The following is a 56675-nucleotide window of genomic DNA, read 5'->3' as shown; positions in this document are numbered from 1 at the left end:
ACCCCAAGCCGCGCCTCCAGCACCGAGACGGCGTGGCTGACGGCCGATGGGGCAATGCCCAGTTCACGCGCGGCGGCGCGGAAACTGCCGTGCTGCGCAACGACCGAAAGAACGGCGAGATGAGAAAGCTGGTTTCGCGACATTGATCGAAGATATAGAACAGCCAATGCACAAACAAACGGATTATCGAACGATGATCCGGCTCCTATCTCTGCCTCATCCCACACAGGAGGCTTGCAGATGCAACCACGCAAACTTGGAACTGAACTCACCGTCAATCCCATCGGCCTCGGCTGCATGGGCATGAGCTTCGCCTATGGCGGACAGGAGGAAAAAGACTCCATCGCCACCCTACACCGGGCCGTGGAGATCGGTGTCGATTTCTTCGACACGGCGGAAGTCTATGGTCCGTTCGAGAACGAGCGTCTCGTCGGCAAGGCGCTGAAGGGCGTGCGCGACAAGGTCACCATCGCCACCAAGTTCGGCTTCAGGATCAGCGACGAAGGCACAGGGGCCGGGCGCATGACGGGCGTGGACAGCCGCCCCGAGCACGTCAAGGCGGTCGCGGAAGCCTCGCTGAAGCGCCTCGGCACGGATGTCATCGACCTCTACTACCAGCACCGCGTCGACCCCTCGGTGCCGATCGAGGATACGGTGGGCGCGATGGCCGATCTGGTGCGCGAGGGCAAGGTGCGCGCGCTCGGCCTTTCGGAAGTGAGCCCACAGACCCTGCGGCGCGCCCACGCGGTTCACCCGATCGCCGCCGTGCAGAGCGAATATTCGCTGTGGAGCCGCGAGCCGGAAGACGAGATTTTTGCCGTCTGCCGGGAACTCGGTGTCGGCTTCGTGCCCTACAGCCCGCTCGGGCGCGGTCTGCTCACCGGCGCCATCCGCAAGGCCGACGCACTGGGCGAAGACGACTGGCGCCGCACCCTGCCGCGCTTTCAGGCAGAGGCGATGGAGGCCAATGAACGGCTCGTGACGCTGCTGGAACAGATGGCAGAAGGCAAGGGCGTGACGGCAGCGCAACTGGCGCTGGCCTGGGTTCTGCATCAGGGCGAATTCATCGTGCCGATCCCCGGCGCGCGCCGCATCGCCCATCTGGAACAGAATGTGGCGGCAGCGCAGATCGCGCTGAGCGACAAAGAGGTGGCCGACATCGGGGCGGCCCTGTCGCCGGACAAGGTGGCCGGCAAGCGCTACACGGAAGAAGCGCTTTCGCTCACCAACGGCTGAAACGATTGCGGGCAGGCGGATCGCTCCGCCTGCCCGCTTCTTCATGTCTTCAGGCCGTTCAGCCGCGCAGCGCGCCGCCGGTCTGCTTCCTCACATTCTCGACGATGCGGCCAGCCAGCGCCTCGAAATCCTCTTCGGTCAGCGTCTTTTCGACGGGCTGGATGGTAACCTCGATGGCGATGGATTTCTTGCCCTCGCCCAGCGAAGCGCCCTCGAAAATGTCGAACACATTGACGTCGGTGACCAGCTTCCTGTCGGCGGCAAGGGCTGCCTTGACCAGCGAACCGGCCTCGACCGCCTTTTCAACCACGAAGGCGAAATCGCGCTTCACCGCCTGGAAGGCGGAAAGCTCAAGCTTCGGCTTGGTGCGGGTCGGCTTGGCCTTGGCCTCGGGAACAGCGTCCACGAACACCTCGAAGCCGGCCAGAGGGCCGCTGGCGTCGAGCGCTTCCAGCACCTTCGGATGGAACTCGCCGAAATGGCCGAGCACCACCTTGGGACCGAGCTTGATGACGCCCGAGCGGCCCGGATGATACCAGCCGGGCGCGGCGGCCTCGATCTGCAAGCGGTCCACCGGCGCGCCGCAGGCTTCCAGAACGGCAATCGCATCGGCCTTGGCGTCATAGACGCCGACCGGTGCGGCATTGCCGCTCCAGTAGCGGCCCGAGCCTTCCAGCTTCGCGGTGCCGCGGCGGATGCCTGCCGCAACGCGGCGCTGCTTTTCAGGCGTGTCGCCCTCATAGGTGCCGGAGACCTCGAACAGGGCGACGTCGCCCATGCCGCGATCCGCATTGCGCTGGGCCGCAGCAATCAGGCCGGGCAGCAGCGAGGGGCGCATGTCCGACATGTCGGCGGCAATCGGGTTGGCGAGCTTCAGTGCCGCCTGCCCGCCGCCGAACAATTCGGCGTGCTTTGCCGGGATGAACGACCACGTGACCGCTTCCAGCATGCCGCGCACGGCCAGCGCGCGCCGGGCGAAGCGGCTGCGGATCTGCAGCGTGGTGAGGATCTTGCCGTTGACCGCATCGTGGCTGGACAGCGGGCGCGGCGCGATCTCGTCCACGCCGTGGATGCGCATCACCTCCTCCACCAGATCGGCCTTGCCGTCCACATCCGGCCGCCATGACGGCACCTCGACATCGACCACATCGCCATTGCCGAGCGGTTTGAATCCGAGGCGGGTGAGGATCGACAGGCTCTCGTCCTTCGGCACATCGAGGCCGGTCAGCCGCTTCACCTCCGACAGCGGGAAGGAGACGACCTTCGGCTTATGTCCGGCATAGCCGACCACCTGCGTCTCAGTCGGCTCGCCGCCACACAGGTCGAGAACCATGCGGGTGGCCAGTTCCAGTCCCGGCACCATGTATTCGGGGTCGGCACCGCGCTCGAAACGATAGCGGGCGTCGGTGATGATGCCGAGCGCGCGGCCGGTGCGGGCGACGTTGAGCGCATCCCAGAGTGCCGACTCGATCAGCACGTCGGTGGTGTTCTCGTCACAGCCGGAATGCTCGCCACCCATGATGCCGGCGATGGATTCGACGCCATTGTCGTCGGCGATGACGCACATCTCCGGCGTCAGTTCATACTCACGCCCGTCCAGCGCCAGAACCTTCTCACCGGCCTGAGCGCGACGCACAACAAGATTGCCGGCGACCTTCCTGGCATCGAACACATGCAGCGGACGGCCACGGTCGAAGGTTATGTAGTTGGTGATGTCGACCAGCGTGTTGATGGGGCGAAGGCCGATGGCGATCAGCCGCTTCTGCATCCATTTGGGCGACGGGCCGTTCTTCACGCCGCGCACAAGGCGCAGCGCGAAGCCGGGGCACAGGTCGGGCGCCTCGATGGTCAGTTCCACCGGCGTCTCGCCCTTGCCGGCGACGGGCGCAACCGGGCCGGTTTTCAGCGTGCCGAGGCCGGAGGCGGCGAGATCGCGCGCGATGCCGTAGACGCCGGTGGCATCGGGACGATTGGGCGTCAGGTTGATCTCGATGACCGGATCGTCCAGTTCCGCCCAGCTTGCGTAAGACGTGCCGACCGGCGCATCACCGGGCAGATCGATGATGCCGTCATGCTCGTCGGAAAGCTGCAATTCGCGCTCCGAACACATCATGCCGTGGCTCTCGACGCCGCGGATCTTGCCGACCGATAGCGTCACGTCGATGCCGGGCACATAGGTGCCGGGGGCGGCAAAGGCGCCAACCAAACCCGCCCGGGCATTGGGCGCGCCGCATACCACCTGAACAGGTGTGCCGGATCCAGTATCGACCGACAGAACACGAAGCTTGTCGGCGTCGGGATGCTTTTCGGCGGTCAGCACCTTGGCGATGACGAAGGGCTTGAGCGCTGCCTTGTCGTCGACGGATTCGACCTCGAGGCCGATGGCCGTCAGCCGCTCGACGATCTCGTCCAGCGTGGCTTCGGTTTCGAGGTGCTCTTTCAGCCAGGAGAGGGTGAATTTCATTTTATTGTTCCTTGCCGCGCGATCAGTTGCTCAGTCCGCCGAACAGGGTCGGCAGGTCGAGCGGGCGGAAACCGTAATGTTGGAGCCAGCGCACATCGGCGTCGAAGAAGGCGCGCAGATCCGGCATGCCGTATTTCAGCATGGCGATGCGGTCGATGCCCATGCCCCAGGCAAAGCCCTGATACTCGTCCGGATCGAGCCCGCCGGCACGCATGACATTGGGGTGGACCATGCCGCAGCCAAGGATTTCCATCCAGTCGGAGCCCTCGCCGAAGCGCACTTCGCCCGGCCGCGAACGGTCGCACTGGATGTCAACCTCCAGCGACGGCTCGGTGAAGGGGAAGAAGCTCGGACGGAAGCGCATCTTGACCGACGGCACCTCGAAGAAGGCCTTGCAGAACTCTTCCAGCACCCATTTCATGTTGGCGACATTGGCGGTCTTGTCGATCACCAGCCCCTCGACCTGATGGAACATGGGCGAGTGGGTGGCGTCGGAATCCTGCCGGTAGGTCTTGCCGGGAATGACGATGCGGATCGGCGGCTTCTGCTGTTCCATGGTGCGGATCTGCACCGGCGAGGTGTGGGTGCGCAGCACCTTGCGCTCGCCCTTTTCGTCCGGCTGGAAGAAGAAGGTGTCGTGCATTTCGCGCGCCGGATGGCCTTCGGGGAAGTTCAGCGCGGTGAAGTTGTAATAGTCGGTCTCGATGTCCGGCCCTTCGGCGATGGCGAAGCCGAGGTCGCCGAAGATCGCGGCGATCTCGTCGATGACCTGGCTGATGGGGTGAATGCGGCCGCGCTCGGCGGGGGAGGCGCGCACGGGCAGCGTGACGTCCACCTTCTCGGCCTCCAGCCGCGCGGCGATTGCCGCGTCGCGCAGGTCCGCGCGGCGCGCCGAGAGCGCCTCGGTGATGCGGTTCTTGAGGCCATTGATCGCCGGGCCCTTCACCTGCCGCTCTTCGGCGCTCATCGTTCCCAGCGTCTTCAAGAGTTCCGAGATCGAGCCCTTCTTGCCGAGCGCCGAAACCCTGACCGCCTCGATCGCGGCCTCGTCACCCGCGCCGGAGATCGCGTCCGACAGCGTTCGTTCCAGTTGGTCGATATCCGTCATGATTGTCCTCTGGGCCGCTCGTGGCCGGTAGCTTGAAGGGATGGCGCGGATGCCGGTCCGGCATCAAGCGCATTTTTCAGAAAAGACGTGGCCTTCACCGCATAGAGCGCATCCTTGCCGAGCAGCGTTTCCGGCAAAAGCCGCAATGGCGTGAGCCAGCGGTGAAAGAACCCGACGAGACGGGCCAGCGGTGGCAAGACAGCTGCCGGAGCTGCGCCATGATAGGCGGCAAACGCATGGGCCGGCGTATCGGGAGAGATCGCGCGCGCGGTTATTTGCAGGAACAGCAGCCACAGGTCGCGCGCCTGCGCCATCGCAAGCGGCATCACCGCTTCCGGCTCTTCCTCGAAATCCAGGAAACCGACGCGTCCGTCACCTTTTGCCGGATCGGGCAGGAACATGTCGCGCGGATGCGGCCTGCCATGGCAAAGTCCGGCCCGATGCGCATCGCCCAGACCTTCGGCGAGCGTCACCAGCAAGGCGTCATGGGCGGCAGGGTCGGCAGCGTGCAGGTCGCCGAGGCGCGCCTGCGCCACCCGGCCGACATCGGAAAGCACCAGAACAGCCTCGTTGCCGAACACGATGTCGGCCACCGGCAAACCGGCTTCCCGAAACAGGTTCATCTTGCGCCGTTCCCGCTCCACGCCGAGCGATCCCGGCGCGGCGCGCGAGGAGCGCAGGAAAACCGGCAGAAGCGGAGAGATGGCGCGGTGCAGAAGCTTGCCGAAAGGCTGGCGCTCGACATCATAGCGCTTGATCCAGACGTGGCGCCCGTCGATATCGGCCCGCGCGACGCGCACACGCGCATTCGCCGCCAGAAGGCGCACCAGCGTCGCCAGCCCTTCGGCGGAAAGCATATCCGTGCTGTCGTCCTGTACGGCCTTGCTCATCTCGTTCCATAAGAAAAACCCGCGCCAGCCCTGCCAGCGCGGGTTTCCCAAATCGTAGTGTTGCAGAACTTCGGGAAAACGCTGGCTTAAGCTACAGCGCTCTCAAAAGCGTTCGGCGTGGTGTCCTTGAGATACTCAAGCGCAGTCTTCGACTTCGCCACCAGAGCGGCGAAAGCCTGCGGCTCATGGATGGCCATGTCGGACAGCACCTTGCGGTCGATCTCGATACCGGCCTTGTTCAGGCCGTCGATGAAGCGGCCGTAGGTCAGGCCGTGCTCACGCACCGCGGCGTTGATGCGCTGGATCCACAGGGCACGGAAGTTGCGCTTGCGGGCCTTGCGATCGCGATATGCGTACTGCAGCGACTTCTCGACCGCCTGCTTGGCGATGCGGATGGTGTTCTTGCGACGGCCGTAAAAGCCCTTGGCGGCCTTCAGGACCTTCTTGTGCTTGGCGTGGCCGGTAGTGCCTCTTTTCACGCGCATGTCATGATCTCCTTAATATCGTTCCAACCGGCTCAGATGCCGCCGCCGTTAGGCAGGAAATTCTTGATGACCTTCTTGGCATCCGGCTCTGCGAGAACCATGGTGCCGCGGGCATCGCGGATGAACTTGTTGGTACGCTTGATCATGCCGTGGCGCTTGCCGGCGGCAGCCGAAAGCACCTTGCCGGTGCCGGTGATCTTGAACCGCTTCTTGGCGGAAGATTTGGTCTTCATCTTGGGCATTTTGCTTGTCTCCTTATCGGGCGGGTTCGCCCTTGTCTTCGCTCCGGACCGACCAAAGTCCGGAAAGCAAGCGAAACCGCCACGGCATGCCCTGCCGGGCGGTTTTCATGAACGGCGGGTCTATACGGCAATGCCGCACAAAGCGCAACACCCCGTCGTCAGCGACATGCCTTCAGGGCACCGTGAACAGAACCGGCAGCACACCCGCCATCTGGGCGCTGTCGATCGATTCGAAGAAAGGCATGGCGAGCAGGAAGACCAGCCCGTCGAGGAGGGTGGTCTTCAGAAGTTTCGGCTGGAAGGAACCGGTATCGCCCTCATCATAGAGCGACAGCCGGGGAAAGAAACGCGGCACCCGCGCTAGATAGGCTTCATAGGGCGCGCCCAGAACCTCCCTGAGAAACCGCTCCTCACGCAGGATGACGACGTGAAAGGCCAGAGCGCACAGAAGCGCTAAGCCGAACATGGCGGTGAACGATCCCATCTGGGCGCCGACGCCGGCAGCCGCCACGGTCGAGAACACATAAAGGGGATTGCGGGTTATCGAATAGGGACCGCCCGTGACCACCTCGGCGGATTTGCGGCCACCGATATAAAGCGTCGACCAAAGGCGGCCGACGATGCCGAGAAAGATCAGCAGAACACCGAACATCTCGATGGTTTCATGCACCACGGATTCCGGCGGGAAAGTCGACTGCCCGAACAGAAGCAGGGCGCACAGGAGAACCACCAGCCCCGCCAGCATGTAACGGCGGGTGCGCTGATAGCGACTGAGGCTTTGCCCCTGTTGCCGCCGGCCGGAATCGTGAGTGGCATTCTGAACAGCAGGCATGGGCGGCATCCTCTCCACGGTCGGATGCCTCTGCAGCACAGTTGCGGCATAACGATGGCAGCAGCGCTGCGATGCGACCATCTCCTCTGCCATTTTCGATCATGGCCGGGTGATGCAGCGCCCGGATGAGATAGCGTCAAAAGCAAACGGCGCCGCCATTTCTGGCAGCGCCGCAAATTCTCTTGCCGGCTCACGCGTCAGCGCGGTGCCAGCACCATCATCATCTGACGGCCTTCGAGCTTGGGCTCGGCTTCGACCTTGGCGATCGTGGCGGTCTCTTCGCGCACCTTGTTGAGAAGCTGCATGCCGAGCTCCATGTGAGCCATTTCGCGGCCACGGAAGCGCAGGGTCACCTTGACCTTGTCACCCTCATCGAAGAACCGGCGCGCCGCCTTCATCTTGACCTCGTAATCGTGGTCGTCGATGTTCGGGCGCATCTTGATCTCCTTGATCTCGATGACCTTCTGGTTCTTGCGGGCTTCAGCCGCCTTCTTCTGGGTGGCGTATTTCAGCTTGCCGAGATCGAGAATCTTGGCGACCGGCGGATTGGCATTGGGAGAAATCTCGACGAGGTCCAGCCCGACCTCTTCAGCGAGCAGGAGAGCCTCGCTTGTAGCGATTTCGCCGCGATTGTTGCCGTCGGCATCGATGAGCTGGATACGGGGAACCTTGATGTCCCGGTTAGCGCGCGGCCCGTCCTTGGTGGGCGCTGCTGCTTTGAAAGGTCTGCGAATGGTCGTATTCTCCTCGAATTATTGATATGCGGGTGCGGAGGCGCCTTTGCGGGGAACGCCTATGTTGGGAACGGGTGCGCGGTGTCAATAGCACAGCAAACAACGAAAATCACGAAAATCCGTTGCACCTTTCAGCATGGGATGCAGAAAGCGCATGAGCGCTTTTTCATGCAGCCAGGCGCTGCGAGCAAGATCACCTTCCAAGGAAGCATAACATGAATACACCCCAAGTCGAGTTCGTGGATGTCGACGGCACAAACATCGCCGTGCGCCGTCAGGAAGGCGACGCGCCGGGTGTCATGTGGCTTGGGGGCTACAAGTCCGACATGCTGGGCACTAAGGCCGAAGCGCTTGCCGAATGGGCAACGGGACAGGGGCGCGCCTTTCTGCGCCACGACTATTCGGGCCATGGCGAATCAGGCGGCGAGTTCGCGGACGGCACCATCTCGAAATGGCTGCGCGAGAGCCTTGCCGTTTTTGCCCGCCACACGCGCGGACCGCAGGTGCTCGTCGGCTCGTCCATGGGCGGATGGATTGCGCTGCGCATGGTGCAGGAACTGCTGCAGGCGGGCGAAAGCCGCGTCCGGGGGCTGGTGTTGATCGCGCCCGCGCCGGACTTCACCGCTGAACTGGTGGAACCGGCCATGACCGATGAACAGCGCCGCGAACTGGCGGAACAGGGTTATTTCGAGATCCCCTCAGACTATGTCGACGAGCCCTATATCTACACGCGCAACCTGATCGAGGACGGTCGGGCGAATCTCATGATGAGTGCCCCGATCGACACGCACTGCCCGGTTCACATCCTGCAGGGCATGCAAGATGAATCGGTGCCGCATTCCCATGCGCTGAAGCTGGTCAGCCTTCTGCCGGCCGACGACGTCACGCTCTCGCTGGTGCCGGATGGCGACCACCGCCTGTCGCGGCCGCAGGACATCGAGCTGCTGATTTCAGCCGTGCGCGACATGGCAGCACAGGCCAGCCGGCAAAATACCTGATCCCCCTTCCCTCGCGAGCTTCCGCCATATGCGCATATCCATTCCCGTATCGGCCTTCGTGGCCGCCATCGTCGGCTTCGGCGGAACGCTCGCCATCGTCATCGCCGCCGCCGTGGCGGTGGGCGCAACCCAGTTGCAGACGGCAAGCTGGGTCACCGCGCTCTGCCTTGCCATGGCATTCGAGACTGCATGGCTTTCATGGCGCACGAAAATGCCGGTCATCACCGCCTGGTCGACACCGGGCGTTGCGTTGATTGCCGCTTCCAGCGGCTTTTCCATGAACGAGGCGGTCGGCGCCTTTCTGATTGCCGGCGCGCTCCTCGTGGCCACGGCTCTTTTTCGTCCGCTGACCACGCTGATCTCGCGCATCCCGGCCTCGGTCGCCTCCGGCATGCTGGCCGGCATCGTTGTGACCTTCGCCACGGAGGCGGCAAAGACGGTGCCGCTCGATCCATGGCTGATCGTGCCGCTGATTGCCGCCTTCTTCGTGCTCAGGCTGATCAACCCGGCAATCTCGGTTCTGGCCGTGCTGATCGGCGGCGGTGCTGCGGCTTTCCTGACCGGCCGCGTGGGCGGCCTGCCGACGCCGGAGATTTCGACGCTGACATGGATCTGGCCGGAATTTTCGGCCGGCGCCGTCGTCGGCCTCGCCGTGCCGCTTTATCTGGTCACCATGGCCTCGCAGAACCTGTCAGGCCTCGCCGTGCTGCGTGCCTCGGGTTATGAGCCCGACCCCGCCCCGCTGATCGGCGTCACCGGCCTTTTTTCGGTGCTGACCGCGCCTTTCGGGGCTTCGACCACCAATCTCGCGGCGATCTCGGCCGCCATCTGCACCGGACCGGACGTCCATCCCGATCCGGCCGAGCGCTGGAAGACCGGGCCATTCTATGCGCTCGCCTATCTGATCTTCGCTCTGTTCGGCGCTTCGCTGGTGGCGATCTTCGCGGTGCTGCCGCAAAGCCTCATCGCGCTGGTGGCGGGACTGGCGCTGCTCGGCCCCCTCACCAACGCTCTCAGCATCGCCCTTCAGAAAGAAAACGAGCGCATGGCCGCGACTGTCACCTTTGCTGTCACTGCTTCGGGGCTTGTGCTGTTCGGCATCGGTTCCGCCTTCTGGGGGCTGGTTGCGGGCCTTGCCGTCCTCTCGCTCGACCGCTTCAAAAAAACCTAACGAAACCGGGAGCCTGCAAGGTTTCCGGCGGCTTTATCTTGAATCGCCATTTTTCGCTTCCCATGTTTTTTTCAGGCGGCCGGACCGGCCCGCTCCAACTGAAGGAACGCGAAGAACATGAACACGACTGCACTGATCCGCCCGGCATGGACGCCGGCGACCATCGCGCTGATGGTGATCGGCTTCATGGTGTTCTGGCCCCTCGGCCTCGCCATGCTCGCCTACATCATCTGGGGAGACAGGCTGGAAGGCTTCAAGAAGGACGTCAACCGGGCGACCGACGGCATCTTTGCCGGCTGCCGCCGTGGTGCCGACAAGGCGCAGGGCTGGGGCCGCACCCGCACCGGCAACGTCGCCTTCGACGACTGGCGCGAAAAGGAACTCTCCCGCCTTGACGAGGAACGCCGCAAGCTCGACGAAATGCTGAGCGAGTTCGATGACTATGCGCGTGAGTTGCGCCGCGCCAAGGATCAGGAAGAATTCGATCGCTTCATGGCGAACCGCAACCGCTCGACCGCTCCGGCGACCACCGCAAGCACACCGAAGAAGCGTGGCGGGAAGCCGGACGACACCCTGCTCGACGACTGATCTCAGCCTTTCCTGCAACGAACGGCGTCGCCTTGCGGCGCCGTTTTCGTTTGCTTCTTCCGCCCGCCTTCAAATCACCCTTCATTCAGCCCGTTCATCCGGCCATTCATCCGGGGGGCGAATCGACTATGGTGAGGTCATGTCATTCGGCTTCTTCCGCAATCTCAACCGCCCTGCGAAGCCTGTGCCGCAGCAGCCGGAGCTGCGCGAGCATACGGTTGCCGGGCGCACACTGCCGCTGCGCATCGTGGAGAACGGCCGCGCCCGCCGCCTGACCCTGCGCATCGATGCCGGCGGACAGGGATTGCGCATCACCGTGCCGCCCGGCCTGCGCCGCAGCGAGGTGGACAATTTCCTGCATCGCCATCAGGGCTGGCTGGAAGAGAAGCTGGCGAAAGTGCCGGACAGGCCCAATGTGCGCCCCGGCGTGAAGATACCGCTTTACGGCGTGCCGCATCTGATCGTGCATGAGCCGGGCAGGCGCGGCACGGTCAGCGTGCAGGAGGATGAAGGCGGCCGGACCATCGTCGTGCATGGCGAGCGCATTCACCTGCCGCGACGGGTGGCCGATTTTCTGAAGCGCGAAGCCCGCCGCGAGATTGGTGCCCTGGTGGAAAAACACACTGCAGCCGTCGGCCGCAAGGCCAAAGCCGTGCGCTTCAGGGATACCACCAGCCGCTGGGGCTCCTGCACCTCAGATGGTACGCTATCCTTCTCATGGCGGATCATGATGGCGCCGCGACCGGTCATCAATTACCTGGTCGCCCACGAGGTCGCGCATCTGCGCGAGATGAATCACGGGCCGAAATTCTGGAAACTGTGCACGGAACTGTGCCCCGACACCGAGCGCTGCAAGGCATGGCTGAAACGCAACGGCTCCGCCCTTCAGGCGATCGCCTTCGAGTGACCACCCATCGCGCCTCAACCAGAACTGCCGTCAATCGTCATTGGCGGCGTTGAGTTCGTCGGGATGAAGCGATTCGCCCGCGTGGCGCGGCCATGGCAGAAAATCGCGGTCGAAACCCTCGCCACCGAAGTAGTCCAGCGCCCGCTGGCCTTCCGCACCGTCCATGCCGGCGCGCTGCAACAGCCAGGCGATGACCTCGCGGGCCTGCTCCAGCTTTTCTCTCGCTTCGCGTGCAGTGTCGCCGGTCATCGTCGTGTTCTCCTTTACAGGGAGTATCAGGCGCGCTTGGCCTCGACGCAATCCCAGAACAAGGCTGCGATGTCGGCGCCGCCGAAGCGCTTCACCTCACGGATGCCGGTCGGCGAGGTCACGTTGATCTCGGTCATGTAGTCGCCGATCACGTCGATGCCGACCAGAATGAAGCCACGCTCTTTCAGCGACGGGCCGATCGCCGCACAGATCTCACGCTCGCGGGCGGTCAGCTCGGTCTTCTCGGCGCGCCCGCCGACATGCATGTTGGAGCGCGATTCATGGTCGGCCGGCACGCGGTTGATGGCGCCCACTGGCTCGCCGTCGATGAGCAGGATGCGCTTGTCGCCCTTGCGCACGTCCTTGAGATAACGCTGGACGATGAAGGGCTCGCGGAACATCTGCGAGAACATTTCCAGCAGCGACGACAGGTTCTGATCGTCGTCGCGCAGATGGAAGATGCCCGCACCGCCATTGCCGTAAAGCGGCTTGATGATGATGTCGCCATATTGCCGGCGGAAATCCGCCACCTCCTGCGGATCCTTGGTGATCAGCGTCTCCGGCATCAGGTCGGCGAATTCGGTGACGAAGATCTTTTCAGGGCTGTTGCGCACCCAGGCCGGATCGTTGACCACCAGCGTGCGCGGATGGATGCGCTCCAGCATGTGGGTGGTGGTGATGTAGTTCATGTCGAAGGGCGGATCCTGCCGCAGCAGTATGACGTCCATCTCCGACAGATCGGTGCGCACCGGCTCGCCCAGCGTGAAATGGCTGCCCTTTTCATCCCGCACCGTCATGTCCTCAAGACGGGCATATACCTTGCCATCCAGCAAAGAGAGGCGGTCCGGCGTATAGTGATAGAGCGCATGGCCGCGCCGCTGCGCCTCCAGAGACAGCGCGAATGTGGTGTCGCCGGCAATCGACACCGTGGAAATATGGTCCATCTGAACCGCAATTTTGAGGGGCATGGAAGGCTCTCCGTCGTCCTGAGGCGTGAGATATAAGGAACTTGATCTCACCTGCCAATGCGGAGGCTGGCGAACATTGTTACAGCCGTGAAATAAGATTTCATCAGATACTTTTCCTAAAGGCTTTTCTGGCAGGGTGGCCAAAGTTTCTTTTAAAACTTTTCAGGGTTCGCAATGCATATGCCGTTTGGCAGCCGGCAAACAAACAGAGACGGAAACGATCTCGCATTCACCGACCCCCTGACGGGACTGGGCAATCACCGCCGCTTCTTCGACCGGGTGGAGCGGCTCATCCGGGACAGGGCCGATGACCCTGCCCCGTTTGCCATCGGCATCCTCGATCTCGACGGCTTCAAGCCGATCAACGACCTCTTCGGCTATCAGGCCGGCGACGAGATCCTGACCCAGATCGCCATGCGTCTCAGGGCATCCATGGACAGCCAGTCTTCCGTGTGCCGGATCGGCGCCGACGAGTTCGCCGTGCTCTGCCCGATGGTGTTCAGCGAGGAAGCCGCGATAGAAAAGGTGCGCACGCTCATCGAGATTCTGTCGGCTCCCTATGATGTCGGCGACCGCACGGCCCGCCTGTCGGCCTCCGCGGGCTGCTCGCTGTTCTATTCGCAGGACGAGACAACCGAGATCCTGCTCAACAAGGCAGAAACCGCGCTCTATCACGCCAAGCGCTCCGGGCGCGGGCAGGTGGTGGTCTACACCCGCGAGATGGAAGAAGCAGCCAGAAGGCTGACGCATATCGAGCAGGCCCTGCGCCGCGCCGTTTCGGCCGGCGAGGTGGAGCCGCATTTCCAGCCTATCGTCGACCTGACGACGCGCCGCATCATCGGCTTCGAGACACTGGCACGCTGGACCGATCCGGATATCGGGCGGGTCTCGCCCGCCGTTTTCATCCCGATCGCCGAAGAACGCGGCATCATCGGCCCGTTGTCTCAACTGGTCCTGCGCAAGGCCGTGGAGGCTGCGAAGGCGTGGCCGGCCGACCTGTTCCTGTCGTTCAACCTGTCGCCGTCGCAGCTTGTCGACAACAACACCGGCAAGGACATACTGGCCATGCTGGAGCGCACCGGTTTCGACCCGCGACGGCTGGAAATCGAGATCACCGAAACCGGCCTGATGAGCGACCCGACCTCGGCCGCCAGAATCATCGATGATCTGCACCGGCACGGCATTCGCATCGCGCTTGATGATTTCGGCACTGGCCAGTCGTCGCTGGGGCGGCTGCGCGAATTTCCGTTCAGCAAGCTCAAGATCGATCGCTCCTTCGTCTCCTCCATGCTCGATGACATGCCCTCGCAGCACATCATTCGCGCCATACTGGCGATGTGCGAGGGCCTTGGTATCGAGGTGGTGGCCGAGGGTATCGAAGAGGAAGAGCAGGCGGCCTGCCTGCTTCAGTTCGGATGTCTGGCCGGACAGGGCTATCTGTTCGGCAAAGCCGCCGATGCCGCCACCACGCTGGTCATCGTTCGCGAAGCCATGCGCACCGTTCTGCTGCCTGCTGCAAACTGACTTTTTTCCGCCTGCGAATGCGGCTTCTACAGGCGCCGGCGACAGCAGCAGGCGCATCTCCTCCCGCTTCATCACAACATGAAACTGCAATGGCATTGCCTTTACCTTACGGAAGGCGAATTGGAAGGCTTTCCTCAATATTGACGTTTACGCAAACGTCAAAGTTTGTTATGGCTTGCCTATTGTCGATTTCAGTGCGCGACGAGCGCCCTCATCATAAACAGGGGTGGAGGAACTGCATGCCCATCTACCAGTCACCGGTCCGCAACACGCTCTATCTTCTCAACGACGTGCTGGGCTATGAGCGCCATGCCGACCTGCCCGGCTTTGCCGATGCATCTGCAGACGTTGTCGAGGCCGTGCTGGCCGAAGGCGCGAAGCTTGCCGAAAACGTCATGCTGCCGCTCAACCGCGTCGGTGACACGGAAGGCTGCACACGCCACGAAGACGGTTCCGTGACCACGCCGAAGGGCTTCAGCGAAGCCTACCGCCAGTATCGCGAAGGTGGCTGGATGGGGCTGGCGGCACCAGCCGAATATGGTGGGCAGGGCCTGCCCTACACGCTCCATGCCGCTGTCGGCGAATATCTGTCGGCGTCCAACATGGCGCTGATGATGTATCCGGGCCTCACCCAGGGCGCCATTGCCGCGATCGTCGAGCATGGCAACGAGGAACAGAAGCAGACCTTCCTGCCGAAGATGATCGACGGCGCCTGGACCGGCACCATGAACCTGACCGAGCCGCATTGCGGCACCGATCTCGGCCTCCTGCGCACCAAGGCGGTTCCGAATGGCGACGGCACCTACCGCATCTCCGGCCAGAAGATCTTCATCTCGGCCGGCGATCACGACATGGCCGACAACATCATCCATCTGGTGCTGGCCCGCATCGAGGGCGCGCCAGAAGGCGTGAAGGGCATTTCGCTGTTCATCGTGCCGAAGTTCAGGCTCGATGCGGAGGGCAATCCCGGTGCCGCCAACGGCGTGTCCTGCGGCTCGCTCGAAGAGAAGATGGGCATCCACGGCAACGCCACCTGCGTCATGAATTATGACGAGGCCGAAGGCACGCTGCTCGGCGCGGAAAATGGCGGCCTCAAGGCCATGTTCGTGATGATGAACGAAGCCCGCCTCGGCGTCGGCCTTCAGGGCCTGTCGATTTCGGAGATCGCCTATCAGAACGCAGTAGCTTACGCCCGCGAACGCCTTCAGGGCCGCTCGCTCTCCGGGCCGAAGAATCCGAACGGCAAGGCCGATCCGATCATTGTCCACCCAGACATCCGCCGCGCGCTGATGACCATGCGTGCCTTCAACGAAGCCGGCCGCGCGCTGATACTGTGGACCGCGCTCAACTCCGACATCGCCCACCGCTCGGACGACGAGAAGGCGCGGCAGGCAGCCGACGATATGCTCGGCCTGATGACGCCGGTCATCAAGGGCGTGCTCACCGACAAGGGTTTTGAGCATGCCGTGATGGCACAGCAGGTATTCGGCGGCCACGGCTACATCGAAGAGCACGGCATGAGCCAGTTCGTGCGCGATGCCCGCATCGCCATGATCTACGAGGGCGCCAACGGCATCCAGGCGCTGGACCTCGTCGGCCGCAAGCTGGCGCTGAACGGTGGCCGCGCCGTGCAGGCCTTCTTCAAGGAAGTTGGCGAGTTCTGCGAGGCGAACCGCGCGGACGAAAACCTCGCGCCCTTCACCAAGGGCATCAAGAAGGGCCTCAACGATCTGCAGGCCGCCACCATGTGGCTGATGCAGAACGCCATGGCCAAGCCCGACAATGCGGGTGCGGCCTCGACCGACTACCTGCATCTCTTCGGCCTCGTCGCGCTCGGCTATATGTGGGGCCGCATGGTCAAGGCCTCGCAGGAGAAGCTTGCGGCCGGCGCCGAGGATGCCGCCTTCCACGACAACAAGATCGTCACCGCGCGCTACTTCATGGAGCGCGTCATGCCGGAAACCAGCGCGCATCTCGCCCGCATTTCCACCGGCGCCGACACGATGATGGCGCTGCCAGCGGAGGCGTTCTAGAGTTTCAGGATTGGATCGTCTCCCTCCGCTTTTCTCATGAGGGGGACACTGGAGGAAAAGCATGACCAGTCCCGCCGAAATTCTGTCCGTTCCGAAGCCCGACTGGGCGCAGGAAGACGTCGCCATGCTCTACGACATGGCGCACCGCTTCATGTCGGACGAGATCGCGCCGCATTACGACGCCTATGAGAAGAACGAGATCGTCGACCGCACCGCCTGGGAAAAGGCGGGCGCGGCCGGCCTCTTGTGTCCCTCCATGCCGGAGGAATATGGCGGCGCGGGCGGCACCTTCGCCCATGAGAGCGCCATCATCGAGGCCATCGGCCATGTCGGCGTCGACGGCTTCGGCATCGGCCTGCACAATGCGATCGTAGCCCCCTACATCCTCCATTACGGCTCGGAAGAGCAGAAGAAGAGGTGGCTGCCGAAGCTGGCGAGCGGCGAGCTGATCGGTGCCATCGCCATGACCGAGCCGGGTGCCGGCTCCGACCTTCAGGGCGTGCGCACCCGCGCCGACCGGGACGGCAACCAGTACCGCATCAATGGCTCCAAGACCTTCATCACCAACGGCCAGCTCGCCAATCTGATCATCGTCGTCGCCAAGACCGACCCCGACAAGGGCGCCAAAGGCACCTCGCTGATCGTGGTCGAGACCGACGGGGCGGAAGGCTTCGAGCGCGGCCGCAACCTCGACAAGATCGGCCTCAAGGCCAACGACACGTCAGAACTGTTCTTCAACGATCTGCGGGTTCCCACCTCCAACCTTCTGGGAACGGAGGAAGGCCAGGGCTTCATCCAGCTCATGCAGCAATTGCCGCAGGAACGGCTGATGATCGGCACCACGGCCATCGCCATGGCCGAGCGGGCGCTGGCGTTGACCATCGACTATGTGAAGGAGCGCAAGGCCTTCGGCCAGCCGATCCTCAATTTCCAGAACACCCAGTTCAGGCTGGCGGAGCTGAAGACAGAGATCACCATCGGCCGCGTCTTCTACAATGACTGCGTGAAGCGCCATATCGAGGGCGGCCTTGATCCGGCCACCGCCTCCATGGCCAAGTACTGGCTCTCCGACCTGCAGGGCAAGGTCATGGACGAGTGCCTGCAACTGCATGGCGGCTATGGCTACATGAACGAATATCCGATCGCGCGCATGTGGCGCGACGCCCGCGTGCAGCGCATCTATGGCGGCACCAACGAGATCATGAAGCTTCTGATCGCGCGGAGCCTGTGAGGAATTCCATGTCCACCTATGTCGCGCAAATCGAATGGAAGGCCAATCCGCAGGAGGATTTCCGGCGCGGCCGCTATTCCCGCGTGCATGAAATCCGCTTCGACAACGGCCTTGCCGTCAGGGCATCGGCCTCGCCTTCCGTGGTGCCGCAGCCCTTTGCCGATCCCACAGCCGTCGACCCGGAAGAACTCATGGTGGCAGCACTTTCTTCCTGCCACATGATGTCCTTCCTCGACCTCGCCCGTCGCGCCGGCGTCACCGTACGCGCCTATCACGATGCGGCGGAAGGCATTCTGGAAAAGAACGCGGATGGCCGTACGGCGCTGACCAAAGTGACGCTGCGGCCCCGCATCGACTGTGACGCGGACCGCGCCACGCTCGACGACTTGCATCACCAGGCGCATGGGGTCTGCTTCATCGCCAATTCCGTCAGGAGCGACGTTCGCGTCGAGCCGGTTTTTGAATCTACAGGGAAGGAAGCACATCATGGCTGAAGCCTATGTCTATGACGCGGTACGCACCCCGCGCGGGCGCGGCAAGAAGGACGGATCGCTGCACGAAGTGCCGGCGGTGCGGCTTGCCGCAAAGACGCTGGAAGCGATCCGCGACCGCAACGGGCTCGACACCGGCACGGTGGACGACATCATTTTCGGCTGCGTCGATCCGGTCGGCGAAGCAGGCGCGGTGATCCCGCGCGCCGCCGCCTTCGAGGCCGGCTATGACGACAAGGCCCCCGGCATCCAGCTCTCGCGCTTCTGCGCCTCGGGCCTCGACGCGATCAATCTGGGCGCGGCCAAGATCGCGCAGGGCGCCGACGACATCGTGATCGCCGGCGGCGTGGAATCGATGAGCCGCATCGGCATGGGTGCCGCAGGCGGCGCCTGGTTCATGGACCCGTCGGTCGGCTTCCCCGGCTGGTTCGTGCCGCAGGGCATTTCGGCCGATCTGATCGCCACCAAATACGGCTTCTCCCGCGACGACGTCGACGCCTATGCGGTGGAAAGCCAGAAGCGCGCCGCCCATTCGTGGAAGAAGGGCTGGTTTAAGAACTCGGTCGTTCCGGTCACCGACCAGAATGGCCTCGTCATTCTTGACCACGACGAGCACATGCGCCCCGAGACCGATATGCAGGGTCTCGCCTCGCTCAACCCCTCCTTCGTGATGCCGGGCGAAATGGGCGGCTTCGATGCCGTCGCCGTGCAGAAGCATCCCGAGATCGAAGCGGTCAACCACGTCCACCATGCCGGCAATTCCTCCGGCATCGTCGATGGCGCCGCCGCCGTGCTGCTCGGCTCGAAGAAGGCCGGCAAGTCGATGGGCCTGAAGCCCCGCGCCCGCATTCGCGCCTTCGCCAATATCGGCTCCGAGCCGGTGCTGATGCTGACTGGCCCGGTCGACGTGACCGAAAAGCTGCTTCAGCGCGCCCGCATGAAGATTTCCGACATCGACCTGTTCGAGCTGAACGAAGCCTTCGCCTCGGTGGTGCTGCGCTACATGCAGGCCTTCGACATTTCGCACGACAAGATCAACGTCGCCGGCGGCGCCATCGCCATGGGCCATCCGCTGGGAGCCACCGGCGCGATGATCCTCGGCACGGTGCTGGACGAGCTGGAGCGGCGCGACCTCAACACCGCGTTGGTGACGCTGTGCATCGGTGCGGGCATGGGCACCGCCACCATCATCGAACGCGTCTGATCGGAGGGCAGAAGAATGACCTACAAGAATTTCACCGTCGAAACCGACGCAGATGGCATCGCACTCGTCACATGGGACATGCCTGACCGCTCCATGAACGTCTTCACCGAAGAGGTGATGCGTGAGCTGGACAGCATCGTCGACCGCGTGACCGGCGACGCCGCCATCAAGGGCGCCGTCATCACCTCCGGCAAGGACACGTTCTCCGGTGGCGCCGACATCACCATGCTGCAGAAGATGCTCTCCATCTTCGCCGAGGAAAAGGACAGCGATCCGGCCAGGGCCACGCAGAAGCTGTTCGAGACGGCCGGCTATATGACGGGCCTGTTCCGTAAGCTGGAAACCAGCGGCAAGCCGTGGGTTTCGGCCATCAACGGCACCTGCATGGGCGGCGCCTTCGAGCTTTCGCTCGCCTGCCATGCGCGCGTGGCGGCCGACAGCGACAAGGTCAAGATGGCGCTTCCCGAAGTGAAGATCGGCATTTTCCCGGGCGCCGGCGGCACCCAGCGCGTGCCGCGCCTGACCGACCAGCAGCAAGCCCTGCAGATGCTGACCACCGGCCAGACGCTGACGCCGAAAAAAGCCAAGTCGATGGGGCTGATTACCGAGGTCGCCGAGCCGGCCAAGCTGGTCGAGACCGCCAAGGGCCTCATCAGGAATGGCCTTTCAGCCGTGCAGCCATGGGACCAGAAGGGCTTCAAGCTGCCCGGCGGGCCGATCTACTCGGCGGCGGGCGCCAATCTGTGGCCGCCGGCGATCGCCATCCTGCGCCGCGAGACCTATGGCAACTATCCGGCAGCCGCCGCGATCCTGAAATGCGTCTATGAAGGCCTGCTGGTGCCGTTCGACACCGCACTTCGCATCGAGCAGCGCTATTTCACCCAGATCATGCAGAGCCAGGAAGCGGCGGCGATGATCCGCTCGCTGTTCATCTCGCTGCAGGAGCTGAACAAGGGCGCACGCCGCCCCGAGGGTGTGTCGGAAACGAAGTTCAAAAAGATCGGCGTCATCGGCGCCGGCTTCATGGGCGCTGGCATCGCCTATGTCACGGCAAAGGCCGGCATCCCGGTGGTGCTGCTCGACCGCGATCAGGCCGGAGCCGAAAAGGGCAAGGCCCATTCGGAAAGCCTGATGGACGGCGCGATCAAAAAGGGCCGTGCCACGCAGGCCGACAAGGACAAGCTCCTGTCACTGATCACGCCGAGCGCCGACTATGCCGACCTCAATGGCTGCGACCTCGTGGTCGAAGCGGTGTTCGAGGATTCGGGCGTCAAGAAGGCCGCGACCGAGCAGGCGGAAGCCGTGCTGAAGCCAGCGGCGGTGTTCGCCTCCAACACCTCGACCATTCCGATCACTTCGCTGGCGAAGAATTCGGCGCGCCCGAAGAATTTCGTCGGCATCCACTTCTTCTCGCCGGTCGACAAGATGATGCTGGTCGAGATCATCCTCGGCAAGAAGACCGGCGACAAGGCGCTGGCCGTGGCGATCGACTATGTGCGGGCGATCAAGAAGACGCCGATCGTCGTCAACGACACGCGCGGCTTCTTCGTCAACCGCTGCGTGCTGCGCTACATGGCCGAGGCCTACAAGATGCTGATCGAGGGCGTTCCCGCCCCGATGATCGAGAACGCCGCCAAGGCGGCCGGCATGCCGGTCGGCCCGCTGTCGCTGAACGACGAGACGGCCATCGACCTTGCCCAGAAGATCATGAAGCAGACCATTCGCGATCTGGGCGACAAGGCCGTCGATCCCCGGCAGATGGAGCTTGTCGACACCATGGTCGACAAGCACGGCCGCGTCGGCCGCAAGAACGGCAAGGGCTTCTACGACTACCCGGAAAAGCCGGCCAAGAAGCATCTGTGGGCGGGGCTGAAGGATCTCTATCCGCAGCAGGACGCCGACAAGATCGACTTCGAGGAGCTGAAGCAGCGCTTCCTCTTCGTCATTGCGCTGGAAGCCGCGCGCGTGATGGAGGAAAAGATCGTCACCGACCCGCGCGAGGCGGATGTCGGCTCGATCCTCGCCTTCGGTTTCGCGCCCTATACCGGCGGCGTGCTGTCCTACATCGACGGCATCGGCGTGGCGAAGTTCGTCAAGATCGCCAAAAAGCTGCAGAAGAAATACGGAGCCGAGTTCAAGGCGCCGAAGCTGCTGCTTGAAATGGCGGACAAGGGCGAGACCTTCTACCAGCGCTTCAACCCCTATGCGGGCACCGAGGCCAAGAAAGCCGCCTGATTCCATCGGGCGACTTTGTCTGAACCGGTAGCGGGCGTGGTGCAATGCACTGCGCCCGCGACCATCCCACCCGGTCCCACACCGGAAGGCAAAAGCGATGTATGTCTGGGCTCGACTGGCACGGGTGCTGGCCACGGCGAAAAGCCGGGGCGACTATCAGGTCGGCACCGAAACCCGCCTCACCTTCCGCTGCCTGCCGACAGACATCGACCTCAACCTGCATCTCAACAACGCGCGCTACATGATGCTGGCCGATGTCGGCCGCATAGACCTGTTCATGCGCGCCGGGCTCGGCAAGATGATACGCGAGCGCAAATGGGCGCCGATGCTGGGCGGCCTGCAAGCCGTCTATGTGCGCGAGATCCGCCTGTGGCAGCGCTTTCACGTCTATTCCGCCATCGAGACATGGGAGGGCACGCAGGCACTCGGGCGTCACCGCTTCGTGCTCGAAACCGGCGAGACCGCCGCCACGGTCGTCACCACCGCCGGCGTCTACGACCGGCCGGGACGGCGTTTCCTGGAGATCGACGAAGTGGTCTCCGCCCTTGGCAGCGATGTCCGGCCGCGCCCCCTCAACGAGGACGAGAGCGCCTTCATGGCCTCGCATATGGCCATGCGTTCCGCCGCGCGGGCGCAAAGCTGACGGCAAACCTCCCCGCGGGTGGACAAGCCCGAGAGGTGGGGATAAAAATCGAAAGGTATTTTTTCCTGTTCAGGAGCTTCGAGGCGCATGCTCTCGCATGACCGCGTATGGGCCGCCATAGACGCGCTTGCCGAGCGTCATTCCCTGTCTGTATCGGGCCTTGCGCGGCGCGCGGGGCTCGATTCCACGGCCTTCAACAAGTCCAAGCGCCTGTCCGCAGACGGCCGCCCGCGCTGGCCGTCGACCGAATCGCTGGCCAAGATCATCGAGGCGACGGGCTCCTCGCTGGATGAATTCATATCCCTCATCGATGGCAGGAAGGCGCTCGCCGACGCCCTGCCCTTGCAGCGCCCGACCGTGCCGCTCGTCGGCTTCGCGCAGGCCGGCGCAGGCGGCTTCTTCGATGATGCCGGCTTTCCCGTGGGCCATGGCTGGGACCTGATCGAGCTGCCGGCACCCGCGGGCGGCCCCGCCTATGCACTGAAGGTTCAGGGCGATTCCATGCTGCCGCTCTATCGCGACGGCGACGTGCTGATCGTCGAGCCCGGCGCCAGCGTGCGCAAGGGCGACCGTGTCGTGGTCAAGACGGTCTCCGGCGAGGTCATGGCAAAAGTGCTCAGCCGCCAGACGGCCCGGACGATCTCACTGGTCTCGCTCAATCCCGCGCATGCCGACCGCGAGCTTTCCGTCGAGGAGGTGGACTGGGTGGCGCGCATCGTGTGGGCGAGCCAGTAGTGATGCGGCCCCTGCATGCCGCATTTGCGGTGACCTGCCTTCTGGGCATGGGCATGCTGGTCATTGCGGGCGGGCAGGCGCTGAACTCGCAGCCATCCGCCGCAATACCATCCGAAAGCGAAATCGTGGTCGACACGGACATCGGCGATGTCATTTTCGGCGAGGACGTGCAGGACAGCGAACCCGATGCTCCCGAGGCCCTGCCGCAGGAGCCGCAGCCTGCCCTCCCCCTGCGGCCGATCGAGCCGGACATCATCGCTCCGCCCGAACTGGAGCCGGCAGAGCTGGAGCGGCTACCGCCGCGGGAGCCGCTGAGCGATCTTTCGCAGGCCGTGCCGCCCAAACCGAAGCCGAACGCCGAATGGCAGGGCGCAACGCTGTTCCGGCCTGTCGCAAGCGCGGCCGGGCGCATCTCGGCGCAGGACCGCGCGGTGACGATTGCCGGCATCGATCTGGTGGCCGCCGGAGAAACCTGCACCGATCAGGGCAGGCAATGGCCGTGCGGCGCCCGCGCGACGACCGCGTTTCGCGCCTTCCTGCGCGGCCGCGCGGTGATCTGCGATATTCCACAGGAAGCCGGCAGCGGCGCGTTCACCGTCCGATGCCGTCTGGGCAAGCAGGACATCGGCGAATGGCTGGTGGCCAATGGCTGGGCGCGGGCCGACGCCGACGGGCCCTATGCGCAGGCGGCCGAAAAAGCGCAAAAGAGCGGCAAGGGCATATATGGCCATGCGCCGGACCTTTCGGGCCTGCCGCCGGCTCCACCTTCGGGCAGCGTGGAACCTCCAAAGGTGCCGGACAGCATCATCGAACTGCCCGGCCCCTCCGAAACCATCCCGCCTATGCAGCCAGACGACCTTCCAGCGCCTTCCCGATAAGCTCGCGCGTCTCGGCAATGCCGTAGAGGGCTGCGAAGGAGCCGAAGCGCGGACCGCGCTCCTGACCGATCAGCACCTGATAGATCATCTGGAAGAAGGCGACCGAGACGCCCGGTCCGCCCTCGGGGCTCTTTTTGGCATGATCCTGATAGCGCTCGATGGCGCGCGCCACATTGAGCGCCGCATTCTGGATCGCCTCGCCGTCAGCGCCCTCGGGCAGGTCAGCCAGCGCCTGCGACAGCTTCGCCAGCGCATCGCGCTCCACCTCGTCGGGCGCGCGATAGACCTTGGACGGCTTCACGAAATCGTCGAAATAGCGGATGGCGTAGCCGGTCAGACGATCCAGCTCAGGATGCGTCTGCGGCGTCACGCCTTCAGCATAGCGCGAGATGAAGCCCCACAGCACGTCCTTGTTCTGGGCATTGGAGACGCTGACCAGATTGAGCAGCAGCGCGAACGGCACCGGCAGGTCGATGGCCGGCGGATTGCCACTGTGGATGTGCCAGACCGGATTTCCGAGACGGTTCTTCCAGTCCTGCTTCGGATAGGCCGACAGGAACTGGTAGTACTCATCCACGGCGCGCGGGATGACGTCGAAGTAGAGTTTCTTGGCCACGCGCGGCTTCTGGAACATGTAGAGCGCGAGGCTTTCCGTCGGCGCATAGGTCAGCCACTCGTCGATAGTCAGCCCATTGCCCTTCGACTTGGAAATCTTCTGGCCGTTCTCGTCGAGGAACAGTTCATAGACGAAATGTTCCGGCGCGCGCCCGCCGAGGATCTCGCAGATGCGGTCATAGATCGACGCGTTGGTCTGGTGATCCTTGCCGAACATCTCGAAATCGACGTTCAGGGCCGCCCAGCGCATGCCGAAGTCCGGCTTCCACTGCAGCTTCACCGCGCCGCCCGTTACCGGCAGCGTGGTCTCGGTGCCGTCCTCGTCGTCGAAGGTGATGGTGCCGGCTTTCGCATCGACATGCTTCATCGGCACATAGAGCACGCGGCCGGTCTTCGGCGAGATCGGCAGGAAGGGGCTGTAGGTCGCCTGGCGTTCCTCGCCCAGCGTCGGCAGCATCACCTTCATGATGTCGTCGAAACGCTCGGCAGCACGCAGCAGCACCTCATCGAAGCGGCCTGCCTTGTAATACTCGGTCGCGCTGGCGAACTCGTAATCGAAGCCGAACGTATCGAGGAAACGGCGCAGCATGGCATTGTTGTGATGGCCGAAGCTTGCGTAGTCGCCGCCGAACGGATTGGGCACCGAGGTCAGAGGCATGTGCAGATAGGGTTCCAGAAACGCGCGATCAGGCACGTTGTCGGGAATCTTGCGCATGCCGTCCATGTCGTCGGAGAAGACGAGAAGCCGCGTCTTCACCTTGCCTTCGGTGAGGATGTGAAAGGCGTGGCGCACCATGGTGGTGCGGGCAACTTCACCGAAAGTGCCGATGTGCGGCAGGCCCGAGGGGCCATATCCGGTTTCAAACAGGATCGTCTCCGGCAAGCCGGTTTTGGCATAGCGGGCGATGATTTTTTTCGCTTCCTCGAACGGCCAGGCTTTGTTCTCTCCTGCGGCGGCGAGAAGTTCCGGGTTGAGATCGAGGGCGTCGTTTCCGGCCATGTCGTTGGTCCTGTTGGTGAAGCCGGCTTCGGTGCCGGTCGCATTGCTCTATGCGGGCCGGCACGCAAGGTCAAATTTTTCCCATGCGCAGGCCGACCCAAACCCTTCAAATAAGCCAGAAACCCCGATTTTTTGTGTTTTTCGCGCCTATTCGCCACGCTCTTCCAAACTGACGCGCTCAAGCCCGCGCAGAACGCTTGCACGCTGCGAAGCCTGTTCTTATATACGCCGCAGTTCCATACGGGGCTGCTGCATGTCAGTGGACTGGTAGGGAAAATGAAGTGAACAGGGGCTTTCGCCGGAACGCCTGACAGGGTCCTTGAAAGCCTGCTTGAAGGAGAGACTGAGTAAATGGCTAAAGTAATCGGCATCGATCTCGGAACCACCAATTCCTGCGTCGCCGTCATGGACGGCAAGGACGCCAAGGTGATCGAAAACGCGGAAGGCGCGCGCACCACGCCTTCGATCGTCGCCTTTACGGCAGACGGCGAACGCCTTGTGGGCCAGCCGGCCAAGCGCCAGGCTGTCACCAATCCCGAAAACACCGTCTTCGCGGTCAAGCGCCTCATCGGCCGTCGTTACGACGACCCGGTCACCGAGAAGGACAAGAAGCTCGTCCCTTATCACATCGTCAAGGGCGACAATGGCGACGCATGGGTCGAAGCCGGCGACAAGAAGCAGTCGCCTTCGCAGATCTCCGCCATGATCCTGCAGAAGATGAAGGAAACGGCTGAAGCCTATCTCGGCGAAAAGGTCGAGCAGGCCGTCATCACCGTTCCCGCCTATTTCAACGACGCCCAGCGTCAGGCCACCAAGGACGCCGGCAAGATCGCCGGCCTTGAAGTGCTGCGCATCATCAACGAGCCGACCGCGGCCGCGCTCGCCTATGGCCTCGACAAGCGCGACGGCAAGACCATCGCCGTCTACGACCTTGGCGGCGGCACCTTCGACATCTCCGTGCTGGAGATCGGCGACGGCGTGTTCGAGGTGAAGTCGACCAATGGCGACACCTTCCTCGGCGGCGAGGACTTCGACATGCGTCTGGTCGAGTATCTGGCCGACGAGTTCAGGAAGGAGCAGGGCATCGATCTGCGCAACGACAAGCTCGCCCTGCAGCGTCTGAAGGAAGCAGCCGAAAAGGCCAAGATCGAGCTGTCGTCCACGACGCAGACCGAGATCAACCTGCCCTTCATCACCGCCGATGCCAGCGGCCCGAAGCACCTGACGCTGAAGCTGACCCGCGCCAAGTTCGAGAGCCTGGTCGACGACCTCGTCCAGCGCACCATCGAGCCGTGCAAGGCAGCCCTCAAGGATGCCGGCCTCAAGGCGGGCGAGATCGACGAAGTGGTTCTGGTCGGCGGCATGACCCGCATGCCCAAGATTCAGGAAGTCGTGAAGCAGTTCTTCGGCAAGGATCCGCACAAGGGCGTCAATCCCGATGAGGTTGTGGCCATGGGTGCCGCGATCCAGGGCGGCGTGCTTCAGGGCGACGTCAAGGACGTTCTGCTGCTCGACGTGACCCCGCTGTCGCTGGGCATCGAGACGCTGGGCGGCGTGTTCACGCGCCTCATCGAGCGCAACACGACGATCCCGACCAAGAAGAGCCAGACCTTCTCGACGGCCGAGGACTCGCAGTCCGCCGTGACGATCCGCGTCTTCCAGGGCGAGCGTGAAATGGCGGCCGACAACAAGCTGCTCGGCCAGTTCGATCTGGTCGGCATTCCGCCGGCACCGCGTGGCGTGCCGCAGATCGAGGTCACTTTCGACATCGACGCCAACGGCATCGTCAACGTTTCGGCCAAGGACAAGGGCACCGGCAAGGAGCACCAGATCCGCATTCAGGCCTCCGGTGGCCTGAGCGATGCCGATATCGAGAAGATGGTGAAGGACGCCGAGGCCAACGCCGAAGCCGACAAGCAGCGCAAGGCGCTGGTCGAGGCCCGCAACCAGGCCGAGTCGCTCATCCACTCCAGCGAGAAGTCGCTGAAGGATTACGGCGACAAGGTTTCGGAAGCAGACCGCACCGCCATCTCGGAGGCCATCACTGCGCTGAAGACCGCCACCGAAGGTGACGATCCTGCCGACATCGAGGCGAAGACCCAGACGCTGGCCGAGGTTTCCATGAAGCTCGGGCAGGCCATGTACGAGGCCTCGCAGAAGGAAGCCGCCGAAGCCGACGCCAAGGCGGATGCCGCCAAGGACGGCGATGTGGTCGACGCCGACTTCGAGGAGATCGACGAGGACGACGACGGCAAGAAGTCGGCCTGATCTGCGACAAAAACAGGAAAAGCCCGGTTCCGGCCGGGCTTTTCTGCAACTGTCAGCTTAAAAACGCGGCCATATCTTTGCCGGCTCTGGCATCAGGGCGGTGAAATACCTAAATCGAAGGCCGCAAAAGAAGAGCAGAGTGCCGGTTTCACGCGCGGCAGGCGCGTGAGGGGCCGGAAATATGCCGGGAACAGCGACCTTGGTCGCGCCGAGCGACATCATTGCCGTTTCGGCGATTTGGAGCCATCGGGCAGAAGAACCAGGACAGGCTTTAAATGAAGGTTGATTTCTACGAGACGCTGGGCGTCAGCCGCAGTGCGGACGACAAGGAACTGAAGAGCGCGTTCCGCAAGCTCGCCATGCAGTTTCATCCCGACCGCAATCCGGGCGATGACGCCTGCGAGCATAAATTCAAGGAAATCAACGAGGCCTATGAATGCCTCAAGGACCCGCAGAAGCGGGCCGCCTATGACCGTTTCGGCCATGCGGCCTTCGAGAATGGCGGCATGAATGGCGGTGGCGGGTTTGCGGCCGGCGGCTTTGCCGACATCTTCGAGGACATTTTCGGCGAGATGATGGGTGGCGGGCGGCGGCGTTCGTCCGGTGGGCGCGAGCGCGGCGCGGACCTGCGCTACAACATGGAAATCTCGCTTGAGGAAGCCTTCACAGGCAAGACGGCGCAAATTCATGTACCGGCCTCAATGTCCTGCGACGAATGCTCGGGCTCCGGCGCGAAGCCCGGCACCCAGCCGGTCACCTGCACCATGTGCGGCGGCCACGGCAAGGTGCGCGCATCGCAGGGCTTCTTCTCCATTGAGCGCACCTGCCCTCAGTGTCACGGACGCGGCCAGACCATCAAGGACCCGTGCGGAAAGTGCGCCGGGCAAGGACGCATCACCGAGGAGCGCGCGCTGTCGGTCAACATTCCGGCCGGCATCGAGGATGGCACCCGCATCCGGCTCGCCGGCGAAGGCGAAGCGGGGCTACGCGGCGGCCCATCCGGCGATCTCTACATCTTCCTGTCGGTGAAACCGCACGAGTTCTTCCAGCGCGACGGCGCCGACCTTTATTGCAAGGTGCCGATCTCCATGACGACGGCAGCGCTCGGCGGCTCCTTCGAAGTCACGACGCTCGATGGCAGTCAGACGCGCGTGAAAGTGCCCGAAGGCACCCAGAACGGCCGCCAGTTCCGTCTCAAGGGCAAGGGCATGCCGGTGCTGCGCCAGACGCAGGTGGGCGATCTCTACATTCAGACTGCCGTGGAGACGCCGCAGAATCTCACCAAACGCCAGCGCGAATTGTTGGAAGAATTCGAGCAGCTTTCCAGCCAGGAAAATTCGCCGCAATCGAGCGGTTTCTTCAGCCGCATGAAGGATTTCTTCGAGTCCTTCGCTGAAAAATAAAGGCTGTTCCGCAACCGCCTTTTCCTGACGCAATCAGCAAACAGGCCCGGATTTTTCTTGAACCGGGCTCATCAGATGCTAAGTACCACCATGGGGAGCGCAGGAGATTTGCATGGCTAAGGGAACCGGACTGCGCAAGACGCTTGCGGCAAAGTTCGACGACGAACTCAAGTTCTTCAAGGGCTGGATAGACAAGCCAAAGGCGGTCGGTGCGATCGTTCCCACCAGTTCCGTTACCGCGAGACGCATGGCCTCGGTCATCGATCTCGGGTCCGGTCTTCCGGTTCTGGAACTCGGCCCCGGCACCGGCGTCATCACCAAGGCGATCCTGCGCCATGGCGTGAAGCCGGAGAACCTCTACGCGGTCGAATATTCCGCCGATTTCGCGCGCCATCTGCGCAACAATTTTCCCGGCGTGAACGTGATCGAGGGCGACGCCTTCAATCTCGACACCACGCTCGGCAAGGATGCCGATCTCACTTTCGACGCCGTGATCTCCGGCGTGCCGCTGCTCAACTTCCCGGTTCCGCGGCGTGTGGAATATCTCGACGGTCTTTTGTCGCGCATGCCGGAAGGCCGGCCCGTGGTGCAGATCACCTACGGCCCGATGTCACCGATACCGCCCGGCCGTGGCGACTACACGGTCGAGCATTTCGATTTCATCCTGCGCAATATCCCGCCGGCACGGCTGTGGATCTACCGCCGCCGCACGCACTGATTTTCAGGCCTTCAGCTTTCGCTCACCAGCCGGACGAATTCGCGTTCGGCTGCCGTCTCGTGATGCTGGCTGTGGCGAAGCATGAAGAACTTGCGGCGCGGCACCGGATAGTCCACCGCGACCAGCCGCCCCGCCTTCAGCGCATTCGACACCACCAGCCGCGACATGACCGTCGCACCAGCCCCCGATTCCACGGCCACGCGCACCGACTCGTTGGTGGGCAGCACAAGGCTGATTGAAACATCGGAGAGGCCGTGGCCATGCGCCGCCAGCATCGCCTCCAGTATGGAGCGGGTGCCGGATCCGTGCTCGCGCATCACCCAGGGCGAGGACCTGAGGTCCAGCGCATTTCCGTTTTTCGCAGTCGCCCAGGGATGCGAAGGTGCAACCACCAGCGCCATGTCGTCATCGGCCACCGGCATCACGCCCAGCGCGTGGGCATCCACCTCGCCTTCAACAAAGCCGATATTGGCCTCGCCCTTGCGCACCATGGCCGCCACCGTCTCGGTGTTGCCCATGGTCATGTCCACCGCCAGACCGGGATAGGCGGAACGAAACGCATGAATGATACCCGGAAGCCAGTAGTTGCCGACGGTCTGGCTGGCGGCGAGGCGCAGTGAGCCGACCTTGAGCCCGGCCAGATCGGCCAGCACCAGTTCGGCGCTGGCGGCACGCGCGAGCACGGCTTTCGCCTCGGCGAGGAAGGTGCGGCCGGCATCGGTCAGCGCGATGCGCCGCCCGACCCGGTCGAACAGCTTTGTCGCATAGCGCGCTTCCAGCGCCGAGACGGCAGCACTCGTGGCCGACTGGGTGAGATTGAGATCGGCGGCGGCCCGCGTCACATGCTCGCGCTCGGCGACGGCAACGAAAATGCGCAACTGCTCGAGCGTCATCGCCTTGTTCTCAGACCAGAAGCTTCACCAATACCAGACTGAAGCCAGCGATAAACACAAACGCGGAAAGCGCAAGCAGAAGCGGCCGCAGGCCGCGCGACCTGATCTCCGATACATTGGCGTTCAGGCCCATGGCGGCCAGCCCCATGGTGAGCATCAGCGTGGCGATGAAGGCGACATGCGGGCGCAGCGCATCCGGGATGCCGACAAAGCTGTTCCACACAACCACGGCGATGAAGCCCAGCACGAACCAGGGCATCGGCGCGCGTCCGCCTGCCTCGCCTGCACCGGCCTCGCCTCCCTTTGGCCGACGGGCGGCAAAGCCCATGGCGAAAACCATCGGCGCCAGAAGCGCGACACGGGTAAGCTTGGCTACGGTTCCCGCTTCACCGGCCTGCGGCCCATACTGGAACGAAGCGCCGATTACCTGCGCCACCTCATGGATGGAGGCGCCGGCCCAAAGGCCGAAGGCGTTCTGGTCGAGACCGGCCAGCGCGCCCAGCAGCGGATAGGCCAGCATGGCAACGGTGCCGAACAGCGTGATGGACGCCACCGCGTAAGCAACATCCTCGTCGCGCGCATTGGTGACGGTATTGGCAGCCACGATCGCCGAGGCGCCGCAGATTGAGGTGCCGGCGGCGATAAGCTGGGCAAGCCTGCGCTCGACGCCAAGCAGGCGCGCCACCGCCATGGTGAACAGGAAGGTCGCGGCCAGCGTCACCGCAACGATGCCGAAGCCGGCGATGCCGATCGAAGCGGCCTGATCGACGGTCAGCTGGAAGCCCAGCAGAACGATGGCCAGACGCAGCAATGTCTTCTGGCTGAAACGGATGCCTTCCTTCGTATTGGCGGCAACGCCCACCGTGTTGGCGAACAGCATGCCGATGATGACGGCCAGAATCATGGGGCTGAAGATGACGAGACCCGGCATTTCACGCAGCGAATAGCCGGCTCCGGTAATCACGCCGACCAGCACCAGACCGGGCCAGATTCCACCGAAACGTCTGGCGTTTGGGGCGGCGGCTATCGAGCCCGGCAGAAGGTTCTCGCTTGCAGACAATGCATTCTCCATTTCCTGTCATATGAGGAATGACATTTCCTACATGAGCGATCCAACGCATTATTTGTATCGTAACGTTCGATTTTTCCGAACGATCGCCTTACGGGAACTATTGACGGCTTCTTTTCGGGCTTGCTGCGGGCCGCACTCGCGGCCATGGTGCATGTGATATGCCCTTCGAGACACTTACCTCGCACCAACCAGATCTGCCGCACGCCGTACCTGAGGCTGTGCGGGCGAGTTCTTTCATGGGGCTTTGGCAGGTGCGGCGCAGGCTGGTCGATCATCTGGGTCAGACACACCTTGCCTTCACAGGGCAGGCACGCATCGGTGCGGATAGCTTTACCGAGACGGGCGAGCTTCACAGCAGCCGCGGCGTGATGGAATCGAAACGCCTCTATCTGCTCGCCATGGACGATACGGGCGCCGATGTGCGCTTTGCGGGCGGATCGGACTTCATCCGGCTTGGCCTTGCGCCCGATCAGCGCGTGGTTCATCATTGCGGCGACGACCTTTACGAAGGCCGCTTCCTGTTTCGCAGCCTCGACTGCTTCATCGAGTTCTGGCGCGTTGCCGGGCCCCGCAAGCGCTATGCCAGCCTCACCCGCTACGAACGGATTGCAGACGCGCCATGAACCCGCGACAAGATGCGGCTTGTGCACTGCGGCATAGGGTGGTTCGCTGATCATGGAAGCAGTTCGGGGGTTATGGCGATGTACGAGCACATTCTGATTTCCAGCGACGGCTCGGAGGCCGCGCAGGCAGGCGTCGACCACGGACTGACGCTGGCGAAGAAGCACGGCAGCAAGGTGACGGCGGTCACCGTGACGGAGCCGCTCGGCGGCCAGTTCGCCTTCGCCTCGGAATTGTGGGCGCCCAGCGAAACCGAGATCGCGGCCTTCGACGAATCGCAGGCCCGCATAGCCCAGCGCATTCTTGAACCGATCCGCCGCAAGGCCGAGGCGCTCGGCATCCCGATCGAGACCGTACATATACCGTGGCGACTGGTGGCAGGCGCGCTTTGCGAGATCGCCGAGCAGAAGGGATGCAGCCTGATCGTGATGTCTTCCCATGGCCGAACGGGCATGAACCGGGTTATGCTGGGAAGCCAGACCGCCGAGGTGGTGGCCAAAGCCAAGGTGCCCGTTCTGGTGGTGCGCTGAGGCGGGAAAATTTCGCGTCAAATTCGGGGTGAAAGGAAAATGCCTGTAATCATCACCGAAATGAACCGATCCGAATGCCTGGGCCTGCTGTCCTCACAGCGGCTCGGGCGTCTGGCCTGCTGCCTTGACGGCCAGCCATATGTGGTGCCGGTAACTTTCGCGTCCGACGGAAATTATCTTTACGGCTTTTCGCTGACCGGAAAGAAGATCGAGTGGATGCGCACCAATCCGCGCGTCTGCCTTCAGGTGGATGAATTCGCAGGCCACGGCGAATGGCGCAGCGTGATTGTCGATGGCAAGTTTGAGGAACTGCCCGACCGGATGGGCTGGAAGCATGCACGCGACCATGCGTGGTCGCTGCTCAGCCAGCACGCCAACTGGTGGGAGCCCGGCGGCCTCAAGCCCGCCGACGAGAACCCGACGCCACATGTCTTCTATCGCATCATCATCGAAAATCTGACCGGCCGCAAAAGCGTGACCGAACCAGACTGATTCGTCACGCGGCAACACAGGCTCCAACCGCCTGCGCCAGCGCCTCGATCTCATCCTCGCCCGCGCCATTGCGCCGCCATGCAAGGCCGATCTCGCGCGACGGCTGCGGTTCGGCAAAGGGCACGATGCGGATGTCGTTGCGGGCCGTCTCGGCCGGCACGGCGATCTCCGGGATCAGGGTCATGCCCATGCCGTGCGACACCATCTGCAGCAGCGTGGCCATGGAGGTGGCGCCGAAATTGACGAGGCTGCGCCTGCCGGCCATGCCGCATACGGCCAGCGCCTGGTCGCGCAGGCAATGGCCCTCCTCCAGAAGCAGCAGGCGCCCGGTGTCGACCTGCGCTTCCGTCAGCGGCGACATCAGCACGTCGCTGTCATTCGTGGCGGTCGCCATGAAGAAGCGGTCGCGAAACACCGGCCGGGTGGCGATGCCATCATGATCGATCGGCAGGGCTGCCACCACCACATCCAGCCGGCCCTCGGCCAGATCGGCAATCAGCCGGTCGGTCACGGCCTCCTTCAGCTCAACCTCGATGGCGGGATAGGCGCTGCGCAGATGCGGCACCAGCTTCGGCACGAGATAGGGCGCGACTGTCGGAATGATGCCGAAGCGGACGGGACCGTCGAGCAGCCCTCCGCCGCGACGGACCGCCTGTTCGAGCCGCTCGACGCCGGCCAGCACGCCGCGCACATGTTCCAGCACTTCCTCGCCCTTGCGGGTGAGCAAAATGTTGCCGCGGTTGCGCTCGACCAGCGTGACACCGAGAAAAGCCTCCATCTCCCGGATCTGCGACGACAGCGCCGGCTGGCTGACATGAACGAGTTCGGCAGCACGGCCAAAGTGAAGGACGGATGCAAGCGCCTCGAAATAGCGCATCTGGCGGAGCGTAAGCATGATAAGAAAATCTTATCGAAGATAGTTGGAAATACAATTGGAAATTATCGTGAGGGCATGGGAAAAGTGTTGTTAGAAGAGTTCTAAACAGACACGGGCCGGCGCACAGCCTTTTCCGGTTCGTTGTCATGGCGGTGAAGAAGCCGACGATCATCGTCCGGATCGCCGCCCGATTTTCACGAAGGCAGATCGAAACAGGAGGAACCATGTCTGATCGACCCACGCTGACCACCACCGCCGGCGCGCCGGTGCCCGACAATCAGAACTCGATCACCGCCGGCGAGCGCGGCGGCGTCATGCTGCAGGACTACCAGCTCATCGAGAAGCTGGCCCACCAGAACCGCGAGCGGATCCCCGAGCGCGCCGTCCACGCCAAGGGCTGGGGCGCCTTCGGCACCCTGACCATCACCGGCGACATCTCGAAATACACCAAGGCCGCAGCACTGCAGCCGGGTGCGGTGACACCGATGCTCGCCCGCTTCTCGACCGTTGCCGGCGAGATGGGCGCGGCCGACCATGAGCGCGACGTGCGCGGTTTTGCCCTGAAGTTCTATACGCCGGAAGGCAACTGGGATCTGGTCGGCAACAACACGCCGGTGTTCTTCGTGCGCGATGCCTACAAGTTCCCGGATTTCATCCACACGCAGAAGCGCCATCCGCGCACCAACATGCGCTCCGCCACCGCCATGTGGGACTTCTGGTCGCTGTCCCCGGAAAGCCTGCATCAGGTAACCATCCTGATGTCGGATCGCGGCCTGCCCGTCGACCCGACCTTCATGAACGGCTACGGCTCGCACACCTATTCGCTGATCAACGCCGCCGGCAAGCGCGTCTGGGTGAAGTTCCACTTCAAGACCCAGCAGGGCCACAGGCACCACACCAACACGGAAGCCGAGCAGATCATCGGCCGCACCCGCGAAAGCTATCAGGAAGCGCTGTTCGGCAAGATCGAGAAAGGCGACTATCCCCGCTGGAAGCTGCAGGTGCAGATCATGACGGAGGAAGAGGCCGAAAGGACGTCCTACAATCCCTTCGACATCACCAAGGTGTGGCCGCATGGCGAGTTCCCGCCGATCGACGTCGGCATCATGGAACTGAACCGCAACCCGGACAACTATTTCGCAGAGATCGAGCAGGCGGCCTTCTCGCCGTCCAACATCGTGCCCGGCATTTCCTATTCGCCGGACAAGATGCTGCAGGCCCGCATCTTCTCCTATGCGGATGCCCACCGCTACAGGCTGGGCACCCATTACGAGAACATTCCGGTCAACCAGCCGAAATGCCCGGTGCATCACTACCATCGCGACGGCCAGATGAACACCTATGGCGGCATCCGCACCGGCAATCCGGACGCATACTACGAACCGAATTCCTTCAACGGCCCGTTCGAGGACGCCTCGGCCAAGGAACCGCCGCTGAAGATCGAGGGCGACATGGCGCGCTTCGACCACCGTGTCGGCAATGACGACTACGTGCAGGTGCGCGCCCTGTTCAACCTGTTCGACGACGGCCAGAAAAGCCGCCTGTTCAGCAACATCGCCGCCGCCATGGGCGGCGTGCCGGGTCACATCGTCGAGCGCCAGCTCGGCCACTTCCACAAAGTGCATCCCGACTATGCGGCCGGTGTGCGCAAGGCCCTGAAGGAAGCCCATGGCTACGAGGCCGACACGCTGAGCGCGGCTGAATAAAAGCACGCATTTGCAGGACAAGAGCCGCGGGGTCCCACCCCGCGGCTCTTTCTTTGTCGCTGGCTTTTGTGTCCGGCCTTTGCGTGCGGCAAGGTTCCGGACGGCCAAGGGTTGTGCCGCTGCATCCGGCAGCTTAGACCCTGTGTGAGCTTCACGAACGGATCGAACATCACATGCGCATGGGCGGAAGGCTGGCGGCAGCCATGGAAGTGCTGGCGGACATCGAGGGACGGCAAAGGCCGGCCGCGGATGCGCTGCGCGACTGGGGCATCGCCCACCGCTTCGCCGGGGGCGGCGACCGCGCAGCCATCGGCAACATCGTCTATGACGCGCTGAGGCGCAGCCGCTCCGCCGCATGGCTGTTCGATGATGCCAGCCCGCGTGCGCTCGCCATCGGCGCGGTTCTGCTGGAATGGGGCGAGACGCCGGAGGGCATCAACGCCATGCTGGATGGCGACAAATTCGCTCCCCCGCCGCTGGATGATGCCGAGTTGCGAATCCTGCGCGAAAGACTTTCCGCCGATATGCCCGACGAGGTGCGCGCCGACTGCCCGGACTGGTGCGCACCCCTGATGCAACAGGCTTTCGGCGAAAACTGGACCGACGAAGCGGCAGCGCTCGCCCGTCGCCCGCCGCTCGACCTGCGCGCCAACCTGCTCAAGGGGAACCGCGACACCGTTCTCACCGCACTCGCCGCCACCGGCGCGACCGCCACCGAAATCGCACCGCATGGCATCCGCATTGCCCCGATCGAAGGCAGCGGCCGGCATCCGAACGTGCAGTCCGGCGAGGCCTTCGCCGAAGGGCTCTTCGAGGTGCAGGACGAGGGCTCGCAGATCGTTTCTGAACTGGCGGGCGCGCGCCCCGGCATGCAGGTGCTGGACTATTGCGCGGGCGCCGGCGGCAAGTCCCTCGCCCTTTCGGCCGCCATGCGCAATCAGGGCCAGGTCTTCGCCCATGATGCGCTGAAACCCCGTCTCGCACCGATCGTGGAGCGCATGAAGCGCGCCGGAAGCCGCAACATCCAGCTGGCCGCCGGAGCAAGTGAGCTTGCCCCGCTGGAAGGGCGCATGGACATCGTGCTGGTCGATGCGCCCTGCACCGGCTCCGGCACATGGCGGCGGCGGCCGGACACCAAATGGCGGCTCACGCGCCAGCAGCTCGACCAGCGCATCGCCGAACAGGCCGAAATCCTCGACATAGCCGCCGCCTATGTGAAGCCCGGCGGACTGCTCGCCTATGTCACCTGCTCGGTGTTCAGGCAGGAGAACGGCGAGCAGGTGCAAGCCTTTCTGGACCGCACACCCGGCTTCGCTCCGGAGGACCATGCGAAGCTGTGGAACCGGCATTTCCCCGGCCATGAGGACCGCGCAAGCATCGGCACGGACATTTCCCTGTCGCCGGCCCGCACCGGAACCGACGGCTTTTACTTCTGCGCCCTGCGCCGCACTTGATCGTTGCGGCCTGCGCCCCAGTTTGATGTGGCAGGCGCCATTGCCTGCCATCTCAGGGGCCGACCGTGAACAAATATCTGTCGCTTGGTGTTTTCCTCGTTGCCGTAGTCGGCATCGGCATGTTCATCGGCATCGCGACGCCGCCCGGCGACTGGTATGCAGGGCTTGCCAAGCCGTCTTTCAATCCGCCGAACTGGCTGTTCGCTCCAGTATGGACGATTCTCTACATCCTGATCGCAATCGTCGGCTGGCGCACATGGCAGCGTAATGCGTCCGGCAGCGCAATGAGGCTGTGGCTTGCCCAGATGGCGCTGAATTTCGCCTGGTCGCCGGTGTTCTTCGCCATGCATGCCACGGCGGCGGCGCTCGTCATCATTATCCTGCTTCTCGCCATGATCCTGTGGTTCATCGAAACGGTCCGCGCCGATGACAGGCCCTCGGCCCTCATGTTCGCGCCCTATGCGCTGTGGACAGGGTTCGCCACCCTGCTCAACGCCTCCATCCTCTATCTCAACTAGCATTCGTTATACGCATGGTTTTGTCCCGAAACCGGTTCCCACCCTTGCCGCAGATGCTCTATGGTCGCGGCCCATCAACGATTCCGGGACAGGCATGAAGACCGACATCAAGCGCATCGCAGCGATCATTTCCGCCGAGATCAACGCACGGCCCGATCAGGCCGCCGCCGCGATCACGCTGCTGGACGATGGGGCCACGGTGCCCTTCGTTGCCCGCTACCGCAAGGAAGCGACCGGCGGGCTGGACGACACGCAACTGCGCACGCTTTCGGAGCGACTTGCCTATCTGCGCGAGATGGATGCACGGCGCGACACCATCCTGTCGTCGATCCGCGAGCAGGGAAAGCTGACGCCCGAGCTTGAAGGCAAGATCGCGGGTGCCGCCACCAAGGCCGAGCTTGAGGACATCTATCTTCCCTACAAGCCGAAGCGCCGCACCAAGGCAGAGATCGCCCGCGAGCGCGGCCTTGGCCCGCTGGCGGAAGCGATCCTTGCCGACCGCGCCGCCGTGCCGGCCGATCTGGCCGCCGCCTACATCGCCGACGAGGTGGCGGAGGTGAAGGCCGCTCTCGAAGGCGCGCGCGACATTATCGCCGAGCAGTTTTCGGAGAATGCCGATCTCGTCGGCCGGTTGCGCGGATACATGCATGAACGCGCCGTGCTGCGGTCCCGCGTGGTGGACGGCAAGCAGGAAGATGGCGCGAAATTCTCCGACTATTTCGATCATTTTGAGCGCTGGTCCGGCGTGCCCAGCCACCGGGCGCTCGCCATGCTGCGCGGCCGCAACGAGGACGTCCTGTCGCTCGACATAGAAGTCGATGCCGACGACACCTCGCCGATGCGGCCCACCGTGCGCATGATCTGCGACGCATATGCCATAGGCCGCACGCTTCCGGGCGATGTCTGGCTGGCGGAAGTCGCCGGCTGGACGTGGCGGGTGAAGCTTTCGCTGCACCTGTCGCTGGACCTGATGCGCGATCTGCGTGAGCGGGCCGAGGACGCGGCGATCCACGTCTTCGGCCGCAACCTCAAGGATCTCCTGCTGGCAGCCCCCGCCGGCTCGCGCGCGACCATGGGCCTCGATCCGGGCATCCGCACAGGCGTGAAGGTCGCGGTGGTCGACGGCACCGGCAAGGTGCTCGCCACCAGCACGGTCTATCCGTTCCAGCCGCGCAACGATCTGCGCGGCGCGCAGGCCGAACTGTCGTCGCTGATCCGCAAGCACGGCGTGGAGCTGATCGCCATAGGCAACGGCACCGCCAGCCGCGAGACGGAGCGGCTGGTTGCCGACATGCTGTCCGATATGCCAGCTTCCGGCACGGCATCGAAGCCCACCAAGGTCATCGTCTCGGAAGCCGGTGCTTCCGTTTATTCGGCATCGCAGACGGCTGCCGCCGAATTTCCCGATCTCGACGTGTCGCTGCGCGGCGCTGTTTCGATTGCGCGCCGCTTGCAGGACCCGTTGGCGGAACTGGTCAAGATCGAGCCAAAATCCATCGGCGTCGGCCAATACCAGCACGATGTCGACCAGTTCCGGCTGGCAAAGGCGCTGGACGCCGTGGTCGAGGATGCCGTGAACGCGGTCGGCGTCGATCTCAACACGGCGTCGGCCCCGCTGCTGGCGCGGGTGTCGGGCCTCGGCACCTCGCTGGCGGAAGCGATCGTGCTGCACCGCAATCTCAACGGGCCCTTCGCCACCCGCAAGGAGTTGCTGAAGGTGGCGCGCCTTGGCCCCCGCGCCTTCGAGCAATGCGCCGGCTTCCTGCGCATTCCGGACGGTTCCGAGCCGCTCGACGCTTCGGCCGTTCACCCGGAAGCCTATGATGTTGCCAAGAAGATCGTGGCGGCCTGCGGCCGCGATGTGCGCGCGCTGATGGGCGATAGTGCTGCCCTGAAGGCGCTCGACCCGCGCGTCTTTGCCGACGAGCGCTTCGGCCTGCCAACTGTGCGCGACATCATTTCCGAACTGGAGAAACCCGGCCGCGACCCCCGACCCAGCTTCCGCACCGCGACTTTCGCCGAGGGCGTCGACGACATCAAGGACCTGAAGCCCGGCATGCTGCTGGAAGGCACCGTCACCAATGTCGCGGCCTTCGGCGCCTTCGTCGACATCGGCGTACATCAGGATGGTCTGGTGCATGTCTCGCAGCTTGCCGATCGCTTCATCAAGGATGCGCATGAAGTGGTGAAGGCGGGCGACGTGGTGAAGGTGCGCGTCGTCGAGGTGGATGTGAAGCGCAAGCGCATCGCGCTTTCCATGCGCAAGGATGGCGGAGCCCCGCAGCAGGAGCGGCGTCACAATGACGATGCCCGAGACAATACGGGTCGGCGCGGCTCCCATTCCGCCGCCAAACCCAAATCCGACCGGAGCGGGCAAGGCGCACCCCAGCAGGGCGCATTCGGCGCCGCCCTTGCAGAGGCGATGCGACGCAAATAAGCAGGGGGTTCGGGAGTCAAATCTGGCCCCGGCACAGTTTCGCCGGCGGCATTGCCAAAGGATGCTGGTCATGCAGATCGGAATGATGGGCCTCGGCCGTATGGGCGGCAACATGGTGCGCCGGCTGATGCACGCGGGTCATGAATGCGTCGTCCACGACATCGACCCCAAGAGCGTCGCGGCGCTTGCAAGCGAAGGGGCTGTTGGCGCTTCCTCCATGGAGGAGCTGGTCGCAAAGCTCGACAAGCCCCGCCACATCTGGCTGATGCTGCCGGCTGCCATCACCGGTGGCGTGGTGGAGCAACTCGCCGCCCTCATGGAGCCCGGCGACACCATCATCGACGGCGGCAACTCCAACTACCGCGACGCGGTGGACCTTGCCGCGCGCCTCGCGGCGCAACAGATCAGCTTCGTCGATGTCGGCACCAGCGGCGGCGTGCACGGGTTGGAGCGCGGCTATTGCCTGATGATCGGCGGACCGGATGAATCGGTGCGTCAGCTCGATCCCGTCTTCGCCACGCTCGCCCCTGGCGGCGACGACAGTGCGCCCGGAACCGCTGCGCGCGGCTATCTGCATTGCGGCCCGAGCGGTGCCGGTCACTTCGTCAAGATGGTCCATAACGGCATTGAATACGGCATGATGGCCGCCTATGCCGAGGGCTTCAACATCCTGAAGGCCGCCAATGCCGGCAAGCAGGAACGCAGCGCAGACGCCGAAACCAGCCCGCTTTCCGAACCGCAATATTATCAGTTCGACATCGATGTCGGGCAGGTCGCGGAAGTGTGGCGTCACGGCAGCGTCATCAGCTCATGGCTGCTCGACCTGACGGCCGATGCGCTGGCCGGCGATTCCGAACTGTCGCAGTTCGGCGGGCGCGTCTCGGATTCCGGCGAAGGGCGCTGGACGGTGAAGGCCGCCATCGACACCGGCGTGCCAACGCCGGTGCTGTCGTCGGCCCTCTACAGCCGCTTCGCCTCGCAGGGCCATTCGGTCTATGCGGAAAAACTGCTCTCCGCCATGCGGCTGGCCTTCGGCGGCCATTTCGAGAAGAAGGGCTGAGGCGGCCGCCTCACCACCTCATCGGCGGCACATGATGGACGGGCCTGCGCGGCCCGCCTGCCCCGTATGGGACCGGCGTAAAGCACCACGGACAGCGCGATGCCGCGCGCGGCAGATCACGGTTGCAGCCTCTGCAAACGGGGTCGTTCTGAATGGAAATCATGGAAACGCTCCTTCTGAGCAACGCAAGGCGCTGCGGGAAATGAGCCGCTTTCAGGCTTGTCCCGGTGCGAAAAGAGCGCGGCCGTCAGGATTCAGTCGCTTCGCCCCGGGCTATCTGCCGTGCTTTGCCGGCAAGCCTCGTCATTCGTATGAAAGTTTCCATGCACATGGCCGAAAAGCTGACCTCCAATAGCGGCTTTTCAAGGGCCGGAAGACTGCGGCGTAGGCATTTTCTGCTTTTATTCCAGCATGTTGGAGGCATCCCGATGTGACACGTCATGCAGAAATCGACAGGCAGGGCGACAAAGCGAAGAAAAGAGGCAGCAAATAGCCTCAAGGCGGCTGGACAGCCGAGAATCTCGTGCTATAACCCACGCGCTCTCGCAGAGTTTCCATGCCCTGCCGAGATCGGCCCAGGTAGCTCAGTTGGTAGAGCATGCGACTGAAAATCGCAGTGTCGGCGGTTCAATTCCGTCCCTGGGCACCACTGTTCCCCTCTCAGGACATTTTCTGGACTTCTCACGACTAATGGTCGCGCCTCTTTGTGATCGCCCGCCACTCGTGACGCGCCTCACTCGCAAAAAAGAGCGACCGGCGATGTTTCAGTTTCGCCGGCCGCGCCTCGGTTCATTGCTTCAGCAAGGCTGCTTTCAGCGGTCGAGAATCTCTTTAGACGCCACGGTGGAATCGGCGTTCAGGCGGTAGATGATCGGCACGCCTGTGCCCAGCTCCACCTTCACCACCTCTTCGCCCGTCAGCCCGTCCAGCGCCATGATAAGGGCGCGCAGCGAATTGCCGTGGGCGGCGACCAGAACCGTCTCACCGCGCAGCACATGCGGCTGCATGTCGTGCAGATAGTAGGGCCACACGCGCGCGCCGGTATCCTTCAGGCTCTCGCCGCCGGGAGGGGGAACATCGTAGGAGCGGCGCCACACATGCACCTGATCCTCGCCCCACTTGTCGCGGGCATCGTCCTTGTTGAGGCCGGCGAGATCGCCATAGTCGCGCTCGTTAAGCGCCTGGTTGCGCACCGTCTCCAGATCGCTCTGGCCGACAGCGTCGAGAATGTGCTGGCAGGTCTTCTGGGCGCGCTGCAGATCGGAGGTGAAGGCGATGTCGAACTTCAGCCCGCGCTCCTTCAGCTTCTGTCCGGCAGCGCGCGCCTCGCCATGGCCCTGATCGGTCAGATCGACGTCGCGCCAGCCGGTGAACAGGTTCTTCAGGTTCCATTCGCTCTGGCCATGACGCACGAGCACGAGGGTTCCGGACATGTTTGCTCCTTAACAGTTGCGTTGCCGCGAAACGGCCCGGCTCAGAGGCCGAGCACGTCGCGCATCGAATAGAGGCCGGGCTTCCTGCCGCGCGCCCACAATGCCGCCTTCACCGCACCGCGCGCGAAGATCGCCCGATCCTGCGCGTGATGGGAAAGGGTGATCGTCTCGCCATTGCCGGCGAGGATCACCGAATGATCGCCCGGCACAGAACCGCCGCGCAGCGAGGCAAAACCGATGCTGCCGGTGTCGCGGGGACCGGTATGGCCATCGCGCACCCGCACATCGTTGCCGGAGAGCGGAATGCCGCGTCCGGCGGCAGCAGCCTCGCCCAGCAGCAGAGCCGTGCCGGAAGGCGCATCGACCTTGTGGCGATGATGCATTTCCAGAATCTCGATATCGAAATCCCCGGCAGCCAGCGCACGCGCCGCCTGTTCCACCAGCACCGCCAGCAGATTGACGCCGAGGCTCATATTGCCGGACTTGACGATAGTGGCGTGGCGCGCCGCAGCTTCAATGCGGGCGTTGTCATCCGCCGAAAAGCCTGTGGTGCCGAGCACATGCACGATGCGCGCCTGCGCGGCATAGCCGGCGAATTCCACGCTGGCGGCCGGCACCGTAAAATCGAGCACGCCGTCGGCCTTCGCGAAGGCTGCCAGCGGATCGTCGCTGACTTTCACGCCGCTGGGGCCAAGGCCCGCCAGCTCGCCAATGTTCTTGCCGATCGCTTCCGAACCCGGCCGCTCGATGGCCGCAACGACGCGCGCGCCAGCGGTCTCATGAACGGCGCGCACCAGCGCCAGACCCATGCGGCCGGCTGCGCCGACGACGACCAGACCCATATCGCTCATATGTCGCTTCCCTTTACTTCCAGTTCGGTGCGGTCCGTGTCAGCCGCGTCCCCGACAAGACCAAGACCGTTATCGCCCTGATAGCGGAAGAAGCGGGCGTAGACACTGCCCGGATCAGCCATCAGCCCCTTGTGGGTGCCCTGCTCAACCACCCTGCCCTGATCGAGCACGACGATATGGTCGGCATTCACCACGGTCGACAGCCTGTGGGCGATCACGATGGTGGTGCGGCCGCGCATAGCCTCGTTCAGCGCCTGCTGCACACGCGCTTCGGATTCATTGTCGAGCGCGGATGTCGCCTCGTCGAGCAGCAGGATCGGCGCATTGCGCACCATGGCGCGCGCGATCGACACGCGCTGGCGCTGGCCGCCGGAAAGGGTCGCGCCATTCTCGCCGATCTCTGTGTCATAGCCCTGCGGCTGCTGGCGGATGAAGTCGTCGGCCGCGGCAAGCCGTGCGGCCAGCTCGATTTCCGCATCGGTGGCGTCCGGACGGCCATAGCGGATGTTGTCACGGATCGAGCCCTCGAACAGATAGGGCTGCTGCGAGACATAGGCGATCGACCGGCGCAGCGACTGCTTGGTCACGGCGGCCACGTCCTGTCCGTCGATGGTGATCGCACCGCCGTCCACATCGTAGAAACGCTGCAGCAACGCCACCAGCGTGGACTTGCCGGCCCCCGAAGCGCCGACGATGGCCGTGGTTCTGCCCGGTGCGGCGGTGAAGCTCACCCCATGCAGCACGGGCTGCCCGGCCGCATAGGAGAACGACACATCCTCGAAGCGGACCTCGCCCTGCCGGACCGAAAGCGTCGCCGCGTCGGGCGCATCGCCCTGTCTGGGCTCAAGGTCGAGGATTTCATAGATCATGCGCGCATTGACCAGAGCGCGCTCGACATTGACCTGCGTGCGCGCCAGCCGGCGCGCAGGATCATAGGCCAGAAGCAATGCGGTGATGAAGGCCAGCACATCGCCCGGCGGGTGATTGGTTGTGGAGGCCTTGTAGGACGCATAGCCGATGACGCTTGCCACAGCGAAGCCGGCAAGGCTTTCGGTGATCGGGCCGAGACGCTCCGAAACGCGGGCGATCTTGTTGTAGCGGCCTTCCGCCTGATCCACCAACTGGCTGATACGTGCCGAAAGCTGATCCTCCATGGTGAAGGCCTTGACCACGGCGATGCCCTGAACGGCTTCCTGCATGGCACCGATCAGATGCGAATTGATGTTGACGGATTCGCGCGTCACGCTCCTGACGCGGCGCATGATGTAGTTGACCGCCCACACCAGCGGCGGGCCGATAATCAGGATCGACGCCGCGAGATAAGGCTGCTGCCAGACCATTACCCCGATCAGGCCGATCAGCGTGACCAGATCGCCGGCAACGGCGCGCAACGTCATGCTCATCAGATCGCGGATGCCGGCGACATTCTCGTTGATGCGCGCCGCCAGCCTGCCCGAGCGGGTGTCGCTGAAGAAATCGACGCCGAGCCGCATCAGGTGCTGGAATATCCGCTTCTGGTAGCGCGCCACGACATTGTTGCCGATCTTCGCCAGCGTGACCGAATAGCCGTAGGTGGCGAGACCGCGGATGAGGAAGATGGCGATGATGCCACCGCAGATCACGGGCGCCAGATCATAGCGCTGCGCCACGAAAATCTCGTCGACCAGCGGCTGCATGATCCAGGCGGCAAGACCGGCGGTGGCAGCCGAGATCAGCAGACAGATGACGGTGAGGGTGTAGTGCCCGACATACTCACGACCGTTCTCAGCGAAGATGCGCTTCAGAACGGCGATGACTTCACCGGGCTCGGGCTTGTTGCTTTTCTTGCCGACGGTCAAAACACGGTCCGCTGCGTATATCTGCGTCTGAGAACGCCGGATGGCGCCCGGCACCCTATTAGAGCTTTTGTACGCGTTTGCCTATGGTCGGTGCTGAAAAATGGCGGAGGCATCGCCCCATCACACCCGCCAGCGCCGCCCCTGCGTTTCGACACCGAAACCTGCCGGCGACCGGGCGAAAGCGGCCAGCCCGGCAAGAGCGGCAAGCGGGTGGCTGACGACACAGGCGGGGATCCTGCGCATCAGTGCATTGTGGGGTGCCTTGTCCTCGAAGGCGACGCGAAAGCTTCCGGCTTTCAGCGCCGGCACGATTTTCTGGGCAATGCCGCCACTGAGGAACACACCACCCCGTGCTTTGAACACCAGCGCCATGTCGCCGGCAACGCGCCCAAGCAGCGTGGCGAACATGTCCAGCGTTTCGGCGGCAATGGTGTCACTTCGCGCCAGCCCGGCGGCAGTGATGTCTGAGGGGTTGGTCAGCGCAATCTGCCTGCCGTCGGCGCGCGCAATAGCCCGGTAGAGATTGACCAGACCGCGCCCGCACAGCACATCCTCGCCCGAAACACGGCCGTCGAGCGTTTCCAGATGCGGAAACACCTCGTAGTCGCGCGCCGTGCGCGGCCCCAGATCGACATGCCCGCCCTCGCCCGGCACTGGCACCCAGCCGCCGAAGGCATGGACAAGACCGGCGACACCGAGCCCTGTGCCCGGCCCCAGCACCACCCGCGCCGCACCCGGCTCGGGCTCACCGCCGCCGATTTTTTCCATGTGTTCAGCGCCGAGAGCCACGACAGCCAGCGCCTGTGCCTCGAAATCGTTGAGCAGCACCACATCATCCAGCCCGAGATCGGCCAGCATGCGCTTCGGACGGATGATCCACGGGCAGTTAGTGAGCGGAATGTCATCGCCCTCGACAGGGGCTGCGACAGCCAGAATGGCCGTGCGCGGCAGCAGCGAAACATCCTGCAGCACCGTGGCGCGGATCGCGTCATCGACGCTGGCAAAATCGGCCGTCCTGACGATGAAAGGCTCGCCCGCCTCTGCCGTCTCATCGCGAACGACGCAGAACCGGGCATTGGTGCCGCCTATGTCACCGATCAGCACGGGAAATGCGAAACGCATTGCCCCAGCGTCTGAATCCGTCATCGCAATCCCCGGACTCTCATTCGTTGCCATGCGGTTTAGCGCATGGCCTGAAAAAGGAAAACGGGTTTTCGTCGCCGGTTAAAACGATTTAACAACGGCGATCGTGACGGCTTCCAGCCTGAGCGTCAGTTGACCGGGCGTGGGAAAGGCACCGGCACGCCGATTTCGGGCGTCGGCGCAAAAGCACTCGCCGCGGCAGGCAGACCACCGGATGCCGCCAGCGCCGCAATCGGATCGGCCTTCGAGATCGTTGCCGCGCCACCGCCGGGATAGGTGACGGACGCCAGCGAAACCGGATCCGGCGCCTGCAGCACGGCGAGGCAGGCCTTCGGCAGGGACGCCATGGTCATGACGTCGCGGGCCTTCGGCGCATCGGGGTTCTTGTTGGGCCGCCACGGCTCTTCCGTGAACCACCATGCCAGCGACTTGTCGCAGCCTTCGCCCGCCGCCACCGTTTCCTGACGCTTGCAATCCGGGGAACCCGGCTGGCATCCGATGCGGATGTGGAAATGATAGTCATGGCCCCAGAACGGCCGGATCTTGCGCAGCCATGTGCGGTCTCCCGTTACCGTGTCGCAGAGCTTCTTCTTGATGCCGGGATGGACGAGGATGCGCTCGACTTCCCCGTAGCTTGCAGCACGCTTCAGCAGGCGGGCATGGGCCGGCGTCCAGCGCTTTTCGATCACCCTGCGGGTTTTCGGATCGATGAGCGACACGGCCGACATGTTCTCACGCTCCTGCGGCGTCAGGCGGCGGTCCGGCATGGGCGTGAACCAGATATCGGCATCGAGCCCGATCTGGTGCGAGGCATGGCCGGTCAGCATGGGGCCGCCGCGCGGCTGCGAAACGTCGCCCAGCAAAAGCCCCGGCCAGCCATCCTGCACCGCGTCGCGCGAGAACTTCTCGATCAGCGAGATCATCGCCGGATGGCCCCAGCGGCGATTGCGCGACAGGCGCATGGCCTGCCATGTCGGCCCGTCCGTGGCGATGGCGACGCCGCCTGAAAAGCAGCCCTTGGAATAGAAACCGATGGATTGCGGCTTCGTAGCGGCGGGCAACCGGTGCGAACCGAAAAGGTCCTTGGCCAGTTCCTGCGCGCCGGCCTGCTGCGGAAGTGCGGAGACGAGCATGGAAAACGCGGCAATCGCCGCAGCGCCCTTCATCATTCTCGTCCAGATTTTCCGCATAGCATGCCTCCGGTCCGGTGCCCTGCACCGCAAATTCGCGAATCACATAATGTCGCGAACTGTGCCGCGATCAAGGCAGACGCATTTTGCTGCGCGATAAGCCTTCGCTCCAGTTGCCGTCATCCCACAGCGCGCGCAGGGCCGTCCGGTAGTCCGGAAAGCGGAAATCATACCCCACCGCCCTGAGCGCCTTGTTGGAAACGCGCTTGTTCTCGCCATAGAAAGATCGCGCCATCGGCGTCAGCTCGGCCTGATCGAACGGCACTTCCGGCGGAGGCTGAACGCCCATCAGGTCAGCCGCGTAGCTTACCACGTCCTGCGGCGGGGCCGGCTCATCATCGGTGACGTTGAAGATGCCGCCCCTGTCCTGTCCCGCCAGAATTGCCAGCGCGCCGGCAATGTCGGCGACATGGATGCGGTTGAAGACCTGCTCCGGCTTGACCAGACGCCGTGCCGTGCCGTCGCGCAGATTGATGAAGGCGTTGCGGCCGGGACCGTAGATGCCGGCCAGACGCAGGATTGCGACCGGGATGCCGGTGGCGTCGCCCAGCTCAAGCCATTGCTGCTCGGCATCGACCCGCAGGACCGAGCGGCGCGATACCGGCCGGCACGGCGTCGTCTCGTCCACCCACGCGCCGCCATGGTCGCCATAAACGCCGACCGTGGAGAGATAGCCGATCCAGCGCAGGCGCGGCATGGCGCTGGCGATCGTCTCGCGCGCGGCATTCAGCACGGGATCGCTGGCCTCGCCCGGCGCGATCGAGACAACCAGATGTGTCGTTTCCCCGAGCCGGGCGACGATTTCCGGGGTCAGTTCGCCGTCGAACAGCAGCGGGCTGATGCCGCAGGAGCGCAGCAGATCGAATTTTTCGGGCGAGCGCGTCGTGCCCCAGACGGAAACGTCCGGCCCGCACAGGCTGGCGAAGGAACGGGCCGAATAGCCGGCGCCAAAGATGAAAACCTGTCCGACAGTCATGATTGCACCGGCTCCGATCACTGGTCGTCGTTGGTAGCCCCGTTGCCTGCCGCTGTGCAAGCAGCCACCCGGCCCCGCGCGATCAGGCGCGGAACCGGGCAAGGCTGGTTTAACGGGGGCGCCGCTGGAGCAACGCCAGCGCTGCAAGGGTCACGAGCGGCATGAAGGTGGCGAAACCGGCCAGCGGCCACACACTCGCTCCATCCAGAAGCACCACGAAGGCGGTGCCGATCAGGCTGACAATCAGGCTCTGGATGCAGAAATAGAGCCCAACCGCCGTTCCGGCTTGATCCCCGAAGGATTGCAGCGCTCCGTTGGCGCTGACAGACACGGTAAAGACGATCCCGACCGCAGCCACCCACATGGGCAGGATGAATGCGGCCACCGGCGAGGATACCCATAACGGGCCGATGAGCAGAGCCCCCGCCGATGCGATCAGCAGGACCATGCCGCAGGTCAGGCCGCGCGCGTTACCCCAGCGCCCGGCCATGCGCGGCACGATCCGGGTTGCAAGGATCATGACCACGGACACGCTGGCAAAGGCGAGACTGAACTGCATCCGGGTGAGACCTGCCTTGTCGATCAGCACGCGCGGTGCGGTCGAGAAGAACACGAAGAAGGTGCCCATGGCGCTGCCGTATCCCAGCGTATAGACCCAGAATGTCCTGTCGCGCAGCACATATCCGAAGCGACCCTGCCGGGCCTGTCGCGAAGACCGATGCGTCTCGTGCCATCCGAATATGGCCGGCACCAAAGCCGCCATCCCCGCAACCGCCAGAAACAGGAAGATCGCCCTCCAGCCGAAAGTCACGGCTATGAGAGACCCCGCAACCGGCCCGATCGCAGGCACGAAGGCGAGGATGGCGCCGAACAGGCTGTAGATGATGCGGCCATCATCCGTATCGGCATAAACGTCGCGCACGGTGGCGAACATGGCCACCAGCGCCGCCGAAGCCCCGCAGGCCTGTACGAAGCGCAGCCCCACAAAGACCCAGGCGTCTGCGGTGAGTGCCAGCGCCAGCGAAGCCATGCTGAAGACCACAGCCCCGCCGAGCAGAACCGGCCTGCGGCCAAGGCGATCGGACAAGGGGCCAAATACGATCTGCCCGGCACCCAGCATGACCATGTAAAGGCTGAGCGTGAGCTGGATGACGGCTGGACTGGTACCAAGTGCAGTCGGCATTTCCGGAACAACCGGCAGGTAAATATCCATCGCCAGCGAGGCGAGAATATCGAAAGGCGCCATGAGGGCGAGCGCCCACGGGAGCGTGTAGCTCCACGATCTGGAAAGATTGAAAGACATGAAGGCTTATCCGCTAATCGGGTTCAATCGGCGGCGGCCTTGCTGACGCAATCGGAGATGGTCGGGCAAAGGCCGCAACAGCAAAAGCAAGCTGTTGCGGCTTATCTGTCTGAGACTTCGACCTTGTTCATCGTCATGCCCCTGAATTGCAGACTGGTTTTTAAGCACTGGGAGCGGAAAAGTAAACGTACGCTCGCAGCACCTCAGGAGGCATCTGCCCATGCGCCTTTGCCGGGGTGCCATTCTTCACGAACCTGCGGGTCGGCTTCGACAGGCAGTCTCTCTCCCGCCAGCGCAGCGAAATCTTCAGCCGAAACCAGCCGCGACAGCGCCCAGACGGCGGCGCCTCGCACCAGCGGCGAGGCATCTGCGATCAGCTCCCGCACCGCTCCGGCAAGCCCCGGCTCGCCGGAATTGCCGGCGGCGATCAGCACATTGCGGATGAAACGGTCGCGGCCGATGCGCTTGATCGGCGACCCTGAGAAGAAGGCGCGAAAGCCGGCGTCGTCAAGCTGCAGAAGGTCTGCCAGCTTCGGCTCGCGCAGATCGGCGCGGGCGGCGAGCTTCGCCTCGGAAGCGGTCTGCGCGAACTTGTTCCAGGGGCAGGCGGCAAGGCAGTCGTCGCAGCCATAGATGCGGTTGCCCATTGCCTCCCGGAACTCCAGAGGGATCGGCCCCTTGTTCTCGATGGTGAGATAGGAAATGCAGCGGCGGGCATCGAGCCTGTAGGGCACCGGAAAGGCATTGGTCGGGCAGGCGTCGATGCAGGCCCGGCAGGACCCGCAGCGGTCGGTGTCACGCGTGTCCGGCTCCAGCTCGGCCGTGGTGAAGATCGAGCCCAGAAACAGCCACGAGCCATGGGTACGGCTGACCAGATTGGTGTGCTTGCCCTGCCAGCCAAGCCCCGCCGCTTCGGCGAGCGGCTTTTCCATGACCGGTGCGGTGTCGACGAACACCTTCACGTCGCCGCCGGCGCGGGCGACGATCTTGCCGGCAATCTCCTTCAGCCGCCCCTTCATCACGTCGTGATAGTCGCGGTTGCGGGCGTAGACGGAGATGGCAGCCCTGTCGCGCAGCTTCAGGATGCCGCGCGGATCATGGTCCGGCCCGTAGTTCATGGCCAGCACGACGATGGAACGCACCTCCGGCCACAGCACGCTGGGGCTGGCGCGGCGCTCCAGCGTCTCGGCGATCCAGTCCATGGAGCCGTGGAAGCCGTCGGCGACGAACTGCGCCAGCCGTTCCGGCGCTTTGGGTATCGCATCCGGCGAGGTGACGGCACACAGGTCGAATCCGGCGCGCGAGGCTTCCCTGTCGATCAGCGCCCGCAGCTTGCCGGCGCCGGAAGTGCCCGTGTGAGAAGTCCCCCGGTCAGAAATCAAGGTCCGCATAATGGGACACCGGCGCCAGACCGCGCACCCTGTCTGAAAGCAGGGGTCGGAAGGAAGGGCGCGATTTCACCCGCATGTACCAGTCGCGGGCCGCGTTCTGCTCGCGCCAGTCGATCTCGCCCAGATAATCCAGAACCGAGAAGGTGGCCGCGGCGGCGAAGTCGGCATAGGTGATGCGCGAACCCGCCAGCCAGTGGCGCGTTCCCGCCAGCCAGTTGGTGTATTTCAGGTGCTGGCGGATGTTGGCGCGGGCGGCACGGATGGCCGCCGAATCGGGCGAACCGCCGCCGGCGGCCTCCGGCATCAGGGGCTTCAGCACCCGCTCGCGCACCAGATGGCGCGTCACTTCGCTCTCGGTCTTGACCAGATACCAGTCGACCAGCCGGCGGATTTCGGCGCGGTCCATGGGGTTCTCGGCAAAAAGCCGCCGTTCGCGCTTCAGGACACCGCGCGTTTCGTCCAGATATTCGGCAATGACGGTCGCACCTATGATCGGCACATCGCCTTCGGCCAGCAGGATCGGCAATGTGCCGGCCGGATTGAGCGCGAGGAACTCCCGGCGACGCGACCATGGGTTCTCTTCGACAAGAGCCAGTTCCTCGCCATACTCGCCGAAGGCAAGTCGGACGAAGCGGCAGGCAGCGGACATCGGATGATGAAAAAGCGTCAGCATGGTCTCTTGGGTCAAAAAAGCGCACTGGCGAATCGATATCCGCGCCGGTAAGTCATGGCCGTCCAAACCAACGGACTGTCAAGCTTTGCGAGCTATAGGGTCAGAACGCCGTTCTGACAAGCAAACTGGGATCATCCACACTCATGGAAAACCAGACGATCATCGAAGCCCTTCTGCTTGGACTGCTGGAGGGCCTGACCGAGTTCATTCCGGTCTCCTCCACGGGCCATATCCTGCTTGCAGGGCACTTTCTCGGCTTCGAATCCACGGGCAAGGCCTTCGAGGTGCTGATTCAGCTTGGCGCCATCCTCGCCATATTGTCGGTCTATGCCGCCCGCTTCTGGGCATTTCTGAAGAGACCTGATCGCTTCAAGGTCATCGGAGAGGTGATCGTGGGCGTGATTGCGGCACTGATCTGGATGGGCGGCTGCGCCTTCGAGTTCGTTTCCGCCCTCGTCCGCCGCAGGCGCCCCAACCTGTTCCTGCCGCCCCAGCTTCCCGACGATCCGGCGGTGCGCATGCTGGTCGGCCTCGCCATCGGCTTTCTGCCCGCCGCCATCATCGGCGTCATGGCGCACGGCTTCATCAAGTCGGTGCTGTTCGAGACGCCGAAGCTGATCTGCGTGATGCTTATCCTGGGCGGCATCGTGCTTCTGTGGATCGACAAGCTCGATCTCAAGCCGAAATATCACGAGGTGAGCCAGTTCCCGCTGTCGCTCTATCTCAAGATCGGCTTTTTCCAGTGCCTTGCCATGATCCCCGGCACCTCGCGCTCCGGCGCCACCATCGTCGGCGGCCTGCTGATGGGCGCGGACAAGCGCGCGGCTGCGGAATTCTCGTTCTTCCTCGCCATGCCGACCATGCTCGGCGCGTTCACGCTTGATCTCTACAAGAACTGGAATGCGCTTTCCGCGTCGGACCTGCACATCATCGGCGTCGGCTTCATCGCCGCCTTCTTCGCTGCCGTGATCGTGGTGCGCGGCCTGCTCGGCTATGTCAGCCGCCACGGCTACAAGCTGTTCGGCTGGTGGCGGCTGGTGGTGGGCACGGTCGGTCTCGCCGCACTCTACATCGTCGGCTGACGGAAACTCCGTCAGCCCTCTGTTGCTACGATATCTGCCTCAGGCCGTCTGGCGGCGCTGGAACTGGCCAGCGGCGCGGAAACGCCACAGATAGCTCGGCAATATGGTGGCCATCGACTGCGCCTCGATGCCGAGACCTGAAAGGGTGCGTCCTTCAGCTTCGGCTCCGGGCGATACGACATTGTCGGAGCGCAGTTGCTCAAGCTGATCGCGGGTCAGCAGGGGCTTCGGCAGAAGGCCAAGGAACGAAGCGGCCAGCTTCGACACCCACCATGGCAGCGGAAGCAGCAGGCGCTTGCGCTCGACCACGGCAAGCATTTCTTCCAGGCACTGGCGGAAGCTGGCCACCACAGGGCCGCCAAGCTCATAGGTGCTGCCGGCAACGGCAACACCATCGACCGACAGCGCCACCGCTTCTGCCACATCGGCGACATAGACGGGCTGGAACCGCGTTTCACCGCCGCCGATCAGAGGCAGCGCCGGCGAATAGCGGGTCATGGCGGCAAAGCGGTTGAAGAAGCGATCTTCGGGGCCAAAAATGATGGAGGGCCGGAAGATTGTCGCATCCGGCACGGTGTCCCGAACCGCCTTTTCGCCCCGCGCCTTGGTGCGGGCATAAGCGGACGCAGACTGCATGTCGGCTCCGAGCGCCGAAACATGGGTGAGCCGTGCGCCGACGCCACGGGCGGCCTCGGCGACGGCACGGGCGCCGAATTCATGCACCGAGCCGAATTTCTGACGCCCGCTCTCGGTCAGGATGCCGACGAGGTTGATCACATGATCGGCCCCGATCACCGCCTGATCGACAGACTTGCGGAAACGCAGATTGGCCTGAACGGCCTGAATCTGGCCGACATTGCCGAGCGGCTGGAGATGTCCGGCAAGGTCGGGGCGGCGGCAGGCGACGCGGACGCGATAGCCGCGCCGCGCCAGCGCGCGCACGACATGCCTTCCTACGAATCCAGACCCACCGAAAACGACCACGAGTTTGGGAGTTTGCAGGATTTCTGTCATGACGGGCTCCGGCTATGCGCCCCGGCACCGCCGGGGCTTGGCTGAAGCCGCTTCATAGTCCGTTTCTTGGCCGAGGCAAAGTGCGATCGGTGGTCGCTCCCACCGATCGCAGCGGATCAGAACGCCTTGCCCAGCCGTGCATCCACGGAATGGCGGTTCGGACCACGGATGACGAAGTAGAAAAGCATCGCCGACCACAGGATCGACTTCTCGGCGCCCGCATAGCCCTGACCGATGGTGACCCAGTGGAACCACACGGTGACCAGCAGCACGATCAGCCCGGCAAAGGCCGACGGACGGGTCAGGAAGCCGAGCAGGAGGAAGATGCCGCCGAAGAACTCGGTGCACGACAGAAGCAGGGACCAGAAGGCACCGGGATAGAAGCCGAGCCCCTGAACCATTTCGGCAGCTCCGAACGGATCGACGATCTTGGACGAGCCATGGATGGCAAGGATGCCGCCGGTGACGACGCGGAGCAGGGTTTCCGAGCCTTCATGCAGCGCTGTATAGATGCTGCCGAGGCCGGGAATGATCAGGCGCGGACGCCCGTTTTCGGTGGTGATGGACATAAATTTTCTTCCTGTTGCGGAGGCGCTCCTAACGCCTGAAGCCCTCTTCACGGTCAAATGAAATAAAGTTGAGTGAGAAAGCAAGGTTCAGCCGGGTGACAGTGCGTTTCAAAAAAGTGGCCATCCGCCATGCGAAAAGGCAAGGCAGGCTCAACGAAATAGCATTTGAGTGATGCACAAAAACGCGCAACGCTGTGCGGATGCGCTGAGCACCTTGCATCCTGCCGGATCAGCAATGGGTGTTTCAGCATTTTTATTGGGCGTCGAACCGATCCGGAAACAAATTGCTTCGGCCTGGTGATGACGTGAGGGGTGAGGAGAGATCAATCGCTGATGTCGGGACCATTTGACGGAAAACATATTATCGTGACCGGCGGCACCGGGGCGCTGGGCAGCGTCGTCGTCGGCAAACTCATTGAGCAGGGCGCTATCTGCCATGTGCCCAATACCCACGCGGAACCGCCCGCGCATTTTCCCTATTCCACTCATCCTAATGTCAGGCTGAGCCACAACATCTATCTGGCCGACGCCAAGACCGTGGATGCCTTTTATGCGGGCGTGAATGATCTTTGGGCATCCATCCATCTGGCCGGCGGTTTCGGTGCCGCGCCGATCGACAAGACCGAATCCGCGTCCTTCGAGGAGCTTCTCGAAACCAACGTCCACACCAGCTTCTTCTGCTGCCGGGCAGCCGTGCGCAGCATGATGGCACGCGGCAAGGGCGGCCGCATCGTCAATGTCGCGGCCAAGCCCGGCCTCAACCCGCGCCGCGGTTCGGGCATGGTCGCCTACACCACCAGCAAGGCGGCGGTTGCCGCCATGACGGTGTCGCTGGCCGAGGAGGTCAAGGCCCGCAACATTCTGGTCAACGCGATCGCACCTTCCATTCTGGACACGCCTGCCAACCGCGCGGCCATGCCGGATGCGGACTTCGGCAAATGGGTCAGCCTCGAAACCGTGGCCGCGACGATCGCCTATCTGGTCGCCCCCGCCAACGAGGCGATGAGCGGCGCTCTTATTCCACTTTACGGCCAGTCCTGAAAATCAGCCCGAACTGCAACGACAAATAAAAAAAGACCCGCCGGATCGCTCCGGCGGGTCTTTTGATATTCAGCCCCGAACTCCGCCGCAAACGGCGGAGCCGGAAGACACAACGTCTTAGTTGGTCTGCTTCTTCAGCGCGGCACCCAGAATGTCGCCCAGCGAAGCGCCGGAGTCGGTCGAACCGTACTGAGCGACGGCTTCCTTCTCCTCGGCGATTTCCAGCGCCTTGATCGACACCTGAACCTTGCGGCTCTTCTTGTCGTAGACGATGACGCGGGCATCGACCTTCTGGCCAACGGTGAAGCGCTCGGGGCGCTGCTCGTCACGGTCGCGCGACAGGTCGGAGCGCTTGATGAAGCTTTCCAGACCGCTCTCGACCAGACGAACGTCCAGACCGCCATCCTTCACGCCCGTGACTTCGCAGGTCACGACGGCGTTCTTGCGCAGTTCGCCGGAAGCGGCGGCGTCGCCGGCCGCGTCACGCGAAAGCTGCTTGATGCCGAGCGAGATGCGCTCCTTGTCGATGTCGACGTCGAGCACCTGAGCCTTGACCATGTCGCCACGGTTGTACTCTTCGATGACCTGCTCGCCCGGACGGGTCCAGTCGAGGTCGGAGAGGTGAACCATGCCGTCGACATCGCCTTCGAGGCCGATGAAC

53 protein-coding genes and 1 tRNA gene (2 of these 54 running past the window's edge) are annotated in these 56675 nt (G+C 63.7%); 28 read left to right on the top strand and 26 right to left on the bottom strand.

The window, feature by feature from the left end; translation table 11 throughout:
* A protein-coding gene (locus HNR59_RS04835; RefSeq protein ID WP_183826724.1) for a LysR family transcriptional regulator crosses the window boundary here: on the bottom strand, nucleotides 1-143 show its 5' end (the start). Its footprint begins 748 nt before the window's first position; 143 of the gene's 891 nt are visible here — the first part of the coding sequence; its start codon is at nucleotides 141-143; the stop codon falls past the left edge of the window.
* Between the two features lie 97 nt (nucleotides 144-240).
* Between HNR59_RS04835 and HNR59_RS04830 the strand changes: the two genes are divergently transcribed.
* On the top strand, nucleotides 241-1236 hold the full coding sequence (locus tag HNR59_RS04830; RefSeq protein ID WP_183826721.1) for an aldo/keto reductase: 996 nt from the start codon (nucleotides 241-243) through the stop codon (nucleotides 1234-1236).
* Between the two features lie 58 nt (nucleotides 1237-1294).
* Here HNR59_RS04830 and pheT read toward each other — a convergent pair whose 3' ends face one another.
* From pheT to infC, 7 genes are all read right to left on the bottom strand, one after another.
* Entirely contained in the window at nucleotides 1295-3700 is a 2406-nt protein-coding gene (gene pheT / locus HNR59_RS04825; RefSeq protein ID WP_183826718.1) for a phenylalanine--tRNA ligase subunit beta, read from the bottom strand.
* A gap of 22 nt (nucleotides 3701-3722) precedes the next feature.
* A complete protein-coding gene (gene pheS, locus HNR59_RS04820) occupies nucleotides 3723-4808 on the bottom strand; it encodes a phenylalanine--tRNA ligase subunit alpha (RefSeq protein ID WP_183826715.1) in 1086 nt (361 codons plus the stop codon).
* Nucleotides 4805-5698: a lipopolysaccharide kinase InaA family protein gene (locus HNR59_RS04815; protein WP_183826713.1), complete on the bottom strand. Its 894-nt coding sequence runs from the start codon at nucleotides 5696-5698 to the stop codon at nucleotides 4805-4807. The genes pheS and HNR59_RS04815 overlap by 4 nt, the downstream gene beginning before the upstream one ends.
* Nucleotides 5699-5784: 86 nt before the next feature.
* Nucleotides 5785-6183, bottom strand: a complete 399-nt coding sequence (gene rplT / locus HNR59_RS04810; RefSeq protein ID WP_183826710.1) for a 50S ribosomal protein L20 — start codon at nucleotides 6181-6183, stop codon at nucleotides 5785-5787.
* A 32-nt stretch (nucleotides 6184-6215) separates the two neighbouring features.
* Entirely contained in the window at nucleotides 6216-6425 is a 210-nt protein-coding gene (rpmI, locus tag HNR59_RS04805) for a 50S ribosomal protein L35 (protein WP_183826707.1), read from the bottom strand.
* Between the two features lie 172 nt (nucleotides 6426-6597).
* Nucleotides 6598-7257, bottom strand: coding sequence for a methyltransferase family protein (locus tag HNR59_RS04800; RefSeq protein WP_183826704.1), 660 nt, complete (start codon nucleotides 7255-7257; stop codon nucleotides 6598-6600).
* 197 nt (nucleotides 7258-7454) lie between these two features.
* Nucleotides 7455-7991 (bottom strand): translation initiation factor IF-3, encoded by a 537-nt coding sequence (gene infC / locus HNR59_RS04795; protein ID WP_183831330.1) that lies wholly within the window; start codon nucleotides 7989-7991, stop codon nucleotides 7455-7457.
* Between the two features lie 215 nt (nucleotides 7992-8206).
* Here infC and HNR59_RS04790 point away from each other — a divergent pair, with 215 nt between their 5' ends.
* From HNR59_RS04790 to HNR59_RS04775, 4 genes are all read left to right on the top strand, one after another.
* Nucleotides 8207-8989 carry an alpha/beta hydrolase gene (locus tag HNR59_RS04790; protein WP_183826701.1) on the top strand — a complete coding sequence of 261 codons (783 nt, stop codon included), beginning with the start codon at nucleotides 8207-8209 and terminating at the stop codon, nucleotides 8987-8989.
* A gap of 28 nt (nucleotides 8990-9017) precedes the next feature.
* Nucleotides 9018-10160, top strand: coding sequence for a benzoate/H(+) symporter BenE family transporter (locus tag HNR59_RS04785; protein WP_183826698.1), 1143 nt, complete (start codon nucleotides 9018-9020; stop codon nucleotides 10158-10160).
* 117 nt (nucleotides 10161-10277) lie between these two features.
* Nucleotides 10278-10748: a DUF2852 domain-containing protein gene (locus tag HNR59_RS04780; protein WP_183826695.1), complete on the top strand. Its 471-nt coding sequence runs from the start codon at nucleotides 10278-10280 to the stop codon at nucleotides 10746-10748.
* 139 nt (nucleotides 10749-10887) lie between these two features.
* Complete coding sequence (locus HNR59_RS04775) at nucleotides 10888-11655, top strand: M48 family metallopeptidase (RefSeq protein WP_183826692.1); 768 nt, start codon at nucleotides 10888-10890, stop codon at nucleotides 11653-11655.
* A gap of 30 nt (nucleotides 11656-11685) precedes the next feature.
* On the opposite strand, the gene HNR59_RS04770 is transcribed toward HNR59_RS04775, so the two are convergent.
* Both HNR59_RS04770 and gshB read right to left on the bottom strand, forming a co-directional pair.
* Complete coding sequence (locus HNR59_RS04770; RefSeq protein WP_183826689.1) at nucleotides 11686-11904, bottom strand: hypothetical protein; 219 nt, start codon at nucleotides 11902-11904, stop codon at nucleotides 11686-11688.
* Between the two features lie 26 nt (nucleotides 11905-11930).
* Nucleotides 11931-12872 carry a glutathione synthase gene (gshB, locus tag HNR59_RS04765; protein ID WP_183826686.1) on the bottom strand — a complete coding sequence of 314 codons (942 nt, stop codon included), beginning with the start codon at nucleotides 12870-12872 and terminating at the stop codon, nucleotides 11931-11933.
* 174 nt (nucleotides 12873-13046) lie between these two features.
* Here gshB and HNR59_RS04760 point away from each other — a divergent pair, with 174 nt between their 5' ends.
* The 9 genes from HNR59_RS04760 to HNR59_RS04720 all read left to right on the top strand — a co-directional run bounded on the left by HNR59_RS04760 (nucleotide 13047) and on the right by HNR59_RS04720 (nucleotide 23846).
* Nucleotides 13047-14396, top strand: a complete 1350-nt coding sequence (locus HNR59_RS04760) for a putative bifunctional diguanylate cyclase/phosphodiesterase (protein WP_183826683.1) — start codon at nucleotides 13047-13049, stop codon at nucleotides 14394-14396.
* 239 nt (nucleotides 14397-14635) lie between these two features.
* A complete protein-coding gene (locus HNR59_RS04755) occupies nucleotides 14636-16429 on the top strand; it encodes an acyl-CoA dehydrogenase C-terminal domain-containing protein (RefSeq protein ID WP_183826681.1) in 1794 nt (597 codons plus the stop codon).
* Nucleotides 16430-16490: 61 nt separating this feature from the next.
* Nucleotides 16491-17660, top strand: coding sequence for an acyl-CoA dehydrogenase family protein (locus HNR59_RS04750; protein ID WP_183826678.1), 1170 nt, complete (start codon nucleotides 16491-16493; stop codon nucleotides 17658-17660).
* An 8-nt stretch (nucleotides 17661-17668) separates the two neighbouring features.
* Nucleotides 17669-18154, top strand: a complete 486-nt coding sequence (locus HNR59_RS04745) for an OsmC family protein (RefSeq protein WP_183826675.1) — start codon at nucleotides 17669-17671, stop codon at nucleotides 18152-18154.
* The gene (locus tag HNR59_RS04740; RefSeq protein WP_183826672.1) at nucleotides 18147-19355 is read left to right on the top strand and encodes an acetyl-CoA C-acetyltransferase; all 1209 of its coding nucleotides are present in this window, start codon (nucleotides 18147-18149) and stop codon (nucleotides 19353-19355) included. Before HNR59_RS04745 ends, HNR59_RS04740 begins: the two co-directional genes overlap by 8 nt.
* A 15-nt stretch (nucleotides 19356-19370) precedes the next feature.
* Nucleotides 19371-21590 carry an FAD-dependent oxidoreductase gene (locus HNR59_RS04735; RefSeq protein ID WP_183826669.1) on the top strand — a complete coding sequence of 740 codons (2220 nt, stop codon included), beginning with the start codon at nucleotides 19371-19373 and terminating at the stop codon, nucleotides 21588-21590.
* A 97-nt stretch (nucleotides 21591-21687) separates the two neighbouring features.
* Nucleotides 21688-22233 carry a thioesterase family protein gene (locus HNR59_RS04730; RefSeq protein ID WP_183826666.1) on the top strand — a complete coding sequence of 182 codons (546 nt, stop codon included), beginning with the start codon at nucleotides 21688-21690 and terminating at the stop codon, nucleotides 22231-22233.
* An 87-nt stretch (nucleotides 22234-22320) separates the two neighbouring features.
* Entirely contained in the window at nucleotides 22321-22968 is a 648-nt protein-coding gene (locus HNR59_RS04725) for a S24 family peptidase (protein ID WP_183826664.1), read from the top strand.
* Between the two features lie 2 nt (nucleotides 22969-22970).
* Nucleotides 22971-23846: a thermonuclease family protein gene (locus HNR59_RS04720; RefSeq protein ID WP_425488654.1), complete on the top strand. Its 876-nt coding sequence runs from the start codon at nucleotides 22971-22973 to the stop codon at nucleotides 23844-23846.
* On the opposite strand, the gene HNR59_RS04715 is transcribed toward HNR59_RS04720, so the two are convergent.
* On the bottom strand, nucleotides 23809-25461 hold the full coding sequence (locus tag HNR59_RS04715) for a lysine--tRNA ligase (RefSeq protein WP_183826658.1): 1653 nt from the start codon (nucleotides 25459-25461) through the stop codon (nucleotides 23809-23811). The two genes, HNR59_RS04720 and HNR59_RS04715, sit on opposite strands and share 38 nt — an antisense overlap.
* A gap of 351 nt (nucleotides 25462-25812) precedes the next feature.
* On the opposite strand from HNR59_RS04715, the gene dnaK reads away from it, so the two are divergent.
* The 3 genes from dnaK to pmtA all read left to right on the top strand — a co-directional run bounded on the left by dnaK (nucleotide 25813) and on the right by pmtA (nucleotide 29850).
* Nucleotides 25813-27729 (top strand): molecular chaperone DnaK, encoded by a 1917-nt coding sequence (gene dnaK, locus HNR59_RS04710; protein WP_183826655.1) that lies wholly within the window; start codon nucleotides 25813-25815, stop codon nucleotides 27727-27729.
* A gap of 275 nt (nucleotides 27730-28004) precedes the next feature.
* Nucleotides 28005-29132 carry a molecular chaperone DnaJ gene (gene dnaJ / locus HNR59_RS04705; protein ID WP_183826651.1) on the top strand — a complete coding sequence of 376 codons (1128 nt, stop codon included), beginning with the start codon at nucleotides 28005-28007 and terminating at the stop codon, nucleotides 29130-29132.
* A 112-nt stretch (nucleotides 29133-29244) separates the two neighbouring features.
* Complete coding sequence (gene pmtA, locus HNR59_RS04700; RefSeq protein WP_183826648.1) at nucleotides 29245-29850, top strand: phospholipid N-methyltransferase PmtA; 606 nt, start codon at nucleotides 29245-29247, stop codon at nucleotides 29848-29850.
* Nucleotides 29851-29861: 11 nt separating this feature from the next.
* Here pmtA and HNR59_RS04695 read toward each other — a convergent pair whose 3' ends face one another.
* A complete protein-coding gene (locus HNR59_RS04695; protein ID WP_183826644.1) occupies nucleotides 29862-30743 on the bottom strand; it encodes a LysR family transcriptional regulator in 882 nt (293 codons plus the stop codon).
* Between the two features lie 10 nt (nucleotides 30744-30753).
* Nucleotides 30754-31803, bottom strand: coding sequence for a YeiH family protein (locus HNR59_RS04690; RefSeq protein WP_246374496.1), 1050 nt, complete (start codon nucleotides 31801-31803; stop codon nucleotides 30754-30756).
* A 248-nt stretch (nucleotides 31804-32051) separates the two neighbouring features.
* Here HNR59_RS04690 and HNR59_RS04685 point away from each other — a divergent pair, with 248 nt between their 5' ends.
* The 3 genes from HNR59_RS04685 to HNR59_RS04675 all read left to right on the top strand — a co-directional run bounded on the left by HNR59_RS04685 (nucleotide 32052) and on the right by HNR59_RS04675 (nucleotide 33458).
* A complete protein-coding gene (locus HNR59_RS04685; protein WP_183826638.1) occupies nucleotides 32052-32438 on the top strand; it encodes a DUF6314 family protein in 387 nt (128 codons plus the stop codon).
* 78 nt (nucleotides 32439-32516) lie between these two features.
* On the top strand, nucleotides 32517-32966 hold the full coding sequence (locus HNR59_RS04680) for a universal stress protein (RefSeq protein ID WP_183826635.1): 450 nt from the start codon (nucleotides 32517-32519) through the stop codon (nucleotides 32964-32966).
* 39 nt (nucleotides 32967-33005) lie between these two features.
* A complete protein-coding gene (locus HNR59_RS04675) occupies nucleotides 33006-33458 on the top strand; it encodes a pyridoxamine 5'-phosphate oxidase family protein (protein ID WP_183826632.1) in 453 nt (150 codons plus the stop codon).
* Nucleotides 33459-33462: 4 nt separating this feature from the next.
* On the opposite strand, the gene HNR59_RS04670 is transcribed toward HNR59_RS04675, so the two are convergent.
* A complete protein-coding gene (locus tag HNR59_RS04670; protein ID WP_183826630.1) occupies nucleotides 33463-34353 on the bottom strand; it encodes a hydrogen peroxide-inducible genes activator in 891 nt (296 codons plus the stop codon).
* A gap of 206 nt (nucleotides 34354-34559) precedes the next feature.
* Between HNR59_RS04670 and katA the strand changes: the two genes are divergently transcribed.
* The 6 genes from katA (at nucleotide 34560) to HNR59_RS04640 (ending at nucleotide 42159) form a co-directional block, all read left to right on the top strand.
* Nucleotides 34560-36041 carry a catalase KatA gene (gene katA / locus HNR59_RS04665; protein WP_183826627.1) on the top strand — a complete coding sequence of 494 codons (1482 nt, stop codon included), beginning with the start codon at nucleotides 34560-34562 and terminating at the stop codon, nucleotides 36039-36041.
* A gap of 173 nt (nucleotides 36042-36214) precedes the next feature.
* Nucleotides 36215-37495, top strand: a complete 1281-nt coding sequence (locus HNR59_RS04660) for an RsmB/NOP family class I SAM-dependent RNA methyltransferase (protein ID WP_183826625.1) — start codon at nucleotides 36215-36217, stop codon at nucleotides 37493-37495.
* A gap of 65 nt (nucleotides 37496-37560) precedes the next feature.
* A complete protein-coding gene (locus tag HNR59_RS04655; RefSeq protein WP_183826622.1) occupies nucleotides 37561-38013 on the top strand; it encodes a tryptophan-rich sensory protein in 453 nt (150 codons plus the stop codon).
* A 94-nt stretch (nucleotides 38014-38107) separates the two neighbouring features.
* Entirely contained in the window at nucleotides 38108-40450 is a 2343-nt protein-coding gene (locus HNR59_RS04650) for a Tex family protein (RefSeq protein ID WP_246374494.1), read from the top strand.
* Nucleotides 40425-41510 carry a phosphogluconate dehydrogenase (NAD(+)-dependent, decarboxylating) gene (gene gnd / locus HNR59_RS04645; protein WP_246374493.1) on the top strand — a complete coding sequence of 362 codons (1086 nt, stop codon included), beginning with the start codon at nucleotides 40425-40427 and terminating at the stop codon, nucleotides 41508-41510. The genes HNR59_RS04650 and gnd overlap by 26 nt, the downstream gene beginning before the upstream one ends.
* 573 nt (nucleotides 41511-42083) lie before the next feature.
* Nucleotides 42084-42159 (top strand) — tRNA-Phe (locus tag HNR59_RS04640).
* 163 nt (nucleotides 42160-42322) lie between these two features.
* Here the strand turns inward: HNR59_RS04640 and HNR59_RS04635 are convergent.
* From HNR59_RS04635 to HNR59_RS04595, 9 genes are all read right to left on the bottom strand, one after another.
* Entirely contained in the window at nucleotides 42323-42943 is a 621-nt protein-coding gene (locus tag HNR59_RS04635; protein ID WP_183826619.1) for a 2,3-bisphosphoglycerate-dependent phosphoglycerate mutase, read from the bottom strand.
* A 41-nt stretch (nucleotides 42944-42984) separates the two neighbouring features.
* Nucleotides 42985-43794 (bottom strand): 4-hydroxy-tetrahydrodipicolinate reductase, encoded by an 810-nt coding sequence (gene dapB, locus HNR59_RS04630; protein ID WP_183826616.1) that lies wholly within the window; start codon nucleotides 43792-43794, stop codon nucleotides 42985-42987.
* A complete protein-coding gene (locus HNR59_RS04625; RefSeq protein WP_183826613.1) occupies nucleotides 43791-45632 on the bottom strand; it encodes an ABC transporter ATP-binding protein in 1842 nt (613 codons plus the stop codon). Before HNR59_RS04625 ends, dapB begins: the two co-directional genes overlap by 4 nt.
* Before the next feature lie 120 nt (nucleotides 45633-45752).
* Complete coding sequence (locus HNR59_RS04620; RefSeq protein WP_183826610.1) at nucleotides 45753-46778, bottom strand: glucokinase; 1026 nt, start codon at nucleotides 46776-46778, stop codon at nucleotides 45753-45755.
* A 125-nt stretch (nucleotides 46779-46903) separates the two neighbouring features.
* Nucleotides 46904-47965, bottom strand: a complete 1062-nt coding sequence (gene mepA / locus HNR59_RS04615; RefSeq protein WP_183826607.1) for a penicillin-insensitive murein endopeptidase — start codon at nucleotides 47963-47965, stop codon at nucleotides 46904-46906.
* A gap of 70 nt (nucleotides 47966-48035) precedes the next feature.
* Complete coding sequence (locus HNR59_RS04610; protein WP_183826604.1) at nucleotides 48036-48941, bottom strand: SDR family oxidoreductase; 906 nt, start codon at nucleotides 48939-48941, stop codon at nucleotides 48036-48038.
* Nucleotides 48942-49050: 109 nt separating this feature from the next.
* On the bottom strand, nucleotides 49051-50244 hold the full coding sequence (cml, locus tag HNR59_RS04605) for a CmlA/FloR family chloramphenicol efflux MFS transporter (protein ID WP_183826601.1): 1194 nt from the start codon (nucleotides 50242-50244) through the stop codon (nucleotides 49051-49053).
* 203 nt (nucleotides 50245-50447) lie between these two features.
* Nucleotides 50448-51635: a tRNA epoxyqueuosine(34) reductase QueG gene (queG, locus tag HNR59_RS04600; RefSeq protein ID WP_183826598.1), complete on the bottom strand. Its 1188-nt coding sequence runs from the start codon at nucleotides 51633-51635 to the stop codon at nucleotides 50448-50450.
* Entirely contained in the window at nucleotides 51616-52308 is a 693-nt protein-coding gene (locus HNR59_RS04595) for a glutathione S-transferase family protein (protein WP_183826595.1), read from the bottom strand. The genes queG and HNR59_RS04595 overlap by 20 nt, the downstream gene beginning before the upstream one ends.
* 143 nt (nucleotides 52309-52451) lie before the next feature.
* Here HNR59_RS04595 and HNR59_RS04590 point away from each other — a divergent pair, with 143 nt between their 5' ends.
* Nucleotides 52452-53390, top strand: a complete 939-nt coding sequence (locus HNR59_RS04590; RefSeq protein ID WP_183826592.1) for an undecaprenyl-diphosphate phosphatase — start codon at nucleotides 52452-52454, stop codon at nucleotides 53388-53390.
* Nucleotides 53391-53429: 39 nt separating this feature from the next.
* Here the strand turns inward: HNR59_RS04590 and HNR59_RS04585 are convergent, their stop codons facing one another.
* Nucleotides 53430-54404 (bottom strand): complex I NDUFA9 subunit family protein, encoded by a 975-nt coding sequence (locus tag HNR59_RS04585; RefSeq protein ID WP_183826589.1) that lies wholly within the window; start codon nucleotides 54402-54404, stop codon nucleotides 53430-53432.
* A gap of 116 nt (nucleotides 54405-54520) precedes the next feature.
* Nucleotides 54521-54973, bottom strand: a complete 453-nt coding sequence (locus HNR59_RS04580; RefSeq protein ID WP_183826586.1) for a DoxX family protein — start codon at nucleotides 54971-54973, stop codon at nucleotides 54521-54523.
* A 333-nt stretch (nucleotides 54974-55306) separates the two neighbouring features.
* On the opposite strand from HNR59_RS04580, the gene HNR59_RS04575 reads away from it, so the two are divergent.
* On the top strand, nucleotides 55307-56014 hold the full coding sequence (locus HNR59_RS04575; protein ID WP_183826583.1) for an SDR family NAD(P)-dependent oxidoreductase: 708 nt from the start codon (nucleotides 55307-55309) through the stop codon (nucleotides 56012-56014).
* Between the two features lie 117 nt (nucleotides 56015-56131).
* Here the strand turns inward: HNR59_RS04575 and rpsA are convergent, their stop codons facing one another.
* On the bottom strand, nucleotides 56132-56675 hold the 3' end of the coding sequence (gene rpsA, locus HNR59_RS04570; RefSeq protein WP_183826580.1) for a 30S ribosomal protein S1. 1154 nt of this gene lie beyond the right edge of the window; only the last 544 of its 1698 coding nucleotides appear in the window; the start codon falls outside the window, past its right edge; its stop codon occupies nucleotides 56132-56134.

Source organism: Aquamicrobium lusatiense (assembly GCF_014201615.1).
Taxonomy (GTDB): Bacteria; Pseudomonadota; Alphaproteobacteria; order Rhizobiales; family Rhizobiaceae; genus Mesorhizobium; species Mesorhizobium lusatiense.
Note: the sequence above shows the minus strand (reverse complement) of the source record. Positions and strands in the feature narration are given on the sequence as shown.

Bases quoted from the DNA above. Each gene is read 5' to 3' on its own strand.
- HNR59_RS04830 (WP_183826721.1), top strand. From the start codon at position 241: ATGCAACCACGCAAACTTGGAACTGAACTCACCGTCAATCCCATCGGC.
- pheT (WP_183826718.1), bottom strand. From the start codon at position 3,700: ATGAAATTCACCCTCTCCTGGCTGAAAGAGCACCTCGAAACCGAAGCC.
- pheS (WP_183826715.1), bottom strand. From the start codon at position 4,808: ATGACGGATATCGACCAACTGGAACGAACGCTGTCGGACGCGATCTCC.
- HNR59_RS04815 (WP_183826713.1), bottom strand. From the start codon at position 5,698: ATGAGCAAGGCCGTACAGGACGACAGCACGGATATGCTTTCCGCCGAA.
- rplT (WP_183826710.1), bottom strand. From the start codon at position 6,183: ATGCGCGTGAAAAGAGGCACTACCGGCCACGCCAAGCACAAGAAGGTC.
- rpmI (WP_183826707.1), bottom strand. From the start codon at position 6,425: ATGCCCAAGATGAAGACCAAATCTTCCGCCAAGAAGCGGTTCAAGATC.
- HNR59_RS04800 (WP_183826704.1), bottom strand. From the start codon at position 7,257: ATGCCTGCTGTTCAGAATGCCACTCACGATTCCGGCCGGCGGCAACAG.
- HNR59_RS04790 (WP_183826701.1), top strand. From the start codon at position 8,207: ATGAATACACCCCAAGTCGAGTTCGTGGATGTCGACGGCACAAACATC.
- HNR59_RS04785 (WP_183826698.1), top strand. From the start codon at position 9,018: ATGCGCATATCCATTCCCGTATCGGCCTTCGTGGCCGCCATCGTCGGC.
- HNR59_RS04780 (WP_183826695.1), top strand. From the start codon at position 10,278: ATGAACACGACTGCACTGATCCGCCCGGCATGGACGCCGGCGACCATC.
- HNR59_RS04775 (WP_183826692.1), top strand. From the start codon at position 10,888: ATGTCATTCGGCTTCTTCCGCAATCTCAACCGCCCTGCGAAGCCTGTG.
- HNR59_RS04770 (WP_183826689.1), bottom strand. From the start codon at position 11,904: ATGACCGGCGACACTGCACGCGAAGCGAGAGAAAAGCTGGAGCAGGCC.
- gshB (WP_183826686.1), bottom strand. From the start codon at position 12,872: ATGCCCCTCAAAATTGCGGTTCAGATGGACCATATTTCCACGGTGTCG.
- HNR59_RS04760 (WP_183826683.1), top strand. From the start codon at position 13,047: ATGCATATGCCGTTTGGCAGCCGGCAAACAAACAGAGACGGAAACGAT.
- HNR59_RS04755 (WP_183826681.1), top strand. From the start codon at position 14,636: ATGCCCATCTACCAGTCACCGGTCCGCAACACGCTCTATCTTCTCAAC.
- HNR59_RS04750 (WP_183826678.1), top strand. From the start codon at position 16,491: ATGACCAGTCCCGCCGAAATTCTGTCCGTTCCGAAGCCCGACTGGGCG.
- HNR59_RS04745 (WP_183826675.1), top strand. From the start codon at position 17,669: ATGTCCACCTATGTCGCGCAAATCGAATGGAAGGCCAATCCGCAGGAG.
- HNR59_RS04740 (WP_183826672.1), top strand. From the start codon at position 18,147: ATGGCTGAAGCCTATGTCTATGACGCGGTACGCACCCCGCGCGGGCGC.
- HNR59_RS04735 (WP_183826669.1), top strand. From the start codon at position 19,371: ATGACCTACAAGAATTTCACCGTCGAAACCGACGCAGATGGCATCGCA.
- HNR59_RS04730 (WP_183826666.1), top strand. From the start codon at position 21,688: ATGTATGTCTGGGCTCGACTGGCACGGGTGCTGGCCACGGCGAAAAGC.
- HNR59_RS04725 (WP_183826664.1), top strand. From the start codon at position 22,321: ATGCTCTCGCATGACCGCGTATGGGCCGCCATAGACGCGCTTGCCGAG.
- HNR59_RS04720 (WP_425488654.1), top strand. From the start codon at position 22,971: ATGCGGCCCCTGCATGCCGCATTTGCGGTGACCTGCCTTCTGGGCATG.
- HNR59_RS04715 (WP_183826658.1), bottom strand. From the start codon at position 25,461: ATGGCCGGAAACGACGCCCTCGATCTCAACCCGGAACTTCTCGCCGCC.
- dnaK (WP_183826655.1), top strand. From the start codon at position 25,813: ATGGCTAAAGTAATCGGCATCGATCTCGGAACCACCAATTCCTGCGTC.
- dnaJ (WP_183826651.1), top strand. From the start codon at position 28,005: ATGAAGGTTGATTTCTACGAGACGCTGGGCGTCAGCCGCAGTGCGGAC.
- pmtA (WP_183826648.1), top strand. From the start codon at position 29,245: ATGGCTAAGGGAACCGGACTGCGCAAGACGCTTGCGGCAAAGTTCGAC.
- HNR59_RS04695 (WP_183826644.1), bottom strand. From the start codon at position 30,743: ATGACGCTCGAGCAGTTGCGCATTTTCGTTGCCGTCGCCGAGCGCGAG.
- HNR59_RS04685 (WP_183826638.1), top strand. From the start codon at position 32,052: ATGGGGCTTTGGCAGGTGCGGCGCAGGCTGGTCGATCATCTGGGTCAG.
- HNR59_RS04680 (WP_183826635.1), top strand. From the start codon at position 32,517: ATGTACGAGCACATTCTGATTTCCAGCGACGGCTCGGAGGCCGCGCAG.
- HNR59_RS04675 (WP_183826632.1), top strand. From the start codon at position 33,006: ATGCCTGTAATCATCACCGAAATGAACCGATCCGAATGCCTGGGCCTG.
- HNR59_RS04670 (WP_183826630.1), bottom strand. From the start codon at position 34,353: ATGCTTACGCTCCGCCAGATGCGCTATTTCGAGGCGCTTGCATCCGTC.
- katA (WP_183826627.1), top strand. From the start codon at position 34,560: ATGTCTGATCGACCCACGCTGACCACCACCGCCGGCGCGCCGGTGCCC.
- HNR59_RS04660 (WP_183826625.1), top strand. From the start codon at position 36,215: ATGCGCATGGGCGGAAGGCTGGCGGCAGCCATGGAAGTGCTGGCGGAC.
- HNR59_RS04650 (WP_246374494.1), top strand. From the start codon at position 38,108: ATGAAGACCGACATCAAGCGCATCGCAGCGATCATTTCCGCCGAGATC.
- HNR59_RS04635 (WP_183826619.1), bottom strand. From the start codon at position 42,943: ATGTCCGGAACCCTCGTGCTCGTGCGTCATGGCCAGAGCGAATGGAAC.
- dapB (WP_183826616.1), bottom strand. From the start codon at position 43,794: ATGAGCGATATGGGTCTGGTCGTCGTCGGCGCAGCCGGCCGCATGGGT.
- HNR59_RS04620 (WP_183826610.1), bottom strand. From the start codon at position 46,778: ATGACGGATTCAGACGCTGGGGCAATGCGTTTCGCATTTCCCGTGCTG.
- mepA (WP_183826607.1), bottom strand. From the start codon at position 47,965: ATGCGGAAAATCTGGACGAGAATGATGAAGGGCGCTGCGGCGATTGCC.
- HNR59_RS04610 (WP_183826604.1), bottom strand. From the start codon at position 48,941: ATGACTGTCGGACAGGTTTTCATCTTTGGCGCCGGCTATTCGGCCCGT.
- cml (WP_183826601.1), bottom strand. From the start codon at position 50,244: ATGTCTTTCAATCTTTCCAGATCGTGGAGCTACACGCTCCCGTGGGCG.
- queG (WP_183826598.1), bottom strand. From the start codon at position 51,635: ATGCGGACCTTGATTTCTGACCGGGGGACTTCTCACACGGGCACTTCC.
- HNR59_RS04595 (WP_183826595.1), bottom strand. From the start codon at position 52,308: ATGCTGACGCTTTTTCATCATCCGATGTCCGCTGCCTGCCGCTTCGTC.
- HNR59_RS04590 (WP_183826592.1), top strand. From the start codon at position 52,452: ATGGAAAACCAGACGATCATCGAAGCCCTTCTGCTTGGACTGCTGGAG.
- HNR59_RS04585 (WP_183826589.1), bottom strand. From the start codon at position 54,404: ATGACAGAAATCCTGCAAACTCCCAAACTCGTGGTCGTTTTCGGTGGG.
- HNR59_RS04580 (WP_183826586.1), bottom strand. From the start codon at position 54,973: ATGTCCATCACCACCGAAAACGGGCGTCCGCGCCTGATCATTCCCGGC.
- HNR59_RS04575 (WP_183826583.1), top strand. From the start codon at position 55,307: ATGTCGGGACCATTTGACGGAAAACATATTATCGTGACCGGCGGCACC.